Below are 57006 nucleotides of genomic sequence, written 5' to 3' on the forward strand. Positions count from 1 at the left end.
TGATTAATACAACAAAGCCGCTAAGGGGGTAAATGCGATTGCCCTGTGGGGGCCTTTAAGCGGCGCAGGATTCAGGCGCGTATCGCCTACAGGGGAGTGGAGAGCCACGAACGGTTGGGGCGCTACCGCTGGTGGAGCGCATGCACGCCTGGTTTGCGAGCTACGGCAAATGTGCAACTGCTTCAAGCACAGCCTAGAGGCACCTAGTACTGCTGAACTTGGCTGTCGCCATCATGTGCTCGCGCTTCGACGAAGACTTATGGTCGGGGGCTGCTACTGGGAGAATGCGCGACGGACTGGGTTCGAACCAGTGGCCTGCGGCTTAGAAGGCCGCTGCTCTATCCAACTGAGCTACCGTCGCATAAAAGAGACACGAGGTTACCGTAAATGTGCAACTACAGCAACCTGTTATAAGAACCCCCGACCTGCTGCTTAGAAGGCAGCTGCTCTATCCAGTTGAGCTACGGGCAGTGCGCCTGACGAAACAAAGGCCCAACATGTGGGCCTTTTGTAGGGTGGTCGGAGCGGCGGGATTCGAACTCGCGACCCTCTGCTCCCAAAGCAGATGCGCTACCAGGCTGCGCTACGCTCCGACTAAGCCGCCATTGTATCCCCTGTTTCAGGGGTATTTGGGATGGGGTCGGTATTTTTCACTGTCGTGACGGCCTGCCGTTTCGGCGGGTGTTTGATTGGCCCGGGATTGGCTGGATAGGTACTTGCTTGCGCTTGCTTCTCGGTATATACTAGCGAAGTCGGTTTTCAGTCATGCATTCATGCTGAACACTGGCTTCACGACCAGATGGGCGGGTAACACCGGCCCTTTTTTTTTGGCTGTCCCTTTTTGGGACTGTTTTGAAGCGGCAAGATATCGATGAGTTGGCAACAGACCGTAGAGCAAACCGTCACGGGTTTGGGGTATGACTTGGTGGATCTGGAGCGGTCCGCAGGCGGTTTGTTGCGCGTGACCATCGACCTGCCATGGGACCCGACGCAGGCCGGGATCGAGCAGTTCGTCACCGTCGAGGACTGCGAGAAGGTCACGCGCCAGCTCCAGTATCTGCTCGAGGTCGAGAACGTCGACTACAAGCGGCTCGAGGTCGGCTCGCCCGGCATCGATCGCCCGCTGCGCAACGAGAACGACTTCATCCGCTTTGCCGGCCAGGAAGTCGACATCACGCTCAAGGAAGCGATCGGCGTGACCGGCACCACGATCGCGGCCAACCGCAAGAAGTTCCGCGGCACGCTCGAGCGTCCCGAAAGTGGCGAAGGCTGGCAGATTGTCTGGAGCGATGCCCCCGAGCGCAAGCCGGGTGCGCGCATCAGCAAGAAGGCCAAGCCGCTGCCGGTCCAGGTGCTGGGCTTCACGCTCGAGGAGATCCGCGAGGCGCGCCTGGCACCGATCGTGAGCTTCAAGGGCCGCAACGCAACTCCGGCGGCCGATACAGATTTGAACAATACAGCTGCAGAGTACGGAAAGGCAGGCGAGTGATATGAATCGCGAAATGTTGATGTTGATCGATGCGATCTCGCGCGAGAAGAATGTGGAGCGCGACCTGGTGCTGGGCGCCGTCGAGACCGCGCTGGCTTCGGCCACCAAGAAGCTCTACAAGGGCGAGGTCGATATTCGTGTCGCGATCGATCCCGACAGCGGCGCCTACGAAACCTTCCGCCGCTGGCTGGTCGTGCCCGACGAGGCCGGACTGCAGAACCCGGAAGCCGAGGAGCTGATCTCCGACGTGGCCGACGAGAATCCTGGCATCCAGGTCGGCGACTTCATCGAGAAGTCGATCGAGAGCGTGCCGATCGGCCGCATCGGCGCCATGGCCGCCAAGCAAGTCATCCTGCAGCGCATCCGTGATGCCGAGCGCGAGATGCTGCTCAACGACTTCATGAGCCGTGGCGACAAGATCTTCGTCGGTACCGTCAAGCGCCTGGACAAGGGCGACGTGATCGTCGAGAGCGGCCGCGTCGAAGGCCGCTTGAAGCGCAGCGAGATGATCCCGAAGGAGAACTTCCGCTCCGGCGACCGCGTGCGCGCCATGATCATGGAAGTCGACCTGACCCTGCGCGGCGCCCCGATCCTGCTGTCGCGCGCAGCGCCCGAGTTCATGATCGAGCTGTTCCGCCAGGAAGTGCCCGAGATCGAGCAGGGTCTGCTCGAGATCAAGAAATGCGCCCGTGACCCGGGCTCGCGCGCCAAGATCGCCGTCGTCTCGCACGACAAGCGCATCGACCCGATCGGCACCTGCGTCGGCGTGCGCGGCTCGCGCGTCAACGGCGTGACCAACGAGCTCGCCGGCGAGCGCGTCGACATCGTGCTCTGGAGCGAGGACCCGGCCCAGTTCGTCATCGGCGCGCTGGCGCCGGCCAACGTGCAGTCGATCGTGGTCGACGAGGAGCGCGGCGGCATGGACGTGGTGGTCGACGAGGAAAACCTCGCGATCGCGATCGGCCGCGGCGGCCAGAACGTGCGCCTGGCGTCCGACCTGACCGGCTGGAAGATCAACATCATGACCGCCGACGAGTCGGCGCAGAAGCAGGCCGCCGAATCCCAGTCGATCCGCGCTCTGTTCATGGAAAAGCTCGACGTCGACCAGGACCTGGCCGACATCCTGATCGAGGAAGGCTTCGGCAGCCTCGAGGAAGTGGCCTATGTGCCGCTGCAGGAGATGCTCGAGATCGAATCCTTCGACGAGGACACCGTCAACGAGCTGCGCGCCCGTGCCAAGGCCGCCCTGCTGACGATGGAGATTGCGCGCGAGGAAAGCGTCGACGACGCCTCGCAGGACCTGCGCGAACTCGAAGGCCTGACCGTTGAGCTGATTGCCCAGCTCGCCGGTGCGGGTGTGCACACCCGGGACGAGTTGGCCGACCTGGCCACGGACGAATTGTGCGAAATCACAGGCCAGACGCCCGCCGAGGCCACGGCGCTGATCATGAAAGCCCGCGAACACTGGTTCTCGGGTGACTCGGCTGCAAGCCAGTCCTGATCGCGGAGGCCTTACGGAGTAATTAATTCATATGTCTAGCAATACCGTCGCAGAATTCGCCGCCGAACTCGGTAAACCCACTTCCGTGCTGCTCGAGCAGCTGTCCAGCGCAGGCGTCCACAAGCGTGCCGGCAACGACATGCTGACCGAGACCGACAAGCAAAAGCTGCTGGGCTACCTGCAGGCCGCCCATGGCACCGCCACTGGCGAGCGCAAGAAGATCACCCTGACCAAGAAGTCGACCAGCGAGATCAAGCAGGCCGATGCCACCGGTCGCGCCCGCACCATCCAGGTCGAGGTGCGCAAGAAGCGCACCTTCATCAAGCGCGATGACGAGCCGGCAGAAGGCGATGCCAGCGCGACCCAGACCGAAGAGCTGGTGCGTCGCGAGGAGGAAGCCCGCCGCCAGGCCGAGTCGATCGAGCGCCAGGAGGCCGAGCTGGCCCAGCAACGCCAGCAACGCGCCAAGGACGAAGAACAGGCCGAGGCCAAGCGCGAAGCCGAGGAAACCGCGGCCCGCAAGCGCGAGGCCGAGGAGGCCGCTGCGCGCCGCGAAGCCGAGTACCTGCAGCAAGTCGCTGCCCGCACGGCCGCCGAGCAGGAAGCCCAGGCCAAGCTGGCCGCCGAGCGCGCCGAGCATGCGGCCCAGATCGCTGCGGCCAAGGCCAAGGCAGAGGCCGAAGCCAAGGCCAAGCAGGACGAGGCCAAGAAGGCCGAGGCCGATCGCGCCAAGGACTTGGAAGACCGCCGCCGCAAGGCGCTGGCCGAGGCCGAGGCGATCCGCGCCATGATGTCCGCGCCCAAGAAGGTGCTGGTCGCCAAGAAGCCCGAGGAGCCCAAGCCGGCTGCGGCTCCGGCCGCTGCCAAGGGCACGCTGAGCAAGCCCGCGGCGGGTGCTGCCAAGCCAGGCCAGGCTCCGGCTGCAGCGCCTGGAGCCGGTGGCGGCAAGCGCGAAGTCAAGTCCGAGAACCTGTCCTCCACCTGGAAGGACGACGCGAGCAAGAAGAAGGAAATCAAGACCCGCGGCGATACCGGTGCCGGCCGTCCGGGCGGCAGCAACTGGCGCGCCGGTCCCAAGGGGGGCGGTCGCCGCGGTGGTCGCGGTGACGACCGTCACGCCGGTGCTTCCTACGCGCCGGTGGTCGAAGCCAAGGTGCTCGAGGTCCATGTGCCCGAGACCATCACGGTCGCGGAGCTGGCCCACAAGATGAGCCTGAAGTCGTCCGAGGTCATCAAGCAGCTCATGAAGCTGGGCCAGATGGCGACCATCAACCAGCCGCTGGACCAGGACACCGCGATGATCCTGGTGGAGGAACTGGGTCACAAGGCCGTCGTGGCGGCGCTGGACGATCCGGAAGCCTTCACCGACGAGGACGTGGCCGTCACCGCCGAGCTGCTGCCGCGCGCCCCGGTCGTGACCGTCATGGGTCACGTCGACCACGGCAAGACCTCGCTGCTCGACTACATCCGTCGTACCAAGGTGGCGTCCGGCGAAGCCGGCGGCATCACCCAGCACATCGGTGCCTACCACGTGGAAACCCCGCGCGGCATGGTGTCCTTCCTCGACACCCCGGGTCACGAGGCCTTCACGGCCATGCGTGCCCGCGGTGCCCAGGCGACCGACATCGTGATCCTGGTCTGCGCGGCCGACGACGGCGTCATGCCTCAGACCAAGGAAGCCATCAAGCACGCGAAGGCGGCCAACGTGCCGATGGTCGTGGCGCTGACCAAGATCGACAAGCCCGGCATCAACCTCGAGCGCGTGCGCTCCGAGCTGGTGTCCGAGGAAGTCGTTCCCGAGGAATTCGGCGGCGACGTGCCTTTCGTGGGCGTGTCGGCCAAGACCGGCGAAGGCATCGACGCCCTGCTCGAGCAGGTGCTGCTGCAGGCCGAGATCCTGGAGCTCAAGGCCCCGGTGGCAGCCAATGCCAAGGGCCTGGTGATCGAAGCCCGCCTCGACAAGGGCAAGGGCGCGGTCGCGACCGTGCTGGTGCAGTCCGGCACGCTCAAGGTCGGCGACGTGGTGCTGGCTGGCCAGACCTCGGGCCGCGTGCGCGCCATGCTCGACGAGAACGGCAAGCCGGCAAAGGAAGCCGGTCCGTCGATTCCGGTCGAGATCCAGGGCCTGGCCGAAGTGCCGCAGGCTGGCGACGACTTCATGGTCATGCTCGACGAGCGCCGTGCCCGTGAGATCGCGACCTACCGCGCCGGCAAGTTCCGCAACACCAAGCTGGCCCGCCAGCAGGCCGCCAAGATGGAGAACATCTTCTCCGAGATGTCGGCCGGCGAGGTCCAGACCCTGCCCATCATCATCAAGTCCGATGTCCAGGGCTCGCAGGAAGCGCTGGCCGCCTCGCTGCTCAAGCTCTCGACCGACGAGATCCGCGTCCAGCTGGTCTACGCTGGCGTCGGCGGCATCAGCGAGTCGGACATCAACCTGGCGATCGCCTCCAAGGCAATGGTGATCGGCTTCAACGTGCGCGCCGATGTCGGTGCACGCAAGCTGGCCGAAGGCAACGATGTCCAGATCCACTACTACAACATCATCTACGACGCCGTCGATGAGTTGAAGGCCGCGATGTCGGGCATGCTGGCTCCGGAGAAGCGCGAGGAGATCATTGGTACCGCCGAGATCCGCAACGTGATCGTCGCGACCAAGATCGGCACCATCGCGGGCTGTATGGTCACCCACGGCCATGTCACCCGCAGCGCGCATTTCCGCCTGCTGCGCGACAACGTGGTGGTCTACACCGGCGAGTTCGAGTCCCTCAAGCGCATGAAGGACGACGTCAAGGAAGTCAAGGAAGGCTTCGAGTGCGGCATCAAGCTCAAGAACTACAACGACATCAAGGAAGGCGACATCCTTGAGGTCTTCGAGATCAAGGAAATCGCTCGTACCCTCTGAGCCTGAACGATGCCGGCCAAGAAATCGCCCTCCAACCGCAGCTTCAAGGTGGCCGATCAGATCCAGCGTGATCTGACCGAGCTGATCCGCGAGCTCAAGGACCCACGCCTGGGCATGATCACGTTGCAGGCGGTGGAAGTCACGCCTGACTACGCCCATGCCAAGGTCTGGTTCAGCCTGCTGACAGGCAATCCGCAGGACACCGAGGCGGCCTTGAACCAGGCCGCCGGTTTCCTGCGCAACGGCCTGTTCAAGCGCCTGCACATCCACACCGTGCCGACGCTGCATTTCCACTTCGACCGCACCTCCGAGCGTGCGGCCGACATGAGCGCCTTGATCGCCAAGGCGGTCGCTTCCCGTTCCAAGGACGAGGACTGAGATGACGACCGCACCTCGCGCACGGGTGCAGCGTCGCCCCGTGCACGGGGTGGTGCTGCTCGACAAGCCCATCGGTCTCTCCAGCAACCAGGCCTTGCAGAAGGTCAAGTGGCTGCTGCGGGCCGAGAAGGCGGGTCATACCGGCACCCTCGACCCGCTCGCCACCGGCGTGCTGCCGCTGTGCTTCGGCGCGGCGACCAAGTTCAGCCAGTTGCATCTCGATGCCGACAAGGGCTATCGGGCCGTGCTGCGCCTGGGCGCCACCACCAGCACCGGCGACCTCGAAGGCGAGATCACCTCGACCGCCGAGGTCGACCGGTCGGCGCTGACGCCCGAGCGGCTGCAGGCCGTCGTGGCCCGTTTCACGGGTCCGATCAGCCAGCTGCCGCCGATGTACAGCGCGCTGAAAAAGGACGGCAAGGCGCTCTACGAGTACGCCCGCGCCGGCATCGAGGTCGAGCGCGCGCCGCGCGCGGTCACGATCCGCGAGTTGTCGCTGCGCCTGTTGCCCGAGTCCGACCCTGCAACGGTCGAGCTCGAGCTGCAGGTGCTGTGCAGCAAGGGCACCTATGTCCGCACCCTGGCCGAGGACATCGGCCAGGCGCTGGGCTGCGGTGCCCATCTGTCGGCCCTGCGCCGTACCCGCACTGGCGAATTTGAACTTTCGCAGTGCATTTCCATCGAAGCCATCGAGGCCTTGCCCGACAGCGAACGCCTGGGCGTGCTGCTGCCGGTCGAGACCCTGCTGGCCCGCCATGCGCGTGTCACGCTCGACGAGCACAATGCCGGCCGATTCCTCAGCGGCATGCGCCGCCGCGGCCCCTGGGCCGATGGCGCGCAGGTCGCCGTCCATGCCGACCATCCTGCCGCCTTGCTGGGCACCGCCCATGTCGAGGCCGGCGAACTGATACCGGGGCGTCTGTTGAGCCCTATCGAAATTCAACAAATCCTGGAGAGCCACTCATGAGCACCCCGATTCGCAATATCGCCATCATCGCCCACGTCGACCATGGCAAGACCACCATGGTTGACCAGCTGCTGCGTCAGTCCGGCACCTTCGCCGAGCACGAGAAGGTCGTCGACACCGTGATGGACAACAACGCCATCGAACGCGAGCGCGGCATCACCATCCTGGCCAAGAACTGCGCGGTCAGCTGGGAAGGCACCCACATCAACATCGTCGACACCCCCGGCCACGCGGACTTCGGTGGCGAGGTCGAGCGCGCGCTGTCCATGGTCGACGGCGTCGTGCTGCTGATCGACGCCCAGGAAGGCCCGATGCCGCAGACCCGCTTCGTGACCAAGAAGGCGCTCGCGCTGGGCTTGAAGCCCATCGTCGTCGTCAACAAGGTCGACAAGCCGGGCGCCAACCCCGACAAGGTCATCAACGCCGCCTTCGACCTGTTCGACAAGCTCGGCGCCACCGACGAGCAGCTCGACTTCCCCGTCGTCTATGCCTCGGGCATCAACGGCTGGACCTCGCTGGAAGAGGGCGCTCCGGGCGAGCAGTGGGGCCCCGACATGTCGGCCCTGTTCAACACCATCCTCAAGCATGTGCCGGCCCAGAAGGGTGACCCGGCCGCTCCGCTGCAGCTGCAGATCTCGGCGCTCGACTTCTCGACCTTCGTCGGTCGCATCGGCGTCGGCCGCATCAGCCAGGGCACCATCAAGCCCGGCATGGACGTGCTGGTCTGCGAAGGCGAGGACGGCAAGCGCATCAAGGGCCGCATCAACCAGGTGCTGACCTTCCAGGGCCTGGACCGCATGCAGACGGCAGAGGCCGGCCCGGGCAACATCGTGCTGATCAACGGCATCGAGGACATCAACATCGGCGTCACCGTGACCGACCCGACCGCGCCGGCACCGCTGCCGATGCTCAAGGTCGACGAGCCGACGCTGACGATGAACTTCTGCGTCAATACCAGCCCGCTGGCCGGTCGTGAAGGCAAGTTCGTCACCAGCCGCCAGATCTGGGACCGCCTGCAGAAGGAACTGCAGCACAACGTCGCGCTGCGCGTGAGCGAGACCGCCGAGGACGGCATCTTCGAGGTCTGCGGCCGCGGTGAACTGCACCTGACCATCCTGCTCGAGAACATGCGCCGCGAAGGCTACGAGCTGGCCGTCTCCAAGCCGCGCGTGATGTTCAAGGACATCGACGGCGTCAAGTGCGAGCCGATGGAGCTCGTGACCGCCGACGTCGAGGAAGAGCACCAGGGCGGCGTGATGCAGGCGCTCGGCCTGCGCAAGGGCGAGATGGTCAACATGGAGCCGGACGGCCGTGGCCGCGTGCGCCTCGAGTACCGCATCCCGGCGCGTGGCCTGATCGGCTTCAGCAACGAGTTCCTGAACCTGACCCGCGGTTCGGGCCTGATCGCCTCGATCTTCGACGGCTATGAGCCGCACAAGGGCGACATCGGTGGCCGCAAGAACGGCGTGCTGATCTCGATGGACGACGGCGAGATCTTCACCTATGCGCTGGGCAAGCTCGACGACCGTGGCCGCATGTTCGTCAAGGCCGGCGACCCGGTCTACGAAGGCATGATCATCGGCATCCACAGCCGCGACAACGACCTGATCGTCAACGCGACCCGTACCAAGCAGCTGACCAACTTCCGCGTCTCGGGCAAGGAAGATGCGGTCAAGATCACGCCGCCGATCGACCTGACGCTGGAATACGGCGTCGACTTCATCGACGACGACGAGCTGGTCGAGATCACCCCGAAGTCGATCCGCGTGCGCAAGCGATTCCTGAAGGAACACGACCGCAAGCGCGCTTCGCGCGAAAACGCCTAAGGCGGGGTCATGAAGCTGCGCCACGGCCAGGCTGTCGCGCTGATGGTGCTGGTCACGCTGCTCTGGAGCACGGCCGGCGTCGTGGCGCGCCAGCTCGAATCGGCGCGCAGCTTCGAGCTGACCTTCTGGCGCAGCGCGTTCACCGCGCTGTCGCTGTTCCTGCTGCTGCCGCTCTGGCAGGGGCGGGGCGTCTGGGCCCGCATGTGGCAGTCCGGGGCCTTGCTATGGGTCTCGGGCACCTGCTGGGCTGCCATGTTCACCTGCTTCATGCTGGCGCTCACGCTGACCAGCGTGGCCAATGTGCTGATCACGCTCGCGCTCGGTCCGCTGCTGACGGCGCTGATCGCCTGGCTCGGGCTCGGTCATCGCCTGCCGGCGCGCACCTGGGGCGCAATCCTGCTCGCCGGCCTGGGCATAGGCTGGATCTATGGCGGACAGATCGAATCGGGCGGCTGGACCGGCATCCTGGTGGCTGCCGGAGTCCCGCTGTCGGGCGCGATCAACTGGACCCTGGTGCAGCGCAACCAGCAGCGCGGCAATCCGCCCGACCTGGCGCCGGCGGTGCTGGTCGGCGCTGTCCTGTCGGCCCTGCTGACCCTGCCGCTGGCCTGGCCGCTGCAGGCGAGTGGGCCTGACCTGGCCTGGCTGGCCGGTCTAGGCTTCGGGCAGTTGGCGCTGCCCTGCTTGCTGTCCGTCGTCTGCGCGCGTTCGCTCAGCGCGCCCGAGATCTCCTTGCTGGCCCTGCTCGAGGTGCTGTTCGGCATCGTCCTGGCCTGGCTCGGTGCCAATGAGCTGCCGCCGCCGCGCACGCTGCAGGGCGGGGCGCTGGTGCTCGGGGCCTTGCTGGCCAATGAATGGCTGGCCTATCGCAGCCGAGCTCGCAGCCACTCCCGCATCCGGCCGGCTGATGGTTCGCTGGCCCGCGAGCCGGCCTGAGATCGCCGGCTGGCAGTCGCCAGCGGCCCGGCTTCAGCGGTTGCGGTTCTTCATCGCGCGCTCGACCTCGCGCTTGCCCTCGCGTTCCTTGATCGTGTCGCGCTTGTCGTGCTCGGCCTTGCCCTTGGCCAGCGCGATCTCGCACTTGACGCGGCCGTTTTTCCAGTGCAGGTTGAGCGGCACCAGGGTGTAGCCCTTCTGCTCGACCTTGCCGATCAGGCGCCTGATCTCCTCGCGGTGCAGCAGCAGCTTCTTGATGCGCGCGCTGTCGGCGCGCACGAAGGGCGAGACACCGCGCAGCGGATTGACCTGGCAGCCGATCAGGAACAGCTCGCCCTCGCGGATCAGCACATAGCCGTCGGTCAGCTGGACCTTGCCCTCGCGCAGGGCCTTGACCTCCCAGCCCTCGAGCACCATGCCGCATTCGTAACGCTCCTCGATGTGATAGTTGAAGATCGCCTTCTTGTTGTCGGCGATGCGCGTGTCGCGCGCGGCGGTGGATTTCTTGTTGGTGGCCATGCTGATCAAATGGGGAGGCCCCGGGCCAATACAATCCCGGGGCGATCGGCGATTGTATGAAAAGCATCCACAAAACTGTCTTACTCTGGCACAGCGCGCCCGAAATGTTCGCGCTGGTAGCCGATGTCCCCCGTTATCCCGATTTCCTGCCCTGGTGCAACGAAGGTGCCCTGCTCGAGCAGCAGGGCTCGGTCGTGGTCGCCCGGGTCGGCATGTCGATCAGCGGCCTGAAGAAGAGCTTCACGACCCGCAACACCCAGGTCGAGGGCCGCAGCATCAAGCTCGAGCTGGTCGACGGGCCGTTCTCCCACCTCGAAGGCACCTGGGAGTTCATTCCCCTCGGTGGCCCGGAGCAGAAGGCCTGCAAGATCCTGTTCACCCTCAACTATGCCTTCTCGAACCGCACGCTCGAGTCGCTGGTCGGTCCGGTGTTTGACAAGATCGCCGGCAGCCTGGTCGATGCCTTCGTCAAGCGGGCCGACCAGGTCTATGGCGAGACCTGAGGCATGAAGGTCACCCTGGTCTATGCGCCGGCAGCACGCGAGGTGCTCGAGTGCGAGCTCGAACTGCCGCCCGGCAGCACCCTGGATCATGCCTTGCAGCGCAGCGGCTGGCTGCGGCAGCACCCCGAACTCGCGTCCGACGAGGCCATCGCCTGCGGCATCTGGGGCCGCAAGGCCGCGCGCGCGACCCCGCTGCGCGAGGCCGACCGGGTCGAGTTCTGGCGCGACCTGCGCGTCGATCCCAAGGTGGCCCGGCGCGAGCGCTTCCGCTCCCAGGGCGCCAAGACCGCCGGCCTGTTCGCGCAGCGCCGCCCGGGCGCCAAGTCGGGCTATTGAGCGCTATCGAGCGCTCGCTTCGGGCTTGTTCGCCGGCGGCTCGCAGTTGTCGCGCTCGGCCTGCCTGGCCTGCCGGGTTTCCTGCTCCCGCATCGCGTCGTCCATCAGCACCTGCTCGCCCTTGTCGTCCAGGCGGTAGAGCCGCAGGCCCGAGGCCAGCGTCGCGAGCGTGGACCTGGCGCGGCGGCAATTCTCGCGCAGCGCGGCGGCGTTGCGCTGGTAGAGCGGCGGCTCGGCGGCGCTGTTGGCCGCCTGGCCCTGTTCCGGGTTCGCGGCACTGGCGCGCGGGCTGCCGCCAGCGGCGGTCGAGCCCGGCGCGGGCGCGGGGGCTGGCAGATCCGGTCCGGGCCGCTGCAGGATGCGCGGCTCTGGCACCGAGACCGGTGGCGGCAGGTCGCTGAAGACCTGGCGTCCCTGGCTGTCGAGCCAGCGCCAGTTGCCGCCATCGGCTTGCGCCAGCCCTGCCGCGAGCCAGCAGCAGCTGCCCAGCAGCCAGCCGCTGATGCGCGGCCGCGTCGCTGCCGCCCTGTGATTTGCCCCTGTCGGCGAAGAAAATTTTCCCATCTTGTCCCCCCTCGGCTTGGCCATGTCCGGATGGTACAGTCAAGCGCCAGTACAATAGCGCTTTTGGAGCCTTACACATGCGCCTACTCGGTAAAGCCCTCACCTTCGACGACGTGTTGCTGGTGCCGGCCTACTCCCAGGTCCTGCCCAAGGACACTTCGCTCGCGACCCAGTTCACGCGGGACATCACCCTCAACCTGCCTCTCGTGTCCGCTGCCATGGACACCGTCACCGAAGCGCGCCTGGCCATTGCCATCGCCCAGGAAGGCGGCATCGGCATCGTGCACAAGAACCTGACCGCCCAGGAACAGGCGGCCCAGGTGGCCAAGGTCAAGCGCTACGAGTCGGGCCTGCTGCGCGACCCGGTCGTCATCACCCCGGACACCACGATCTACCAGGTCATGCAGCTGTCGGAAGAGCTCGGCGTGTCCGGCTTCCCGGTGGTCGATGGCGGCAAGGTGGTCGGCATCGTCACCGGGCGCGACCTGCGCTTCGAGACCCGCTACGACCTGCCGGTGCGCGAGATCATGACGCCCCAGCATCGCCTGATCACCGTGCCCGATGGCACCACGCCCGAGGCCGCCAAGGCGCTGCTCAACAAGCACAAGCTCGAGCGCCTGCTGGTGGTCAACGACAGCTTCGAGCTCAAGGGCCTGATCACGGTCAAGGACATCACCAAGCAGCTCAACTTCCCGAACGCCGCACGCGATGCCGCCGGTCGCCTGCGCGTTGGCGCTGCGGTCGGCGTCGGTGCCGGTACCGAGGAGCGCGTCGAGCTGCTGGTCAAGGCCGGTGTTGACGCCATCGTCGTCGACACCGCGCACGGTCACAGCAAGGGCGTGATCGACCGCGTGCGCTGGGTCAAGCAGAACTACCCGCAGGTCCAGGTCATCGGCGGCAACATCGCCACCGGTGCCGCGGCCCTGGCGCTGGTCGAGGCCGGCGCCGACGGCGTCAAGGTCGGCATCGGCCCGGGCTCGATCTGCACCACCCGCATCGTCGCTGGCGTCGGCGTGCCGCAGATCATGGCGATCGACAGCGTCGCGACCGCGCTCAAGGGCACCGGCGTGCCGCTGATCGGCGACGGCGGCATTCGCTACTCGGGCGACATCGCCAAGGCCCTGGCGGCCGGCGCCAACTGCGTCATGATGGGCGGCATGTTCGCTGGCACCGAAGAGGCGCCGGGCGAGATCGTGCTGTTCCAGGGCCGCAGCTACAAGAGCTACCGCGGCATGGGCTCGATCGGTGCCATGCAGCAGGGCAGCGCCGACCGCTACTTCCAGGAGTCGAGCACCGGCAACCCGAACGCCGACAAGCTGGTGCCCGAAGGCATCGAAGGCCGCGTGCCCTACAAGGGCTCGGTGGTGTCGATCATCTTCCAGATGGCCGGCGGCATCCGTGCCTCGATGGGCTACTGCGGTTGCGCCACCATCGCCGAGATGCACGACAAGGCCGAGTTCGTCGAGATCACCTCGGCCGGCATCCGCGAGAGCCATGTGCACGATGTGCAGATCACCAAGGAAGCGCCGAACTACCGCGCCGACTGATACGGGCTACTGAACTGGCCCCAGGGGGCCGTCCAGTCTGGACGGCCTTTTCGTTTTCCTGCATCGACTTCAGATAGAGCCATGCAACACCAGAAAATCCTCATCCTCGACTTCGGCTCCCAGGTCACCCAGCTGATCGCGCGCCGCGTGCGCGAGGCCCATGTCTACTGCGAAGTCCATCCCTGCGACGTGAGCGACGAGTGGGTGCGCGAATACGCCGCCGACGGCCAGCTCAAGGGCGTGATCCTGTCGGGCAGCCATGCCAGCGTCTACGAGGAGTCGACCGATGCGGCACCGCAGGCCGTGTTCGAGCTCGGCGTGCCGGTGCTCGGCATCTGCTACGGCATGCAGACCATGGCCCAGCAGCTCGGCGGCAAGGTCGAAAGCGGCCACCAGCGCGAGTTTGGCTACGCCGAGGTGCGCGCCCATGGCCACACCGCGCTGCTCAAGGACATCGCCGACTTCACCACGCCCGAAGGCCACGGCATGCTCAAGGTCTGGATGAGCCACGGCGACAAGGTCACCGAGCTGCCGCCCGGCTTCAAGCTCATGGCCAGCACCCCGAGTTGCCCGATCGCCGGCATGGCCGACGAGGCACGCGGCTTCTACGCGGTGCAGTTCCACCCCGAGGTCACGCACACCGTCAAGGGCCGCGAGATGCTCGAGCGCTTCGTGCTCGAGATCTGCGCCACCCGTCCTGACTGGGTCATGCGCGACCATATCGAGGAAGCGGTGCAGAAGATCCGCGAGCAGGTCGGCGACGAGGAAGTCATCCTGGGCCTGTCGGGCGGCGTCGATTCGTCGGTGGCGGCTGCGCTGATCCACCGCGCCATCGGCGACCAGCTGACCTGCGTCTTCGTCGACCACGGCCTGCTGCGCCTGAACGAAGGCGACATGGTGATGGACATGTTCGAGGGCAAGCTGCACGCCAAGGTGATCCGCGTCGATGCCAGCGAACTCTTCCTCGGCCAGCTCGCCGGCGTCACCGATCCGGAGGCCAAGCGCAAGATCATCGGCGGCCTGTTCGTCGACGTCTTCAAGGCCGAGGCCGCCAAGCTGAAGGCCGCCGGCAACGGCGCCAAGGGAGCGACCTTCCTGGCCCAGGGCACGATCTACCCCGACGTGATCGAATCGGGCGGCGCCAAGAGCAAGAAGGCCGTCACGATCAAGAGCCACCACAACGTCGGCGGCCTGCCGGAGCAGCTGGGCTTGAAGCTGCTCGAGCCGCTGCGCGACCTGTTCAAGGACGAGGTGCGCGAGCTCGGCGTGGCGCTCGGCCTGCCGCACGACATGGTGTACCGCCACCCCTTCCCGGGTCCGGGCCTGGGCGTGCGCATCCTGGGCGAGGTCAAGCCCGAGTACGCCAAGCTGCTGCAGCGCGCCGACGCGATCTTCATCGAGGAGCTGCGCAGCCATATCGATCCGGTCAGCGGCAAGAGCTGGTACGACCTGACCAGCCAGGCCTTCACCGTCTTCCTGCCGGTCAAGAGCGTCGGCGTGATGGGCGACGGCCGCACCTACGACTATGTCGTGGCGCTGCGCGCGGTCTGCACCAGCGACTTCATGACCGCCGACTGGGCCGAGCTGCCCTACAGCCTGCTCAAGCGGGTCTCGGGCCGCATCATCAACGAAGTGCGCGGCATCAACCGCGTCACCTACGACGTCAGCTCCAAGCCGCCGGCGACCATCGAGTGGGAATGATCAACTGTCAGGCAATGCCTGGCAGGATCTAGCAAAAAACTCTTCCAAGCCCCTAATTTCAGGGGCTTTTTTTCGTCTGTACCTGCGTTTGGACGTGCGGGTTGTGCGTCAGCCGTGGCTGATCAGCGGGAAGGCCTCTGGATGGCGGATCGATTCGACGGCCAGGTCGATGTCGAGATCGGGCCAGTAGAGGTGATCCGGGCCTGGGGCCTCGACTTGGGTGATCTGCTCGATGGTTGCCTGACGAAACCAGGGGAATTGCTCGAATGGAAGGAACAGTTCTTCGTCGCCGCGCAGCAGCCAGAGACCGTGCTTCGAGACGTGTGTGACCTCAGGTGCCGAAATGGCGGTTCCAGGCATGGGTGATCTCCGTCAGGTGGGTTTCGGTAAGCTCGAGCGCCTCGCGCAACTGGCCTTCGCGGAATACGGTGGGTGCCATGCGGTGACTTTACCGAATACCCGGCCAACTGTCGCCATGGCCTCTTGAGCTCGGCAGTCATGGCTGCGTCGTCGCTTGACAGACCGGGCTCTCGCCTTGCCGCCCAGCCCTTGTCGAATCGGTTCGAGCAAGCTCTCTCGAACCCGCGTTATCACCTGTACTACACTGTCCCCAGGACCGTCGCACCAGCGGCGGGGGAGGGCTTGCAAGTGGACAAGGGGTCTGTCATCAAGCACCGGCGCTATCCGTTGCAGGTGCTGCTGTCGGTGCTGTTCTCGACCTTGGTGCTCGCAGCCGGTCTCGGGGTGGCTTGGCGTGGCTACGCCGAGTCGCGAGCCGTCGCGCTCGCCGCCGCCGAGGAAAACTTCATCCATGTCGGGCGCCAGGCCCAGTCCGAGCTGCATGCCACGCTCGATCCGGCCGGCAGCCTGGCCGAGCTGCTCGCGCTGCATCCGCTGGCCCAGGCCCGCAACCTGTCGCAACGCTTGCAGGCCCTGCCATTGTTGCGTCATGCCTTGAGCGGGCGAACGCCCCTGGCGGCCGTCTATGCTGGCTACGAGGACGGCAGCTTCTTCCTGCTGCGCCCGATGCTCGACCCCTTTCAGCGCGAGCGCGTCGCGGCACCGCCGGCCAGCAGCTGGCTGGTGCAAAGCATAGAAACCGATGCGCGGGGCGGACGGCAGGTCAGCTACCTGTTTTTCGACGATGCACTGCTTGAGCTCGAGCGCCGGGTTGGCGTCCCGTACGCGCTCGATCCGCGCAGCCGCCCCTGGTTCGAGCGTGCCATCACGCCCGGCCAGCGCGTACTGAGCGATCCCTATGTTTTCTTCACCACCGAGGCGCCGGGAATGACGGTCTCGGTTCGCTCGCCGGCTGGCAGCGTGATCGGTGTCGATGTGACGCTCGAGTCCTTGTCCGACCTGCTGTCCGGCCTGCGCACCCTGCCGGTCATGCGCGTCGCCTTGTTCGACAGCCAGCGCCACTTGCTGGCGCGCGCCTTCGTCAACCAGACCTTGGTCAGGCGCGAAGGCGATCAGTTGAAGCTGGCGACGATCGACCAGTTCGGCCTGCCGCTGGCCGCGCTGCAGCCGGTGGGTCCGGCGGCGGCGCCGGTCAGCCGCGACATAGACGCCCATGGCGTGATCTGGAAGACGGTGGTCTTGCCGGTCGAGACCCAGGGCAGCACGCTGTCGCTGGCGGTTGGCATCCCGCTCGACATCTTGCTCGAACGCGCGCGCGAGATCAGGAACTGGGGCCTGATCACCACGCTGCTGGTGTTGGCCATCATGGTGCCGCTGACCGCCTGGGTCGCGCACAAGGTTTCGGACTCCTTGCGCCGGATCACGCGCCAGGCGGCCGATATCCAGGCCTTCAGCTTCGATGGGCCGTCCGCAGGCGAGTCGCCGGTGCTCGAGATCGAGCAGCTCGCGCGCACGGTCGACATGATGCGCGCCACGATACGCAACTTTCTCGACATTGCGGCTTCCCTCGCGGCCGAGCCCGACTTGTCGCGGCTGCTCGACCGGGTGGTCAACGAGACCTCGAAGATGATGGGTGCGGCCGGCGGCATCGCCTTCCTGCCCGACGAGCAGGGCGTGCTGCGATCTGCCGCCGTGGCACCGATCGGTGGCGCCCAGAACCGCAGCGTGCTGCCTGTGCCAGCGCTCGAGCCCAGTTCACCGATCGCGCAGGCCTTCGATAGCGGCAGCACCGTGGTCGCGACGATCGCGCCGGGCACTGGCGGCGCGCTCGACTTCCTCGGCGAGCTCTGGCCCGAGGAGTCCTTCGTGCTCACGGCCATTCCCCTGCTCGACCGTGCGCGCGAGAAGGTCGGCGTGCTGGCCCTGTTCCAGCGCGGCACCGAACCGCCCTCGAAGGCCAGGCTGGCCTTCGCCGAGACGCTGTCTGGCACCGCCGCGGTCGCGATCGAGACCCGGCGCTTGCTGGCCGCGCGCAAGGAGCTGCTCGACGCCTTCATCCGCCTGATCGCCGGTGCGATCGACGCCAGGTCGCGCTACACCGGAGGCCATTGCGCGCGCGTGCCCGAGCTCACCCAGATGCTGGCCGAGGCCGCCTGCGAAGTCCGGGAGGGCCCTTACCGCGATTTCACGCTCGATGCCCAGGAGTGGGAGGCGGTGCAGATCGCGAGCTGGCTGCACGATTGCGGCAAGGTGACGACGCCCGAGTATGTCGTCGACAAGGCGACCAAGCTGGAAGCCCTGCACGACCGGCTGCACGAGGTCCGCATGCGCTTCGAGGTACTCAAGCGCGACGCCGAGATCGCGTACTGGAAATCCGTTGCCGAGGGGGCCGACCGCGAGGCAGGAATGGCTGGGCTGCGCCAGGCCTGGGAGCAACTCGACGAGGAGTTCGCCTTCGTCGCGGCCTGCAACGAGGGCGGCGAGTACATGGACCCGGATCGGGTGGAACGCCTGAAGACGATCGCTGCGCGCACCTGGCAGCGCACGCTCGACGACCGCATCGGCCTGTCGCAGGATGAAAAGGCGCGCAAGGCCCGGCAGCCGGCCCAGCCCTTGCCCGTCACCGAGGCCTTGCTGGCCGACAAGCCCGAGCATCGCCTGCCGCATGCCGGCGCCGATCTGTTGCCCGACGACAACCCCTGGGGCTTCAAGCTGCAGGTGCCCGAGTACAAGTTCGACCGCGGCGAGCTGCACAATCTCTCGGTGGGCCGGGGTACGCTGACCGAGGAGGACCGCTACGCGATCAATCACCACATCGTGCAGACCATCGTGATGCTGTCGCAACTGCCTTTCCCCAAGCATCTGCGCCAGGTCCCCGAGCTCGCCGGCGCGCATCACGAGACCATGGACGGCCGTGGCTATCCGCGCCGGCTCAGGCGCGAGGAGATGAGCCCGGTCGCTCGCATGATGGCGATCGCCGACATCTTCGAGGCATTGACCGCCGCCGACCGGCCCTACAAGAAGGCCAAGAAGCTGTCCGAGGCGCTGGCCATCATGGCCGCGATGACGCGCGACCAGCATATCGATGCCGAGCTGTTCGAGCTCTTCCTGCGCTCGGGCGTCTACCGCCGCTATGCCGAGCGTTTCCTGCAGCCAGAGCAGATCGACCTGGTTGAGATCGAACCCTTGCTGGCGACCGCGGCCGGGGCTCGCCGATGAGTCATGCTCCGGTATCGCCACGCCGCTTCGGCTGGCGCGCCGTCGGCATAGTGCTGCTGGTCTTGGGATTCGCGGCCTGGATGACATGGCGCACAGGCTGGATGCTGGAGCAGCTGCAAGGCCGCTCCATTGCCGGCTGGAATGTCGATTCGGTGCGCATGAGGTCGATAGCACCTGGCCGGATGACGCTGGATCAACTGCACTTGAGCCAGCAAGGGCAGGGCGGATCCCGGATCGAGCTCGAGCTGCAAGGCGTGCAGATCGATTTCTCGCTCTTCCAGCGCCAGGTCGACAGCGTGCAAGTCAGCCAGGCCCGGCTGCACTGGCGCGTCGGTGTCGACAGCGAACCACGGCCTTGGCCCAGGCTGCTGGAGTCCCCGCTGCCCCTGTCTAAACTCAGCATCGATCACCTACTGGCCTCGGTCGAGCTCGGCCCTGGCAGGAGCCGGCAGCTCGAGACGTCCTTGCAGCTGCAGCAACAGGGCGATGGCCGACTGATTCTGCAGGCCCAAGTCGATGGCCAGCCCCTGCAGCTGGTCGTGCGGCCCGGACCGGCAGTCATGGCCGAGCTGCAATGGCCTCACAAGCCGGGTCAGGATTCTCTTGTCGAAATATATGTAACTTACGCAATTACAAGAGCACCCAACGAAGCAGTGAAAACAAAAAATGGCGCGATCGATTTGAGAGGGAAGTTCCCGCTCGAGCTTGCAGGGAGACTCTCGCGCTGGCTGTTCCACGCAGCCCAACTGCCGCATGGCACCGGCCAGCTGGGCCTGCAGGCCCAGCTGGAACTCGGAGCTAATCTGGGCCAATGGACATCGCTAGCCGCCCAACTGCAGACCGAAGAGGCCCGGCTGGAATGGGGGGCTGCGAGCGACAAGGTCCGGGTCGAACTGCAGGGTCCGGCTTCGCTGCAGCTGCGGCCAGGCGAGCAGGGGATCGAATGGTCGACCACCCTACAGCCGACATTGCAATGGAAGATCAGCGGTGGAGGACAACCCGCCTGGGTCGCGACTTCCACCTTGAGCCAGGCCTGGCGCATCGAACCCGGTCCGCGGGCCTACAAGTCCAGCCTGCCGTTCGAGCTGCGGCTGCCGGGCAGGGAACCCCTGCCGCTCAGGATCGACCGCCTGCAGCTCGATCTGGCCAGGGATGGCAGGCTGCGTTCGGCTGGCGGACAGTTGCGCCTTGCCGCGATCCAGCTGCACCCTGACTGGCCTGCCACGGCTCTGGCGACCCAGTGGACACTGAAAGATGGCAAGCTGGCGCTCACTGGTCAGGTCGAGCTGCAGGGCAAGCCGCTGCTCAGGCTCTCAGGCGACTATGCGCTGCAGAGCGCCTGCGGCCAGGGCCGGCTCGACTATGCGGGATCCTTGGTCACGCTCGACCGCCTGCTGCAGCCACGTCCGAAAAGCCTGCAGCCCTTGCGCCTGAAGGCTGGCGAGGGCTCGGGCTGGCTGACTGGCCAGCTCTGCCTGCGACCCGGCAAGGCCATTTCGCCCGTGGTGAAGGGACAATGGCAGATGAAGCGGGCCGAAATCGGCTGGGACAAGGCGCTCGCCAGCGGCCTCGACCTGGAGCTGAGCTTCGAGGGAATGACCCCTTCCACGGCCAGCCTGGCGCTCAGGCTCGAGTCGGCCAGCCTGGCTGGCGGCCTGGCGCTGTCGCCAGCCAGCCTCAAGCTCGGCTGGACCGACAATCGCTTGCAGCTGCACCGCCTCGATGCCGGACTGCTGGACGGCAGGCTGTCAACCTCCGATGTGGAGCTGGAAGTGCCGGCCGGTTCGGGAGCGATGGCCTGGCGGATACCGCTCACGGTGAGCCAGATCGACCTGGAGCAGCTGTTGAAGATTCTCGATGTGCCTGGGCTGTCAGGCAATGGCCGCTTGTCGGGCCAGTTGCCGCTGGTGCGGAGCCCGGACGGGGTCGAGATCAGCGGCGGCCGGCTATCGAGCCAGCAGCCCGGCCAGCTGCGCTATGTCAGCCAGGTTCCCGTGGCCGACAACCCGGGCCTGCAGGCGCTGCGCGATTTCCGCTACAGCCAGCTGGGCCTGGAACTGGACTACCGCACCGATGGCAAGTACGCGCTGGACCTGCGGCTCGACGGGCACAATCCCGAGTTCTACAGCGGGCATCCGATCGCCTTCAAGCTCAAGCTCGACGGTGCCCTGCCGGGCTTGTTCCAGGGCGCCTTGTTGTCGGGCGACTTCGATGCTTACATCCTGAAGCAGCTGCAGCAGGGCAATCTGGAGTAAGGTAGCGGAAGGATTATCCGTAGCCCCCGCTGCTGGATCATGGAGGAATCGATGCCACAACGTTTTATCGCCGTCGGGCTGCTGGGCTGGCTCGCCTTGGGGCTGGGCGCCTGTTCGCCCACGGTCAAGCTGCAGGCTCCCGACAAGCCGATCGAGATCAACATGACCGTCAACATCAAGCATGAGATCCTGCTCAAGGTCGAGAAGGACGTGCAGCAGATGTTCCAGTCCGACAAGGGCCTGTTCTGATCCCGCCCGATGGACCCTATGACAACGAGCAAGCACATGAAACAAGCATTCAAGGCCGCCGTCCTGGGTTTCGCGCTGCTGGCCGGCACAGCGCATGCGATCGACCTGGCCGGCGCCAAGTCGCAAGGCTGGCTGGGCGAACAGCGCGACGGCTACCTGGGCCTGGTGCGCAGCGACGCGCCACCCGAGGTGCGCCAACTGCTGGATCAGGTCAACCGCCAGCGCTCGGCCCAGTTCGAGCAGATTGCCGCGCGCAACGGCATCTCGGTCAACGATGCCGCCGCCGTGTTCGCGCGCGAGGCCTTGCAGCGTACCCAGCCCGGCAACTACGTCCAGGGCCCGGGCGGCTGGGTCAAGAAATAGTCAGTGACCCTGCTTGAGGGCCTCCATGACCGGATCGGGGTCACCGCCCTCGGCCAGATGGCTCTTGTACCAGACGGTCAGTATGGTGCTGACCACCGGCCCCGGATTGGCCAGCACCTTGTCGAAGTCCAGACCGTTGAGCTGGCAGACCTTCTTGACCAGGTCCATGTCGAGGTCGATCGCGGCATCGTCGCAGCGGCGCAGCTTGAGATCCTCGAAGATATGGCCGTCGGGCAACTTGAGCGTGAGGGGATTGGGCAGGGCGCTGGCCATGGTGAGTCGTGTGTGAATCATGGAGGTCGGGGTGGGGATTTTCGCTCAAGTCTGGCGCTGCGATCGGCGGCAATCGGCAACAGGCGTCGGCAATTTGCAGGTAAGAGCAGGAATGTGCAGTAGTGAGCAGTAAAGGGCAGGTACGGGCAGCGATGGGATAATCCGCCCACTCCCTTACCTCCTCGTCTTCGTCTGGACGAGGCCCATGCCATGCCTGCGCTGCCTCCCGCTCCTCTGCCGCCACTCCCTGATCCGGCGGCCTCCGTCCTGCCGGTCGACCAGGCCCTTGAGCGCGACCTCGGCTTCATGCGACTGGCGCTAGAGGCGGCACGCCGCGCGGCACAGCAGGGCGAGGTGCCGGTGGGTGCCGTGCTGGTGCGCGCCAACCAGGGAGCCGATGCTGGAGCTGGCGGCGAATTGCTGGCCTGCAGCCACAACCAGCCGATCGGCTTGCACGACCCGACGGCTCATGCCGAGATGCTGGCCTTGCGCGAGGCCGCCGGCAAGCTGGGCAACTACCGGCTCGAGGACTGCGAGCTCTATGTCACGCTCGAGCCCTGCGCCATGTGCGCCCAGGCCATGCTGCATGCGCGCTTGAAGCGGGTGGTCTATGGCGCGCGCGAGCCCAAGACCGGCGCGGCAGGTTCGGTGCTCGACCTGTTCGGTTATCGCGAGCTGAATCACCAGACCGAGGTGCTGGGCGGCTTGCTGGCCGAGGAATGCGGCGCGCTGCTGCAGGATTTCTTTGCCAGGCGGCGCCAACAGGCCAGGCAGGCGGCAAGGCCCTTGCGCGAGGATGCGCTGCGCACGCCCGAACGGCGCTTCGCGCCGGCCTGGCAGGCCTGGCCGCAACTGCAACCGGCCGCGAGCTACGAGCAGGGCCTGCCCGAGCTGCAAGGCCTGCGCCTGCATGCGCTGGACCTCGGCCCCAGGCAGACCGAGCGCCCATGGCTGGCCTTGCATGGACCGGATGCCTGGTGGCCGCAGCTGGCCAGCTGGGTCCAGTCGCGCGCGCAGGCCGGCCAGCGCGTGCTGCTGCCCGACCTGATCGGCTTCGGCCAGAGCGACAAGCCGAAAAAGCCAGCCTGGCACCAGCTCGGGCAGCATCTGGCCTGGCTGCAGGCCTGGCTCGACTCGCGCGGCGTGACGAGCTTCAACATCGCCTACGCGCCGGGGCAGCAGCGGCTGGCGCGGGCGCTGCTCGAGGCCGCGCCGCAGCGGGTCGGCCAGTTGCTGGCAATCGAAAACGCAGACCTGGATGGCTGGACGCCCGAGCTGGCACAGGCGCCGTTTCCCGATGCCGGCCACCAGGCGGGACCGCGGGCCTGGCGCGCCATGGGCTGGGATGCCGGCTTGCCACGCCCGCCGGACAGCAATCAGCGCCAGAAGCAAGCAGGCCAGGCCCGGCCACGGCGCCAGCCTTCAGACCAACCATCCCAGGGAACTGGCCAGCGCCGATAATCGGCCCATGGCCCATATCTACATCTATTCTCCGAGCGGCGCGGTGCGCGACAAGGCCGCCTTCCGTCGCGGCGTCAAGCGCCTGCAGGCCCGCGGGCATGAGGTCGAGATCGATCCCGATGCGCTCAGCAGCCACCAGCGCTTTGCCGGCGACGACGACACCCGGCTGGCGGCGATTGCGCGCGCTGCCGCCAGCGGCGCACAGGTCGCGCTGATCTCGCGCGGCGGCTACGGCCTGACCCGCTTGCTGCCGCGCCTGCCCTACGCCGAATTGCAGCAGGCGATCGAGCGCGGGACCCAGTTCGTCGGCTTGAGCGACTTCACCGCGCTGCAGCTCGCGCTGCTGGCGCAGACCAGCAGCCAGACCTGGGCCGGACCGGCGCTGCTGGCCGACTTCGGCGTGGCGGAAGAGCCCGACGAGATCATGCAGGACTGCTTCGACGACCTGCTGGTCGGCCAGGGCGAGGGCACGGGCTGGCGCCTGCCGCTGTCCGACCTGAGGGCCGAGCCCGCGCTCAACGCCGAGGAGGGCTGGGGCGTCGAGCAGGCCCAGCTCTGGGGCGGCAACCTGTCGGTGCTGGTTTCCATGCTGGGCACGCCGTATTTTCCGCAGATCGAGGGCGGCATCCTGTTCCTGGAGGACGTGGCCGAGCATCCCTACCGGATCGAGCGCATGTTGACCCAGCTGCTGCATGCGGGCGTGCTGGGCCGGCAAAAGGCGGTGTTGCTGGGCCAGTTCAACCGCTACCAGCTGGTGCCGCATGACAAGGGCTTCAAGCTGCAGAGCGTGGTCGACTGGCTGCGCAGTCAGTTGCAGGTCCCGGTGCTGACCGGACTGCCGTTCGGTCATGTGCCGACCAAGGTGCTGCTGCCGGTCGGCGCCAGGCTGGACCTGATGGTGAGCGGGCGCGAGGCCATCCTGTTCTGGGACTGATCAGCCCGGCGGTGGCGCTGCGCCGGGTGACAATCCCCGCAATCCCCGGCGCGTGAAAACAAGAAAGGCTGCGCCTGGGCGCAGCCTTTCTTGCATTGGTGGCCGGATCGCGGCCGGGCGTCAGCCGCCCTTGGCTTCCTCGCAGCGCTTGGCAATATGCGCCAGCGCCTCCTCAACCTGGTCGATCAGGATCAGACACAGGTCGCCGGGCTGCAGCACGGCCAGCGCGCTGTCGATGGCGACGAACTCGCCCTGGATCTCCTGCACGCGCTGGGTTCTGGTCGCACCGACCAGGCCTTCGCGCAGCAGCGCCAGCACCTCGCCGTCGGCACGGCCGCGCTGGCAGGCATCCTGGTACAGGATGACCTCGTCGAACACCTGGCCCAGGATCTTGGTCTGGTCGCGGATGTCCTCGTCGCGCCGGTCGCCCGCGCCGCTGATCACGACCACGCGCTGCTTGGCCGGCATGTTCTTGACCGCATCGGACAAGGCCTGGATCGCGTCCGGGTTGTGGCCGTAGTCGGCGATCAGCGTCGCGCCCTTGTAGTCGAACAGGTTGAAGCGGCCCGGCACGGCCTGGGCGTCGCTGACGAAGGTCGCCAGGCTGGCCTTGATCTGGTCCCAGGGCAGGTTCAGCGCCCAGGCCGCGCCGATGGCGGCCAGCGCGTTCTCGACCTGGAAGCGGATCGCGCCGTTGGCGGTGATCGGCACTCCCGACAGCGGGAGGCGGACCTCGCGGCTGCCTTCGACCGCGACGATGTCGCCCTGGTCGACGAACAGCACCCGCTTGCCCAGCGCGCGATGGGTGGCGATCACCGGGTGGTGCGGGTCGTAGCCGAAGTAGGTGATCTGGCCCGGGCAATGCTTGGCCATCTTGACGACCTCGGGGTCGGTGCCGTTGAGCACGGCCATGCCGCCGGGCGCCACGTTGAGCACGATCACGCGCTTGAGCACGCGCAGGTCCTCCAGCGTGGTGATGAAGTTCAGCCCCAGGTGGTCGCCGGCGCCAATATTGGTCACCACCGCGACCTGGCAGCGGTCATAGGCCAGACCCTCGCGCAGCAGGCCGCCGCGGGCGGTCTCGAAGACGGCGGCATCGCAGTCGGGGTTCATCAGCACGTTGCGCGCGCTGCGCGGGCCGCTGCAGTCGCCGCTGTCGGTCTGGCGGCCGTTGACATAGACGCCGTCGGTGTTGGTCATGCCCACGCGCAGGCCATGGCCCTTGAGCAGATGCGCGGTCAGGCGCACGGTGGTGGTCTTGCCGTTGGTGCCGGTGACCGCGACGATCGGAATCCGGCCATCGTCGCCGTCCGGGTACATGTGGTTGATGACTGCCTCGCCCACGTTGCGGCCCTTGCCGAAGCTCGGGCTCAGGTGCATGCGCAGGCCCGGGGCGGCATTGACCTCGACCACGCCGCCGGACTGCTGCTCGAGCGGCTCGATCACGTTCTGGCACACCACGTCGACGCCACAGATGTCGAGTCCCACCATCTGGGCCGCGGCCACCGCGCGGGCCGCGACCTCGGGATGGACTTCGTCGGTCACGTCGGTCGCGCTGCCGCCGGTCGAGAGGTTGGCGTTGTTGCGCAGCACGACGCGCTGGCCCAGCACCGGCACCGATTCGGGTGTCAGGTCCTGCTCGCGCAGGCGGTCGATCGCGATCTCGTCGAGCCGGATCTTGGTCAGCGGGGTCGCGTGGCCGTCGCCGCGCTTGGGGTCCTGGTTGACGATGTCGACCAGTTCGCGCACGGTGTGCGAGCCGTCGCCGACCACCAGCGGCGGGTCGCGCCGGGCCGCCGCCACCAGCTTGTCGCCCACCACCAGGAAGCGGTAGTCGATGCCGGGCAGGTAGCGCTCGACCAGGATTTCCTCGCGGTAGTGACGCGCATTGCGGTAGCCGGCGATGACCTGCTCGCGCGTCTCGACGTTGACCGTCACGCCCTTGCCCTGGTTGCCGTCGAGCGGCTTGACCACTACCGGACCGCCGAGTTCCTGCGCGGCCGCCCAGGCGTCTTCCTCGCTCTTGACCGGACGGCCCAGCGGTACCGGCACGCCAGCCGAGTGCAGCAGCTTCTTGGTCAGGTCCTTGTCCTGGGCGATGCCTTCGGCGATCGCGCTGGTGCAGTCGATCTCGGCGGCCTGGATGCGGCGCTGCTTGCTGCCCCAGCCGAACTGGACCAGGCTGCCCTTGGTCAGCCGGCGGTAGGGAATGCCGCGCGCGACTGCGGCATCGACGATGGAGCCGGTCGAGGGGCCCAGGCGCACTTCCTCGTCGGTCTCGCGCAGGCGTGCGATCGCCTCGACCAGGTCGAAGGGTTTTCCTTCCAGTGCGGCTTCGACCAGCTCGATCGCGAGGTCGAGTGCCATGCGGCCGACCTCTTCCTCGGTGTATTCGACCACGATCTGGTAGACGCCCGGATCGGGTGCCTTGGCGGTGCGGCCGAAGCTGACCTTGCAGCCAGCCTCGGCCTGCAGCGCCAGCGTCGCGCGCTCGAGCGCATGGGCCAGCGACAGGCTGGCCTGGGCGCTGGGTCGTGGCAGGGCACCGATCTGCGGGAAGCGCTGGCGCAGCTGCTCGACGAAGCCGGGCAGCTGGGACAGGTCGCACTCCGCGGGAGTGAGCGTGACGACGGCCTCGATCGCGGTGTGGCGGGACCAGAGGTTGGGGCCGCGCAGGGCCCGGATGCGGGAAACTTCCATCTTGCTTGATCAGCCAGAAAAGGTTTATTCGGCGGTCTCGACCCCGGCGCGAACCAGGGCCGGGTCCATGTCGAGCGCGAGCGCGGCGCCCACGGCGGCCAGCAGGGCGGGCAAGGGCAGGTGCTGCTGCAACAGGCGCTGGACCACCGGATGGCGCAGGTCCATCACCGGGGTCTGGGTCTGGTGTCCGAGCAGCACGATCTGCTGCTCGCGCACGACCAGGAAGCGGCCCGTTTCCTGCGCGCAATGCTCGGCCAGCAGCTCGTGGTCGGCATTGACGGTGTAGAACAGCACCGAGCCGTCGCAGAGTTCGGCCAGGCCGGCGCAGGCCTCGTCGTCGGCATTGAGCACGGCGCAGCCGGTCGGCAGCACGACGTCGATCTGGGTACGCAGCACGGTGCGCATCTGCTCGTGGGTGTGGACATGGTGGTCCTCCAGCCCCACGGGCACCGGCAGGCCGGTCACGACGCCGACCTGGCAGCGGTCGTAGGCCAGGCCGTTCTCGAGGATGCTGCGCGGCGAACTCTCGATCACCGCCGCCGTCGTGGTGCGGTTCATCAGGATGCGCTGGCCGGACTCCCATTCGCCCGGCGAGGCGGTCTCGATCCGGTCCATCTGCAGGTACATGCCGGCATTGCAGGCCAGGCCGGTCACATAGCCGGCGCGATACAGCAACCAGCCAGTCAGCATCGCGACCGCCGTGGTGTGCTCGACCCCGCTGATGCCGACCACCGGGATGCGGCCGTTGTTGTCCTGCCCCATCAGGTGCTCGACGATGGTCTGGCCGACCGGGCGCGGCTGGCCCACGGCGGGCTCGAGGTGCATCAGCAGGCCGGGGCCGGCATTGACCTCGATGATGGCGCCGCCCTGGGACTCGAGCGGGCGCGAGATGTCGGTCGCGACCACGTCGACGCCAGCGATGTCGAGCCCGACGATGCGCGCGGCCAGCGCGGCCAGTTCGGCCACCGAGGGGTGGACCAGGTCGGTGATGTCCTGGTTGAGCACGCCGTTGCGCTCGAGCAGGATCTTGCGGCCGGCCTCGGGCACCGAGTCGGGCGCCAGGCCCTGGCGCTGCAGCTCGAGCATGACCTTGCCGTTCTGCGGCAGCAGGATCGGGTTGAGCGGGAAATGCTCCTCGACGCCGCGGCGCGGGTCGGAGTTGATCTGGGTCTCGACCAGCTGCGCCACCGTCGACTGGCCGTCGGCCGTGATGTAGGACAGCTCGCCGCGCACCGCCGCCACCATCTTGTTGCCGACGATCAGCAGGCGGTGCTCCTCGCCCTCGACCATGCGCTCGACCATGACATAGGAGCTGACCTTGGCCGCGATCTCGTAGGCGGCCATGACTTCCTCGCGGGTGCGCAGGTTGATCACCACGCCGCGGCCGCGGTTGGCGTTGGAGGGCTTGACGACCACCGGCAGGCCGATGTCCTGCGCCGCTTCCCAGGCCTCTTCGGCGCTGTCGACTTCCTGGCCCTCGGGGGTGGGGACGCCGCAGGACTCGAGCAGTTGCTTGGTCAGGTCCTTGTCCTTGGAGATGCCCTCGGCGATCGCGCTGGTGCGGTCGGTCTCGGCGGTCCAGATCCGGCGCTGCTTGGCGCCGTAGCCGAGCTGGACCAGGTTGCCGTCGTCGATCAGGCGGATATGCGGGATCTTGCGCTGGGTCGCGGCCTCGACGATGGCGCGGGTGCTCGGGCCCATGGCATGCAGCTCGATCAGGGTCTTGAGTCGCTGCACGCAGGCGGCGACATCGAAGGCTTCGTCGTTGATCGCGGCCATCACCAGGTCGCGCGCATCGGTCAGCGCCTGGATGCCGACCTGCTTCTGGCCGGTGCGGATGACCACCTTGTAGACGCCGCGCTGGTCGGTCGAGCGCGCCTTGCCGAAGGCCGACGGCAGGCCGGCCAGGTTCTGCAGCTCGATCGAGACATGCTCCATGATGTGGCCGGGCCAGGTGCCGTCGCGCAGGCGCTCGACGAAGCCGCCGCGGTAGCCGAGGCCGCAATGGTGCTCATGCAGCCCGGGCAGCCAGGCCAGCAGGCGGTCGGTGAAGCCGGGCAGGGTATGGGAGGGGCAGTCCTCGAGCGCGCCGATGTCGATCAGGACCTCGACCGCCTGGTGGTAGGTCCAGATGCTGGGGCCGCGCAGGTGGTTGATGCGCAGCAGCTGTATAGGTTGGTGCTTCATGTCGGGCATGCTGGGCGCGAGATCGGATCTGGGGCGGGTAGCGACACCGGGATGATCTCGACGACCGGTTCTTGTGGGGCAGGAATGCGGCAGGGCTCAGCTTTACAATCTGAACAAACTGAATCAGGATGGCTACCGGGACAGTACTGGAGCACCGACCTCCTGGCCAGCCTGCTGCTGGCGATTTTCTACTCACTTGACGCCTTTGGCGTACAGCCATCCAAAATAAATTGCAACATGTCGTCACTCAAAGAACTGGCTGAATTGCCGTCGGGATTCCCGCAGGCCTGGCGCTCTGCCGTCACCGGCAAGCTCGGCAGCTCGCCGGTCCAGGCCTGGCTGGAGCTCGACCTGGACGAGCAGCTGCATTTCGGTGCCGGCCTGCTGGTGGTCACGGCCGACCAGCTCTGGGCCTTCGAGGGCGGGACCGAGCAGCCCGGGCTGCGTCACTGGGCGCTGGACCAGGAAATCAAGCTGCTGTGCAGCGACCACAACGGGGTCGGCCTGCTCGAGCTGGTCCAGGGGCAGCGGCGCATCGCGGCCTGGCGCTACACCCTGGGCGGCCATGTGCAGGCCAACCGCCTGCTCGAGCAGTTCGAGGCCAGGCGCGAATTCCTGCTGCACGGCAAGCCGCTGCAGATCTCGCCACTGAGCCTGTGCCCGCAATGCCAGTCGCCGCTCGACCCCGAGCTCGACGAATGCGAGGTCTGCGCCCAGGTGATCCATACCCCGCCCTCGACCTGGACCCTGCTGCGCCTGTGGCGCTTCGCCCATCCCTACCGCTGGCAGCTGCTGGCTGGCTTCCTGCTGACGCTGGCCTCGACCGCAGCGACCCTGGTGCCGCCCTATCTGACCATGCCGCTGATGGACAAGGTGCTGATTCCCTACCAGAACGGACAGCCGATCGACAGCGGCCTGGTGGCCCTGCTGCTCGGCGGCCTGTTCGGCTCGGCGCTGCTGGCCTGGGCACTGGGCTGGATCAAGACCTATATCCTGGCGCTGGTCTCCGAGCGCATCGGCGCCGACCTGCGCACCACCACCTACGAGCACCTGCTCAAGCTCTCGCTCGAGTATTTCGGCGGGCGGCGCACCGGCGACCTGATGGCGCGCATCGGCAACGAGACCGACCGCATCAACGTCTTCCTGTCGCTGCACCTGCTCGACTTCGCGACCGACGTGCTGATGATCCTGATGACGGCGGGCATCCTGTTCTCGATCAACCCGACGCTGGCGCTGGCGACCCTGCTGCCGCTGCCCTTCATCGGCTGGCTGATCCATGCCGTGCGCGATCGCCTGCGCACCGGCTTCGAGAAGATCGACCGGGTCTGGTCCGAGGTCACCAGCGTGCTGGCCGACACGATTCCGGGCATCCGGGTCGTCAAGGCCTTTGCCCAGGAAGACCGCGAGGCGCAGCGCTTCCGTGACGCCAACCGCTACAACCTGGAGGTCAACGACCGGCTCAACAAGCTGTGGTCGCTGTTTTCCCCGACCGTCTCGCTGCTGACCGAGATCGGCCTGCTGATGGTCTGGGCCTTCGGCATCTGGCTGGTGTCCAAGGACAGCATCTCGGTCGGCGTGCTGACGGCCTTCATCGCCTACATCGGCCGCTTCTACACCCGACTCGACTCGATGAGCCGCATCGTCTCGGTGACGCAGAAGGCGGCTTCGGGTGCCAAGCGCATCTTCGACATCCTGGACCATGTCTCGAGCGTGCCCGAGCCGGCCCAGCCGGTGGTGTTGCCCAAGGTGCGCGGCAAGATCGAGATCCGCGGCGCGGGCTTTCGCTACGGCAACCGCGCGGTGATCCGCGACCTCGACCTGACCCTCAACGAGGGCGAGATGGTCGGCCTGGTAGGCCACAGCGGCTCGGGGAAAAGCACGCTGGTCAACCTGATCTGCCGCTTCTACGACCTGGCCGAGGGCGCGATCCTGGTCGACGGCACCGACATCCGCCAGATGGCGATTGCCGACTACCGGCGCCATATCGGCCTGGTGCTGCAGGAGCCCTTCCTGTTCTTCGGCACCATCGCCGAGAACATCGCCTATGGCAAGCCCAACGCGACGCGCGAGGAGATCGTCGCGGCAGCCCGGGCGGCGCATGCGCACGACTTCATCCTGCGCCTGCCGCTGGGCTACGACTCGCTGGTCGGCGAGCGCGGCCAGGGCCTCTCTGGCGGCGAGCGCCAGCGCATCTCGATCGCGCGCGCGTTGCTGATCGACCCGCGCATCCTGATCCTGGACGAGGCGACTTCCGCCGTCGACACCGAGACCGAGAAGGAGATCCAGAAGGCGCTCGACAACCTGGTCAAGGGCCGCACCACGATCGCGATCGCGCACCGCCTGTCCACCCTGCGCAAGGCCGATCGCCTGGTCGTGATGGACAAGGGGCGCAAGGTCGAGGAGGGCTCGCACGACGAACTGATGGCGCGCGAAGGCGCTTATTTCCGCCTCTACCAGGCGCAACAGCGCCAGGCCGAAGCCAACCGCGACCTGCTGCCGGAGGAATGAACCCGATGTCTACCCTGCCTACCCTGCGGATCGAACGCAACTTGCTGGGCCGACTCAAGGTCCAGGATCCTGACGGCACCGTCCACGAGCCGGTCACGGCCGTGCGCGCCTTCCCGATCCAGACCCCGGCGGCGAACATCTCGCTGGTCGGACCCAGCGGCCACGAGGTGGCCTGGATCGCCGACCTGGCCGAACTGCCGCCCGAGCAGCGCGCGCTGCTCGAGCAGGAGCTGCACCAGCGCGAATTCATGCCGGTGATCCAGCGCCTGCTCGAGGTCAGCTCGTTCGCGACCCCGAGCCGCTGGACGGTCGAGACCGACCGCGGCCGCTGCGAGTTCGTCCTCAAGGGCGAGGAGGACCTGCGCCGCCTCAACCCGACCACCCTGCTGGTGCTCGACAGCCATGGCGTGCAGTTCATGATCCGCGACCCGCTGTCGCTCGACAAGCACAGCCGCAAGCTGCTCGACCGCTTCCTCTGATCCGCCCCTGTCCATGCATCATCCCAATCCCAGGGCCCTGCTCAAGCCCGTGATGCGCGGCGTGCTCGACCGCATCGCGCGCGCGCAGCGCATGCCGCTGCACCTGCTCACGCCCGAGCAGGCCAAGGCCTTCTACGAGGCCGGCGCCAGCGTGCTCGACCTGCCGCCGCACAAGCTCAAAAGGGTCGAGTCGCTCAGCCTGCCGATGCGCGACGGCGCCCAGGTCGCGGCGCGGCTCTATGCGCCCGCGCTGCCCGAGGCCGAGCCCGGCTTGCCGGTGCTGCTCTATTTTCACGGCGGCGGCTTCACGGTCGGCAGCCTCGACACCCACGACAGCCTGTGCCGGCACCTGTCCCACCTCGCGCATTGCGCGGTGTTGGCGCTGGACTACCGGCTGGCGCCCGAGCACCAGTTTCCGGCCGCGGTCGACGATTGCTGGGACGCGCTGGTCTGGTTGCGCGAGCAGGCCGCCGGGCTCGGGCTGGATCCGGAGCGCATCGCCGTCGGTGGCGACAGCGCGGGCGGCACGCTGAGCCTGGTGAGCGCGATCCAGGCACGCGATGCCGGCATCCGGCTGGCGCTGCAGCTGCTGTTCTACCCGGGCTGCGCGGCGCGTGCCGATACCCCTTCGCACAAGACCTTCGCGCACGGCTTCCTGCTCGAGGCCGAGTCGATCGACTGGTTCTTCGGACACTATTTGGGCCGCGACGAGGAGCACGAGGACTGGCGCTTCGCCCCGCTGCTGGCGCATGACCTCGACGGCGTCGCGCCGGCCTGGTTCGGCCTGGCCGAATGCGACCCGCTGGTCGACGAGGGGGTGCTGATGGCGGACCGGCTGCGCATGAGCGGGGTGCCGGTCGAGCTCGAGATCTACCGCGGCATGGTGCACGACTTCATCAAGATGGGACGTGCCATCCCCGATGCCTTGACCGCGCATCAGGACGCGGCGCGGGCCTTGCGCCAGGCCTTCGGGCTGGCGCCGCTGGCCTGATAAGACAGAAGGGCGGTCGGCGGCAAGACCTGGGACTCGACAGGTTTTCCCGCGAAAACCTACAATATAGGGTTGTCCCGGACCCAGGCCCGCCATGAACGCCCCCATCGATGTCTCCTTCTTTCCGCGCGCCGCCAAGCCGCTGACCAGCTACCGGCCCTACTGGGCCAAGCGTTTCGGCACCGCGCCCTTCCTGCCGATGAGCCGGGCCGAGATGGAGCAGCTCGGCTGGGACAGCTGCGACATCATCCTGGTGACGGGCGACGCCTATGTCGACCACCCGAGCTTCGGCATGGCCGTGATCGGCCGCGTGCTCGAAGCGCAGGGCTTTCGGGTCGGCATCATCGCCCAGCCCGACTGGCAGAGCGCCGAGCCGTTCAAGGTGCTCGGCAAGCCCAACCTGTTCTGGGGCGTGACCGCGGGAAACATGGACTCGATGATCAACCGCTACACGGCCGACCGCAAGATCCGCAGTGACGACGCCTACACCCCGGGCGATGTCGGCGGCAAGCGGCCCGACCGCGCGGCCATCGTCTACAGCCAGCGCTGCCGCGAGGCCTACAAGGACGTGCCGATCGTGCTCGGTGGCATCGAGGGCTCGCTGCGCCGCATCGCGCATTACGACTACTGGACCGAGACGGTGCGCCGCTCGATCGTGGTCGACAGCAAGTGCGACATCCTGCTCTACGGCAATGCCGAGCGCGCGCTGGTCGAGGTCGCGCACCGCATCGCGCGCAAGGAGCCGGTCGAGCAGATCACCGACGTGCGCGGCACCGCCTTCGTGCGCAAGCAGTCGGGCGAGGGCTGGTTCGAGATCGACTCGACCGAGGTCGACCAGCCGGGCCGGGTCGATGCCCACCTGAACCCCTACCTGATGGTGTCGGAGCAGGCCAAGGCCCAGGGCCAGAGCTGCGCGCGCGACGACGAGGCCCAGGAGCAGGCCGCGGCACAGAACGCGGCCTGCGCCAGCGACAATGCCGGCGCGAAAGCTGCCGCCACCGCCACCGGCGCCAGCCAGGGTGCTTCCATCCAGCCGCTGACCTTCATGGCCAACCCGGCGCTGCAAGCCAAGGGCAAGCCGCCGCGCGATCGCACCGTGATCCGCCTGCCGAGCTTCGAGGCGGTCAAGGCCGACCCGGTGCTCTACGCGCATGCCAACCGCGTGCTGCACCTCGAGACCAACCCGGGCAACGCCCGCGCGCTGGTCCAGGCCCATGGCTCCGGCACGGCGGCACGCGATGTCTGGATCAACCCGCCGCCGATCCCGCTGACCACGTCCGAGATGGACTATGTGTTCGACCTGCCGTACGCGCGCAGCCCGCACCCGGCCTATGCCGACGAGAACGGCAGCCATGACGGCGCGACCAAGATCCCGGCCTGGGAGATGATCCGCTTCTCGATCAACATCATGCGCGGCTGCTTCGGCGGCTGCACCTTCTGCTCGATCACCGAGCACGAGGGCCGCATCATCCAGAGCCGCTCCGAGGCATCGATCATCCAGGAGGTCGAGGACATCCGCGACAAGGTCAAAGGCTTCACCGGCGTGATCTCGGACCTGGGCGGGCCGACCGCGAACATGTACCGCCTGGGCTGCCGCAGCCCCGAGATCGAGGCCGCCTGCCGCAAGCCCAGCTGCGTCTATCCGGGCCTCTGCCAGAACCTGACCACCAACCACGACCCGCTGATCCAGATCTACCGCCGCGCGCGCAGCCTGCGCGGCATCAAGAAGATCCTGATCGGCTCGGGCCTGCGCTACGACCTGGCGGTCAAGAGCCCCGCGTATGTCAAGGAGCTGGTCCAGCACCATGTCGGCGGCTACCTGAAGATCGCGCCCGAGCACACCGAGTCCGGCCCGCTCTCGAAGATGATGAAGCCGGGCATCGGGACCTATGACCGCTTCAAGCAACTGTTCGAGCAGTTCAGCGCCGAGGCCGGCAAGAAGCAGTTCCTGATCCCGTACTTCATCGCGGCGCACCCGGGCACCAGCGACGAGGACATGATGAATCTGGCGATCTGGCTCAAGAAGAACGGTTTTCGGGCCGACCAGGTGCAGACCTTCTACCCGAGCCCGATGGCGACCGCGACCGCGATGTACCACAGCGGCCTCAACACGCTCAAGGGCATCCACCGCGACGAGCGCGGCGAGAAGGTCGACGTGGTGCGCGGTGAGCGCCGGCGCCGCCTGCACAAGGCCTTCCTGCGCTACCACGACCCGAAGAACTGGCCGCTGCTGCGCGAGGCCTTGAAGGCGATGGGCCGCGCCGACCTGATCGGCAACGGCAAGCAGCACCTGATCCCCACCTACCAGCCGCTGACCGATGACGGCTACCAGAGCGCGCGGCGCAGCAACAGCACGCCGGCCGGCAAGAGCTCGGGCCCGGCCCGCTCGGTCCAGGGCGCAACGCCGGCCAAGCCGGGCACCGGCCAGGCAGCGGGCAAGGCACAGCCAATGCGCGGCCAGATCCTGACCCAGCACACCGGCCTGCCGCCGCGGGCGGGAACCGCCGCCGGCAAGCCACGCCCCGGCAGCAAGCCGACTGGCCCGGCCTCGGGCAAGAAGCGCTGAGCCATGCCCTGGTTGATTCTGCTGGTCGCCGGCCTGTTCGAGGTCTGCTGGGCCATAGGGCTGAAATACACCGAGGGCTTCAGCCGCTTCTGGCCTTCGGTCGGCACGGTCGCGGCGATGGTCGCCAGCGTCGGCCTGCTCGGCCTGGCGATGCGGACCTTGCCGGTGGGCACCGCCTATGCGGTCTGGACCGGCATCGGAGCGGTCGGCACCGTCTTGTTCGGGATCATCCTGTTCGGCGAGCCCGCCACCGTCGCCCGGCTGGCTTGCGTCGGCCTCATCGTCGCGGGCATCGTCGGATTGAAGCTGACGGCCTGAGCGGCCAGATCCGGCAGATCCAGATCGCGTGCCTGGTCGAGAGGATCGAAAAATCAGCAAGCACGACGCAAGAAGGGCGCCCTGAGGGGCGCCCTTGCTGTTTCAGTCCATGCGGCCGGATGGCCGCAATGCCATCAGGGGCGCGACTTCAGCAGACCGTTGCGGCTGAAGTCCAGCGGCAGGCCGACATAGTTCTCGGCGATGCTGGTCAGGCCGGCTTCGGAGTTCATCAGGTAGTCGAGCTCGGCGTTCTGGAACTTCTGCGTGATCTCGCTGTCCTCGGGGAAGCGGTGCATCAGCTGGGTGAACCACCAGGAAAAGCGCTCGGCGCGCCAGATGCGGGCCAGCGCCAGCTCGGAGTAGCGGTCGATGCCGGCTTCCGAGCCGTCCTTGTAGTACTCGACCAGGCCATCGAACAGGTACTTGACGTCGGTCGCGGCCAGGTTCAGGCCCTTGGCGCCGGTCGGCGGCACGATGTGGCCCGCGTCGCCGGCCAGGAACATGCGGCCAAAGCGCAGCGGCTCGGTCACGAAGCTGCGCAGCGGCGCGATGCTCTTCTCGATGCTCGGGCCGGTCACCAGGTTCGCGGCGGCTTCCGGGTCCAGGCGCAGCTTGAGCTCCTGCCAGAAGGCGTCATCGGTCCACTCGTCGATCTTGTCGGTCAGCGGCACCTGCAGGTAGTAGCGGCTACGGGTCTGGCTGCGCTGCGAGCACAGCGCGAAGCCGCGCGGGCTGTTGACGTAGATCAGTTCGTGGTGCACCGGCGGCGTATCGGACAGCAGGCCGAGCCAGCCGAAGGGGTAGACCTTCTCGAATTCCTTGATCGCGTTGCGCGGTGCGCTGGCGCGGCAGACGCCGTGGAAGCCGTCGCAGCCGGCGATGAAGTCGCACTGGATCTCGTGGCTCTGACCATCCTTCTCGTAGGTCACGCGCGGGTTCTTGCCGTCGAAGTCGTGCACCTGGACATTGGCCGCCTCGTAGATCGTGGTCAGGCCGGCGGCAGCACGTGCCGCCATCAGGTCGCGGGTGACTTCGGTCTGGCCGTAGACCATGACCTTCTTGCCGCCGGTCCACTTGCTCAGGTCGACGCGCTTGCGCTGGCCCTGGTACAGCATGTCGAAGCCTTCGTGCACCAGGCCTTCGGCGTGCATGCGCTGGCTCACGCCTGCCTCTTCCATCAGGTCGATGGTGACCTGCTCGAGCACGCCGGCGCGGATGCGGCCGAGCACATAGTCGGGCGTCTGGCGCTCGAGGATGACGGCGTCGATGCCGGCCTTGGCGAGCAGTTGGCCGAGCAGCAGGCCCGAGGGGCCGGCGCCGACGATGGCGACTTGGGTGCGCATGAAGTAACTCCTTGGGGTGATCTGCGATGCGCAAAGTTTGCGCGCTTCCTCCGCGTTGGCCTAGTTCGCGCAACGGGTTTTGCGCGATCAGTGGAATAATTGCGCGATGATCGCGCAATTAATGATCAACTGTCACTGGAGGACCGCATGACGATTGCCCGCGCCGACTTCATCGAGGGCATGGCCAAGGGGATGGCGGTGCTCGAGAGCTTCGACACTGAGCGCCAGCGCCTGAACGCGACCCAGGCGGCGCAGCGCGCCGGCCTGACCCGCGCGGCGGCCCGGCGCCACCTGCTCACGCTCGCGCACCTGGGCTATCTCGAGAGCGATGGCAGCCATTTCTGGCTCTCGGCCAAGGTGCTGCGCTTTTCCGGCAGCTACCTGGCCAGCGCAAGGCTGCCGCGCACGGTGCAGCCGACGCTGAACCGGCTCGCGGTACAGACCCGCGATGCCTATTCGGCGGCGGTGCTCGAGGGTGATTCGGTGGTGATCGTGGCGCGCAGCGCCGCGGCGCTGGCCTCGCCCGTGGCGCATGACTGGGATGGCAGCTCGCTGGGGGCGGCGCTTCCCGCTGCCGCGGGCCGGCTGACGGCCTACGGCCTGCACCTGGGCGCCAGGCTGCCGGCACATGCCAGCTCGACCGGCCGCGTGCTGCTCGCTGCCTTGCCCGAGTCCGAGCTGTCGGCCTGGCTCGAGGGCAGGGCGCTGGTGCGCCTGACGCCCTATACCGTCACCGATCCCGGGGCGTTGCGCAAGATCCTGGACCAGATCCGGCAGCAGGACTTCTGCATCGCCAGCGAGGAGCACGAGATCGGCGTCCATGCGGTGGCGGTGCCGCTGCGCAATCTGCAGGGAAAAACCGTCGGCGCGCTCAATGCCGTGCTGCCGCCACAACGGCTGGCCCGAGGCGCGATCCAGCGCGAGCTGCTGCCCTTGCTGCAGGATGCCGCGCTCGAATTGCGGGCCCTTCTCTAGGGGCAGTAAAATTCCGGGTCTTTCTCCCACTACAGGCCACCAAGTGACCCAGTACATCACCCCGATCGAAGGCGGCGACGCCCTCGGCAACTTCCGCGCCCAGCAACTCCTGCCCCGACTGCAAGCCGTCAGCGACAAGATCACGGGCATCTCGGCCCGCTTCGTGCACCTGGTCGACACGCTCGAGCCCCTGTCGGCCGAGCAGCTCCAGCAATGGCAGGCCCTGCTGACCTATGGCGAGCCCTACGAGGGCGAGACCGCCGGCGCCCTGGTCGTGGTGACGCCGCGCATCGGTACCGTGTCGCCCTGGGCCTCGAAGGCAACCGACATCGCGCGCAACTGCGGCTTCGTGGTCAAGCGGGTCGAGCGCATCACCGAGTACCGCCTGACCCTCAAGTCCGGCCTGCTGTCCAAGGGCTCGCTGAATGCCGAGCAACTGGGCCAGGTGGCCGCGCTGCTGCACGACCGCATGACCGAGAGCGCCGTGGCCAGCCGCGAGGAAGCCTTCTCGCTGTTCGGCGAGCTCGAGCCGGCGCCGATGGAGCATGTCGACATCCTGGGTGGCGGTCGCGCCGCGCTGGAGCAGGCCAACCGCAACTGGGGCCTGGCGCTGGCTGACGACGAGATCGACTACTTGGTCAATGCCTTCCAGAACCTGGGCCGCAACCCGACCGACGTCGAGCTGATGATGTTCGCCCAGGCCAACAGCGAGCACTGCCGCCACAAGATCTTCAACGCCGAGTTCACCATCGACGGCGCCAAGCAGGACAAGAGCCTGTTCGCGATGATCCGCAACACGCACCAGCTCAATCCGAAGTACACGGTGGTGGCCTACTCGGACAACGCCTCGGTGATGGAGGGCAACCGGATCGAGCGCTTCGTCGCCAAGGCCGGCGGCGAGTCCAGCCCGGCCTACGGCAAGCAGGAAGCGCTGCAGCATGTGCTGATGAAGGTCGAGACGCACAACCACCCGACCGCGATCTCGCCTTTCCCGGGCGCCTCGACCGGCGCCGGCGGCGAGATCCGCGACGAGGGCGCGACCGGTCGCGGCTCCAAGCCCAAGGCCGGCATGACGGGCTTCACCGTCTCCAAGCTCTGGGGCGGCTGGTCCGACCAGGCCGACGGCAAGCCCTCGCATATCGCTTCTCCCCTGCAGATCATGACCGAGGGCCCGCTCGGCGGCGCCGCCTTCAACAACGAGTTCGGCCGCCCGAACCTGGTCGGCTATTTCCGCGAATACGAGCAGACCATCACTTCGGATGTCGATAGCATCGACCGTGGCTACCACAAGCCGATCATGATCGCGGGTGGCCTGGGCGGCATCGACGCCGGGCAGACCCAGAAGATCCTGTTCCCCGCCGGCACGCTGCTGATCCAGCTCGGCGGCCCCGGCATGCGCATCGGCATGGGCGGCGGCGCCGCCAGCTCGATGGCCACCGGCACCAACGCGGCCGAGCTCGACTTCGACTCGGTCCAGCGCGGCAACCCCGAGATCGAGCGCCGCGCCCAGGAGGTGATCAACCACTGCTGGCAGCAGGGCGAGGCCAACCCGATCCTGGCCATCCATGACGTCGGCGCTGGCGGCATCTCGAACGCCTTCCCCGAGCTGACCAACGACGCCGGTCGTGGCGCCCGCTTCGACCTGCGTGCCGTGCCGCTGGAGGAATCCGGCCTGGCCCCGAAGGAGATCTGGTCCAACGAGAGCCAGGAGCGCTACGTGATGGCGATCGCGCCCGAGTCGCTGGCGCAGTTCAAGGCCTTCTGCGAGCGCGAGCGCTGCCCGTTCGCGGTGATCGGCGTCGCGACCGAGGAGCGCCAGCTGGTGCTGGAAGACAAGGGAGCCGAGAGCCCGGTCGACATGCCGATGGACGTGCTGCTGGGCAAGCCGCCCAAGATGCAGCGCGACGTCAAGACCGTCAAGCGCGAGTTCAAGCCGATCGACGTCACCGGCGTCGAGTTGCAGCAGGCCGTCATCGACGTGCTGAGCCACCCGACCGTGGCCTCCAAGCGCTTCCTGGTCACCATCGGCGACCGCGCCGTCGGGGGCCTGAGCCACCGCGACCAGATGGTCGGCCCCTGGCAGGTGCCGGTGGCCGATTGCGCCGTGACCCTGGCCGACTACAAGGGCTTCGCTGGCGAAGCGATGGCCATGGGCGAGCGCACCCCGCTGGCAGCGATCGACGCGCCGGCCTCGGGCCGCATGGCGGTGGCCGAGGCCATCACCAACCTGCTGGCAGCGCCGATCGAGCTGGCCCGCGTCAAGCTGAGTGCCAACTGGATGGCGGCCTGCGGCGAAGCCGGCGAGGACGCCGCGCTCTACGAGACCGTCAAGACCGTCGGCATGGAAATCTGCCCGCAGCTGGGCATCAGCATCCCGGTCGGCAAGGACAGCCTGTCGATGCGCACCCAGTGGCAGGCCGATGGCGAGACCAGGAAGGTCACTTCGCCGGTCAGCCTGATCATCTCGGCCTTCGCGACCCTGCCCGATGTGCGCGGCACGCTGACGCCGCAGCTCGATGCCGAGCAGGACAGCACCCTGGTGCTGATCGACCTCGGCAAGGGCCAGGCCCGCATGGGCGGCTCCATCCTGGCCCAGGTGCTGGACCAGGCCGGCGGCGCGGTGCCGGACCTCGACGATGCGCGGGACCTGATCCAGCTGGTCAAGGCGGTCAACGCGCTGCGCGCCGACGGCAAGATCCTGGCCTACCACGACCGCAGCGACGGCGGCCTGCTGGCGGCGGCGGCCGAGATGGCCTTTGCCGGCCATGTCGGCGTGGCGCTCAACGTCGACATGCTGGTCACCGAAGGCGACGGCATCAGCGACAGCCGCATGGACAGCGGCGACGCCAAGAACTGGGCCACCCAGGTCGCCGAGCGCCGCAACGAGCTCACGCTCAAGGCCCTGTTCAACGAGGAACTCGGCGTCGTGCTGCAGGTCCGCACCAGCGAACGCGATGCCGTGATGGCGGTGCTGCGCGAGCATGGCCTGTCCAAGTTCAGCCACTATGTCGGCAAGACCCGTCCGCTGTCGTCCGAGATCGACACCGGCAAGGGCCAGCTGCAAATCTGGCGCGATGCCAAGGCGGTCTTCAGCGCCGAGTTGGTCGACCTGCACCAGGTCTGGGACAGCGTGAGCTGGAAGATCAACCAGCAGCGCGACAACCCGGCCTGCGCCGACTCCGAGCATGCCGCCGCCGGCGCGCCGAACGACCCCGGCATGCATGTCGCGCTGACCTTCGATCCGTCGGACAACGTCGCGGCACCGTTCCTGAACCTGAGCCGCCCGAAGGTCGCGATCCTGCGCGAGCAGGGCGTCAACTCGCATGTCGAGATGGCCTACGCCTTCACCGAGGCCGGCTTCGAGGCCTACGACGTGCACATGACCGACCTGCAGACCGGCCGCGCCAAGCTGTCCGACTTCAAGGGCGTGGTCGCCTGCGGCGGCTTCAGCTATGGCGACACCCTGGGTGCCGGCATCGGCTGGGCGCGCTCGATCACCTTCAACCAGGTGCTGTCCGAGCAGTTCCAGGGCTTCTTCGGCCGCTCTGACACCTTCGGCCTGGGCGTGTGCAACGGCTGCCAGATGTTCGCCGAGCTGGCCGACATCATCCCGGGCGCCGAGGCCTGGCCGCGCTTCACGACCAACCAGAGCGAGCGCTTCGAGGCCCGCCTGTCCATGGTCGAGGTGCTCGAGTCGCCCAGCCTGTTCCTGCAGGGCATGGCCGGCAGCCGGCTGCCGATCGCGGTCGCGCATGGCGAAGGCTTCGCCAACTTCAAGCACCGCGGCGATGCGACCAAGGCGATTGCCGCCATGCGCTATGTCGACAACTTCGGCACTGCTACCGAGCAGTACCCGTTCAACCCGAACGGCAGCGCCGGCGGCCTGACCAGCGTGACCACCGCCGACGGCCGCTTCACCGCGATGATGCCGCACCCCGAGCGTGTCTTCCGCAACATCCAGATGAGCTGGACCGACTATGCCAGGAGCGGTGGCCAGGACGCGCTGAGCCCCTGGATGCGGATCTGGCGCAACGCGCGCAAGTGGGTGGGCTGATCGCCCTGGCGGGGCGCTAGCCCCAGCCGCCCCGACTGAAAAAGCCGGCCTGAATCCCGTCAGGCCGGCTTTTTTCTGCCCGCTTGACTTGCATCAAGCCTGATTGCGCCAAAATGCCTAGACTGGTATTCAGTACACCCATACAGAAGGAGAGTCCATGAGCCAGCAAGACCAACCGATCGACGATTTCTCGCAGTGCCACGCCGGCATCTTCAAGAAGCTTGACCTGCTGGGCGAACTGCCGGCCCTGCTCGAGCCGGCCCAGCGCGCGCGCGAAGTGGCGGAAAAGTCGCTCGAATTCTTCCGGGAAGCGATCTTCGAGCACCATCTGGACGAGGAGCGCGAGCTGTTCCCGGCCGTGCTCGAGAGCGCCAGCGATGAGGCCGAGCGCTTCAAGGTCCAGTCCATGAACAAGCGCCTGACCGAAGAGCACCGCGAGCTCGAGCGGCTCTGGAAGAGCCTGGAGTCGGGCTTGAAGAAGGTCGCCAAGGGCCAGTTCGGCGATGTCAATGTCGCCGACCTGTCTCGCCTGGTCAACCAGTACCGGGCCCACGCCCAGTTCGAGGAGCAGGAATACCTGCCGCTGGCGCAGCAGATCCTGGGCCGCAACGGCAACCACATGGCCGCGCTGGGCCTGTCGCTGCACATGCGGCACCAGAACCCGACCGCCTTCCAGTTCTACGTCTGAAGCGCTGATCGGCAAGAAAAAACCCGTCGCGGGCCAACACCTGCGGCGGGTTTTTTTATTGAAGGCGTGGACTGCGCCAGCCGCCTGGCCGCTCAGGCCGGCTGCTGGGGCTTGGGGCGGGTGCGGTAGAACTGCAGCGGCATGGCGGCGGCCTGGTTCAGCACGCTGCGCTTGATCTTGCCGACCACATGCATCTCGCAGGGCTTGCAGTCGAAGCGCAGCGTGAGCTTTTCCTTGCCGTTGATCAGCTGCAGCGGCTCGGCCCTGACCTGGCCCTGCACGCCGGTCACGCCCTTGGCCTGCTTGGGGCACAGGCTCAAGCTGAAGCGCACGCAATGCTTGGTGATCATCAGGCTGACCTCGCCTTCCTCCTCCTGGCTCTCGTAGGCGGCGGCGATCACCTTGACGCCATGGCGGGCGTAGAAGTCGCGCGCCTTGTGGTTGTAGACGTTGGCCAGGTAGGTCAGCGTGTCTTCCGGGTAGGGCGCGGGCGGCTCGACGGGAACGGCGCGCGGCAAGCGTTGCAGCGTGCTGGCGCGTGCCGACTCGAGCTGGCCCACCGCGTCGCGGCGCAGGGCGTTGAGCTGCGAGGCCGGCACGAAGCTCGGGCCAGAGAGCGCCAGCGTGACGTCGAGCGGGCTGAAGATCGTGTCGCCCAGCCGACCGAGCTGCTCGCGCAGCTTGGCATCGGCCTGCGACGGGTCCCTGGCCGGCTGCAACTCGAGGCTGGCGCTGGCCTCGCCGCAATGGCCGTCCTCGTCGGTCAGGCTCAGCTTGAGGCCGCCGGGCTGCTGCTCGAGCCTGATCCAGGTCCCGATCTTGCGCTCGGCCGATTTCTTCTCGAGCGCGCGCACCCAGTCCATGCTGCGGTTGCGGTTGACCTCGACCCCCTTGCGCAGGTCCTTGAAGCCGTCCATCGGGTCCTTCGGGAAGATGCGCCAGATGCGGCCGCCTTCCGCGCCCTTGCCGAGCTTCTCGACCCGGTTCGTCTGCAGGCCGACGAGTTCCTTCTGCAGATCGTAGTAGCACAGGCCGTCGCCGTTGGCGAGTTCGGTCGCCGGGTCGGACAGCTCGATCTCGACGCTGTCGGGGTTCACCTTGCTGACCCAGCCAATCGCCTGGCCCGGGTTCTTCGGGCTGTCGAAGGCGCCGATGTCCTCCTTGCGGCCCTGCACGAAGTAGTCGGTGAACTCGCGGTTGAAGTTCTGGTCCGGGTCGGGCTGGAAGAAGAAGGTGCATTCGCCGCTCGACGCGCGCGCGAGCTCCGGGCGCTGCTCCAGGATCTCGTCGAGCAGCAGCCGGTAGTGCGCCGTGATGTTCTTCACATAGCCCATGTCCTTGTAGCGGCCCTCGATCTTGAAGCTGCGCACGCCGGCGTCGATCAGCGCGGCCAGGTTCTCGCTCTGGTTGTTGTCCTTCATCGACAGCACATGCTTGTCGTGCGCGATGATGCGGCCCTGGGCGTCCTTGACCTCGTAGGGCAGGCGGCAGGCCTGGCTGCAGTCGCCGCGGTTGGCGCTGCGCCCGGTGTGCGCATGGCTGATGAAGCATTGCCCGCTGTAGGCGACGCACAGCGCGCCATGGACGAAGAACTCGATGTTGCAGCGATCCGGGTCGGTGGCAGCGCGGATGGCGGTGATCTGCTTGAGCGTGAGCTCGCGCGCCAGCACGATCTGGCTCAGTCCGGCATCCTGCAGGAAGCGCGCCTTTTCCGGCGTCCGAATATCCGTCTGGGTGCTCGCGTGCAGCTGGATCGGTGGCAGGTCGAGTTCGAGCAGCCCCATGTCCTGGATGATCAGCGCGTCGGCGCCAGCGTCATACAGTTGATGGATCAGCTTGCGTGCGGGCTCGAGCTCGTCGTCGCGCAGGATGGTGTTGAGCGTGACGAAGACCCGGCTGTGGTAGCGGTGCGCATGCCTGACCAGGCGCGCGATGTCCTGCACCGAGTTTTCCGCGCTGGCACGCGCGCCGAACGAGGGACCGCCGATGTAGATGGCGTCGGCGCCATGGTTGACGGCCTCGATGCCGATGTCGGCATCGCGCGCGGGGGACAGGAGTTCGAGCTGGTGAGGGAGCATGGGACGGCTAGGGGGCTGATAGGCAAGCCCGCTATTGTCCCAGTTTCGGCATGGTCCAGTCGAGTTCAAGGCGGCACGGCACGCTGTGGTGCAGCGGCCAGTGGGCGGGACGCTCGCCGTCGGCGAAGACCTGGGGCTGGTGCGTCCACTCCTGCAGCACCAGACTGCCGACGCCGGCATGCACGATCAGGCTGCTGCGCGTGCCGTAGCCGCGCTCGGGCGCATGGACGAAGGCGCTGGACAGGCGCCGCTCCAGGTCGATCGGCACGCCGGTGCGCGGCAGTCTGTCGTCGTCCGCCTCGCCCATCGCGCGCAGCGCCTGCAGCAGGTCTTGCGTCTCGTCGGCATGCGCACGCTGCGACAGATGGCGAGCCAGCGCCTCCTTCAGCGCCAGCGTCTTCGGCCAGGGCGTGTCCAGCCCCGCATTGGACAGGCCGTAGCAGCCCGGCCCCAGCGATCGGCCCTGCCAGCCCGGCGGCAGGCCGGCTTCATTCGGTCCGCTGGTATCGACGGCACGGTTGCTGAGCCAGGCCCAGCGCGAACGCTTAAGGTCGCCCAGCACCAGGTTGAAGCCGGCGTAGCGCGCCGGGTCGATGGCCGTGATCCAGTCCTGCCAGTCGGCCGCCGAATCGAGCCAGCCGGTCACGAGATCGCCCCGGCTGCGTGGCGCGGCCTCGACTGGCCAGTGGCGCACATTGGTCAGCATCGCGACGCGGCCATCCTCGGACAGGCCGATCCAGCTGCCGCCGGCCTGCAAGTCGCGTCCGGCAGCGACCTGCTTGCCCGAAGGCAGTTGCCACAGCTGCAAGGGCTGGGTCGGCCGGTCGAAGAATTCGTCCCGGTTCGATGCCAGCAGCAGCGGCAGTCCGGGTCGACCATGGATGGCGAAGGCGATCAGGCACATGAGGGAATTGTCCGGTAACTGGCTTCATCAGGCCCATAGCCAGTTTCCCAGCAACCGGCCAGGCAGCAAGGCGAAGGCTCCGGCAACCAGGCAGGCACCGACATAGAGGCCTTGCATGGTCTTGCGATGGGCCGCCAGGTTGCCGCGCCGCAAGGCACGCCAGGAGAGCAGGAGCTGGCTCAGGGTGAAGGGAATCAGCAGGTGAATCCAGCTGTAGCCCGCGAGGTTGGGCCGCGCGAAGTCCCTGATGAACAGGGCCGAGATGGCGCTGACCAGCATCAGCGTGACCCAGGCATAGCCCGCTGCCCGGTGCGGCCGGGGTCTGGGCTGGCTTCCCAGGCGCGTCCACAGCGCGATCGGGCCGATGGCCGTCGCAGCCAGGGCGGCGGCCAGATGAATGGCGATGGCAGGGGTGATTGACATGGGTAAGGCTTGTGTACCCCCGTGCTGGCAGCGGGTTCGGGCTCAGATGTCCTGCAGCAACTCGTAGGGCAGGGCCAGCGGCTGCAGCGCCGCGCCACCAGGCTCGCCGACCGTCAAGGCCTGGCCGTCGAGCGTCGACGTCTGCAGCGAGACGATCGCCTCCCAGCCCTGACGCGGATGCGGGGCGGCTGCGGCGACCAGACCACAGGGCTGCTCGGCATCCGCCGCGTGGAAGACCTCCTGGCCGACGCTCAGCTCGGCATCGGCATGGAAGAGCTGCGCCCGGCGCTTGAGCGCGCCACGGTACTGGCTGCGCGCGACCACTTCCTGGCCCGGATAGCAGCCCTTCTTGAAGTTGACGCCACCGACCGACTCGTAGTTGAGCATCTGTGGCACGAAGGCGTCGACCACTGGCGCGCTGACCAGCGCGACGCCGCTGCGCACCTCCAGCCAGCTCAAGAGCGCCGGCGCCAGCTCGGCCGCCGGCTGCTCGCCGCTGGCGGGCAGGCAGAGCAGGGCGCGCGCAGCTCCCGCGGCAGCCGGCAGCCGGATCCAGTCGCCGCCATCGGCTGTCAGCCTGGCCCAGGGCTGGGCCGGCAGCTCGGCGGGCAGGCTGGCGCCGACCGCGCCATAGAGGGCGAAATCGGCCGACACGTCGCTGAGCCTGGCCTTGGCACGCAGCACGAACATCGACAGCCGCTTGAGCGTGGGTGCCAGCAGGTCGCGGCGGCAGGCCAGCAGGATCTCCTCGGGGCCGGTTTTCCAGCCGATGAAGCTCGCCAGCATGCGGCCCTTGGCCGAGCAGAAGCCGGCCAGCCTCGCCTCGCCCTGGCCCAGCAGCAGGAAATCCTGCGTCAGCTGGCCGTGCAGGAAGGTGGCGGCATCGGCGCCCTGGGCCCGGATCACGCCCCAGTCGTCCAGCCTGGCCAGGCCTTGCAGGGTGGAGGCATCGAAGTCGAAGTCGGAAGTGGTGGAGGCGCTCATGGTGGCTTTCGTTTTCCTTGGGCCGCCTTCATGGCGGTCGAATATCATTGCGGGCTCTGATTTTCCCAAAGGCCGGATGGTTGTGCAGCGTCGAGCGAAAAATAGGTGGATTACAGCCTTGATAGGGGGGGGGGCAGCCTGCGCGCTTGTCGCGGTGGCTGTCTTCTACTGGCTGCAGCGGCCGCTCTACCTGAACGACAGCCCATCGGCCCGGCCGCTGGACCTGTCGATTCCGGCCGGCGCCTCGGCGCGCCAGGTGGCGCAGCAGCTGCAGCAGGCCGGCGTGCCAGGGCCTGACTGGCTGCTCTACGGCTGGCTGCGCCTGTCGGGCCAGTCGCGCAAGATCCAGGCCGGCAACTACGAGATCGAGTCCGGCACCACGCCGCTGCAACTGCTCGACAAGCTGGTGCGCGGCGAGCAGGCGCTGCGCCGCGTGACCCTGGTCGAAGGCTGGAACTACCGCCAGGTGCTGCAGGCACTCAAGAGCGCCGACCAGCTGAGCTGGGATCTGCCCGACGCGGCGCTGGCGCAGCCCGCGCAGCTCATGCACGCACTCGGCCTGCCGGGATCGCACCCCGAGGGCCGCTTCTTTCCCGACACCTACCTCTATCCCAAGCGGCAGAAGGCCTCGGTGCTGCTGCGCCAGGCCGCGGCCGAGATGCAGCGCCAGCTCGACCAGGCCTGGGCCCAGCGGGCGCCAGGCCTGCCGCTCAAGACGCCCGAGGAAGCGCTGATCCTGGCCAGCGTGGTCGAGAAGGAGACCGGCGCCAGCGCGGATCGTCCCTTGGTCGCGGCCGTCTTCATCAACCGGCTGCGCTTGGGGATGAGGCTGCAGACCGACCCGACCGTGATCTACGGCCTGGGCCCGGCCTTCGACGGCAATCTGCGCAAGCGTGACCTGCTGGCTGACACAGCCTACAACAGCTACACCCGCGCCGGCCTGCCGCCGACGCCGATCGCGATGCCGGGCCTGGCCTCGCTGCGCGCCACCCTGCAGCCGGCGGCCAGCCAGGCGCTCTACTTTGTCGCGCGCGGCGACGGCAGCAGCCAGTTCAGCGCTACGCTCGACGAGCACAATCAGGCGGTGCGCCGCTACATCCTGGCCCGTTGACTTCCAAGCCTATCTTTCAAGGCCACCTAATGACCCAGAGGACCCCGAGCGGTTTGTTCATCAGTTTCGAAGGCATAGATGGTGCCGGCAAGTCCACCCATATCGCCGCCGTCGCCGACTGGTTCCGCGCCCGCGGCCGTCGCGTCACGCTGACGCGCGAGCCAGGCGGCACCCCCTTGGCGGAAAAGCTGCGCGAGCTGCTGCTGCACGACGCGATGGACCCGCTGAGCGAGGCGCTGCTGATGTTCGCCGCCCGGCGCGACCATGTGCTGCAAGTGATCCAGCCCGCATTGGCGCGCGGCGAGGTGCTGCTGTGCGACCGCTTCACCGATGCCACCTTCGCCTACCAAGGCTACGGCCGTGGCTTCGACTTGCAGGTGCTGGGCCAGCTCGAGCAGTGGGTGCAGCAGCAGCCCGGACAGGACAGGCTGCTCGAGCCCGAGCGCTGCTTCTGGTTCGACCTGCCGCCGGCGATTGCTGCAGCTCGACTCGTCGGCGCGCGCCAGCCCGACAAGTTCGAGGCCGAGGCCGAGCCCTTCTTCCAGCGTGTCGCCAGCGGCTATGCCGCGCGTGCGGCGCAGTCGCCGCAACGCTTCGCCCGCATCGATGCCAGCCAGAGCCTGGAGCAGGTGCGCGAGCAGGTGCTGCGGCATTGCGAGCAGTTCTGGGGCCCAGCATGAACGAGCAAGCCGACGCCAGCCGCCTGCCGCCCTGGCTGCAACGCCAGCTGGTGGCGCTGCAGCAGCAGCGCGGCCACGCAGTCCTGCTCAGCGGTCCGGCCGGACTGGGCCAGTACCCGCTGGCGCTGGCGCTGGCGCGGGCCTGGCTCTGCGAGGCGCCAAGCCCGGAGCAGGGCGCCTGCGGCCGCTGCGCCAGCTGCCACGCCGTCGATGTGCGCACCCACCCGGACCTGTTCGTGCTGATGCCCGAGACGCTGGCGCTTGAGCTCGGCTGGCCGCTGGACGAGCGCACCCAGGACAAGATCGACAAGAAGGAGCTCAAGCCCGGCAAGTTCATCCGCGTCGACGCCACGCGCGAGGCGGTGGCCTTCACCCAGTTCACCCGCTCGCGCGGCGCAACCAAGGTGGTGCTGGTCTATCCGGCCGACCGGCTCAACATGGAGTCGGCCAACACCCTGCTCAAGACGCTCGAGGAACCGCCGGGGGCGCTGCGCTTCGTGCTCGCGACCGAGGCCGCCCATGCGCTGCTGCCCACGATCCGCAGCCGCTGCCAGCAGCACGCGCTCGAATGGCCGGCTCAGCCCGAGGCGCTGGACTGGCTCGAGCAGGCGGTGCAGGGCGACCCGGCACTGGCCGGCAAGCCCCAGTCCCGCGAGTCGCTCGCCACCTGGCTGCTGGCCGCTGGCGGCCGTCCCGACGAGGCGCTCGCACTGGCCCGGCTTGGGCTGACGACCGCGGCCTGGAGCGGCCTGCCGCGCTCGGTCGCGCGCGGCGACTGGTCCGCGCTGGCCGACTGGGCACCAGCACGCCAGCTCGACCTGCTGCACAAGATCTGCCATGACCTGATGGTGCTCGCCAGCGGCGGACTGCCGCGCTTCTTTTCATCCGCCGACCTGCCGCCGCCGCCGCGGCTGTCCGCGCTGCTGCAATGGCAAAAGGCCTTGCAGCAGGCGGCCCGCACGGTCGAGCATCCCTTCAACGCCGGTCTGCAGCAGGAGGCCTGGGCCGGCCTGGCCCGCTCGGTGCTGGCGCCTCATTGATTCTTCCCCATGTTCATCGATTCGCATTGCCACCTGAACTTCCCCGAACTGCGCAGCCAGCTGCCCGCGATCCTGCAAGCCATGCAGCAGGCGCAGGTCGAGCGCGCGCTGTGCATCAGCACCACGCTGGAGGAGTTCGACAACGTCCATGAGCTCGCGCTCGCGCATGAGCAGATCTGGGCCACGGTCGGCGTCCATCCCGACAACGAAGGGGTGCGCGAGCCCTCGGTCGAGGAGCTGGTCCGGCTGTCGCAGCTGCCGCGCGTGATCGGCATCGGCGAGACCGGGCTCGACTACTACCGCCTGGGCGAACGCAGCCTGGCCGACATGGAATGGCAGCGCGAGCGTTTCCGCCGCCATATCCGCGCCGCGCGCCAGACCGACCTGCCGCTGGTGATCCACACCCGCAACGCCTCGGACGACACCCTGGCCATCCTGCGGGAAGCGGGTGGCTTCGGCGCACAAGGGGCAGGGGATCTGCCGCTGGCGCGCGGGGTGTTCCATTGCTTCACCGAAAGCGTTGCGGTCGCGCGGGCCGCGCTCGAGCTGGGCTTCTACATCTCGTTCTCGGGCATCCTGACCTTCAAGAACGCGACCGACCTGCACGAGGTCGCGCGCTTCGTGCCGCTGGACCGCTGCCTGATCGAGACCGACAGCCCCTATCTGGCACCAGTGCCGCATCGCGGCAAGACCAACACGCCGGCCTGGGTGCCGCATGTGGCGCAGAAGCTGGCCGAACTCAAGGGGCTGCCGCTCGAACAGGTCGCCGCCGCGACCAGCGCCAACACGCTGGCACTGTTCCGAGGCATGGCGGCTTCCTGATCATGCCGCTACCGCTTGATTGCTTGGGTCGGCGCCGAACCGTCTTGCAACTGGGTGCCATGCTGCTGGGGGTCGGCATCGGCCTGCCTGCCGCGGCGGGGTCCTACGCGGATTTCCTGCACGCCTTGCGCAACGACGAGGTCGATACCCTGCGCCGGCTGCAGCGCCAGGGCTTCGACCTCAACACCCGGGACGAAGCGGGCCAGCCCGGGCTGATGCTGGCGCTGCGCTCGGATTCGCTGCGGGCGGCCGGATTCCTGATCGCCCAGCCCGGCATCGACCTCGACGCGCTCGGCCCGACTGGAGAAAACGCGCTGATGCTGGCGGCCCTGCGTGGCCATGCCGGACTGCTGCGGCAGCTGATCGAGCGGGGCGCCGAAGTCAACAAGCCGGGCTGGACACCCTTGCACTACGCCGCCACCCATCCGGGCCCGGCCAGCGTCGAGATGGTCGAGCTGCTGCTCGAGCATTCCGCCTATATCGATGCCGCCTCGCCCAACGACAGCACGCCGCTGATGATGGCGGCGCGCTACGGCAATCCCGCCAGCGTGCGGCTGCTGATCGACGCAGGCGCCGATGTCACGCTGCGCAACCAGCAGGGACTCAATGCGCGCGACTTCGCCGCCGCCGTCGAGCGCAAGGACCTGGCCGACCTGATCAACCGGGCCTTGCGCGCCAAGCTGGGGCCGGCGACCTGGTGATCTTCTTGGAATGGTCGTTCTGGCAAGTATTTATCGCCTGACGGCGGCAACCGAGGCGGTCTTTGTTCTTGCCGTTTTCTGCTGCCTGAGTCCGGGCTGACTCTGGCGCTCAGCGCAGGGTCTTGCGCCGCACCGGAGCCGCCGCAGGAACCGAGCGCCGCACCGGCTTGAGCCGGCTCGGGCCCGGCTTGGCGCCATCGGCAGCCACCGCTGCCGGCTGGCGCCGGGCCTCGGCCAAGGCCGACTGCAGGGCCGCGGTGCGGGCCTTTTCCTCGTCGAGGTATTTCTCCAGCGTACGGGCCAGCGCATCGGCTGCCTTGCGCTTTTCCTTTTCGCCCGCTAGCTCCCGTTCGGTCACGCGCGCGGCATCGATGGCCAGCAGGCGCTGCCGGCGCTCCTCGTCGCCGGCAGCCTGCGCCTGGCGCCGCGACTGCTCGAGCTGGCCCAGGCGCTCGGCCGACTGGTCCAGCCGCGACTGCAGCACGGCGGCGCGCTCGGTCGCGGCGCGGTTTTCCTCCCCAGATCGAACCAGGGTGGATTGCAACTCGTCCAGGCGCTGTGTCTGGGTGGCGTTCTGTTGCTCGAGCGCCTGGGCCTGCTGCAGCGCTTGCTCCAGCCTGGATTCGAGTGCCTGCAGCGTCTCGCACGCCGACTGGCGTTCAGCCTCGAGCGCCTGCTGCCGGGCCGCCAGCTCGGCGGCTTGCTGTGCGCGCAGCTGCTGCGCTTCGGCCTCGTAGGGGCGGCGGATCTCGTCCTTCATCAACTCGAGCAGGCGCTCGAGCCAGCGATTCAGCCCCTCGACCATGTCGGCTGGCAGCGACGGGTGCGCCACGCCCAGGGTGCTGGCCCGCACCAGGCTGCGCCGGTAGGCCGCCACGCAATCCTGCGCCACGCCGGCGGTGCCGACTGGTATCGCTGGCAGGTTGGAGGGCCGCTGGGCATTGAAGAGCTGCAGCAGCCCGACCAGCCGGGCGCCGGTCGGCACGTCGCCCTCGAGCCTGGCCACCAGCCGCGTCATCGACGAATAGGCCTCGCGCGCCGTGACCTGCTGCGCCGCCAGCGGCGTCAACAGGGCCAGCAAGGCCTGGCGCAGCTGGGCCTCACGATCGCTGGCAACGGGATGTGGTTCGAGATTGGCGGCTTCAGTCATGGGGGTTTTCCGGGATCGTGGCGGGTTATGGGACTTGCTTCAGTTGCCGGGCATTTTACGTATTTCTTAGACGTAATACGTAAGATAAATACATATCCATCTTTCCAGATTCTGTTAATGTGAATTATCGGAACTAGGATATTATCCGGCAGGGGAGATGGACTGGATAAACGCGGCACAATCGATCCCGCTCGACCCAAGCCTTGCTGGGCCGAAAAAAAATCGCAGAACAATGCCTGATCACAATTCCACCCAAGACCTGGTGCTCGACGGCTTCGTCATTCCAGCCGGGGCCGGCGAGCAGTCGCCCGGGCTGCTGTTCGACCTGACGGCGGTCGGCAACTGGCTTGAGCCGTTTCGGCGCAAGAGCCCGCACACCCACCGGGCCTACCAGCGCATCGCCGCCTACTGGCTCTATTTCCTCGAGCAGACCCATGGTTACCATCCCGACTTGCTGCTGCGCGCCGGTCCGATCGACGCGCATGATTTCCTGCGCGCGCTGACGCACGAAGCGCTGGATGCCGAACCGGCGCGCCAGTCGGCCACCCGGGCTTCCGGCTCGGGCCAGTTCGAGCTCGCGCGCCTGGCTCCGGCGCCGTTCTGGCAGGACCGTTCGCCCCGCGCGCTGCCGAACCATTTCGGTGTCGCCAGCAACCCGTTTGCACGCGCCAAGTCGCCGCGCTCGGTGGCCCAGGCCATCGCGTCGCTGTCCTCGCTCTACAAGTTCAACAACACCAAGCGCTCGGCCCGCGACCAGGCCCTGCTCGATTTCAACCCCTTCTCCGACCTGGGCCGCTTCATCGTCAAGCAAGATGCCAAGACCGACCGCGTCTTCGAGCCCAAGGCCTATCTGCACATGCTGTCGGCTACCGACAGAATGCTGGCCCAGGCCGAGACCCAGGCCCAGCAGCACCGCGCAATCCGCCTGCGCTGGATCACGGTGGCGCTGTTCAACCTCTGGATGCGGATCTCCGAGCTGTCTGGCCTGCGCATGAGCGACATCCGCCAGCGCGGTGGCATCTGGTTCGCCTCGGTCCATGGCAAGGGCCGCAAGGTGCGCGCGATCGAGATCACGCCTGCCGTCATGAAGGAATTGATGGCCTACCGCGAGTCGTTGGGCCTGCCCGCCTTGCCGCAGCGGCAAGAGACCGATGTCCCGGCCGTGGTGTCGCTGCGGCGCAGCGGCAGCCACTATCCGGCCATGACGCCGCGCGCCCTGTTCGGCGAGATCAAGGACCTGGGCCAGGCCGCCGCCGACTGGCTGCTCGAATCAAATCCGAACCCAGCCGACCTCGAGCTGCAATCGCTGGCGGAGCGGCTGCGCCAGGTCTCGCCACACTGGTTCCGCCATTCGGGCGCCTCGGAAGCGATCAACGGCCATTTCCCGATCGCCGACGCGGCCGAGCGCCTGGGCCACAAGGACCCGGCGATCACGGTGCGCATGTACTACCACGGCGATGCCAAGCGGCGTGTCGGTGCGCTGCAGGCGCTCGAGCAGGCCCGGGGCGAGGACTGACCCCAGTACGGCTTCAGGCCAGGCCCCCTGCCCGTCCCGGCGCAAAAAAATCCGCGCCCTGCCCTGAGGCCAGGTTTTTTCGGCATATAATATCGGCTTCGGGTGATTAGCTCAGCGGTAGAGCACTGCATTCACACTGCAGGGGTCACATGTTCGATCCATGTATTACCCACCAGAAAAACCTGACTGTTTCCTTCGGGATGCAGCCAAGGGCGATTAGCTCAGCGGTAGAGCACTGCATTCACACTGCAGGGGTCACATGTTCGATCCATGTATCGCCCACCATACCCAGCAAGCCGCAAGGCCTGCGCGGATCGTTAGCTCAGGGGTAGAGCACCACATTCACACTGTGGGGGTCAGTGGTTCGATCCCACTACGATCCACCAGACAGAAGCACTCAATGCGCATCGCTTGAGTGCTTTTTTCATGGCCAGGTGAAAAACGGATGGCAAATCTCGTGTCCTATAATGATTCGAGATGATGCGCTGTTTGACGATGATCCTTTCAGTCGTTTTTGCCTTGAATGCGGTGTTTTCCGCGTTGTGGCTGACTGTGGACCAACGCGGCGCAAACCTCATCACTTTCAGCGTGGCTGCTCCTGCCGATGCGCCAAGCGCCGCCCACCTATCAGCCGTTTCCAGGCTGGAGCTGCCGGATGAACTGGCGCACGCCACTGCCAACCCCGACTCGCCGACCGAGCATCTGATCGGCGTCCTGTCCTTCGATGCCCTCGAGGGCGAATCCCAGCCCTTGCCGACAGCGGCCTGGATCCAGATGCGGGTCTTGTCGCAACAGTGGCTGGACCGAACCTTGCCTTGGACCTACCTCAAGGGTCCGATGCGGCCGCCTCGCCTGCTGGCTTGAGGCCTGACTGAATCGCCGGGCTCCATGCGCTGCATGCGAGCTCGCACCGGATCTGCCATGCTGCGGCATGGTCCCCCTCTGCGCGTCCCCATTCCAGCTTGCCGATCCAAGCTGCCTCCAGCCATGAGCAGAACACCCAAGTCATTCCTGTTCGAAGCGCTGCCCAGCTGGCATGCGCTGGCCGTTGCCGATGTGCTGACCGCGCTCGACGCGGACGAGCACCTGGGCCTGAGCGCCCATGCCGTCAGCCAGCGCCTGCAGCAGCATGGCGAAAACCGCCTGCCCGAGAAGCAAGGCCGGCCAGGCTGGCTGCGCTTCCTGGCGCAATTCCACAATGCGCTGATCTACGTGCTGCTCGCGGCCGGCCTGACCACGCTGGCGCTGGGCAGCTTCATCGACGCGGGGGTGATCCTGAGCGTGGTGCTGATCAATGCCATCATCGGCCATGTCCAGGAAGGCAAGGCGGAGCAGGCGCTCGCGGCGGTGCACGGGATGCTGGCAGGCAAGGCCACGGTGCTGCGCGATGGCGAACGCCACCTGATCGATGCCGCCGAGCTGGTGCCTGGCGACATCGTGCTGCTCGAGCCGGGTGACAAGATCCCGGCCGACCTGCGCCTGACCCGAGTCAAGAACCTGCGCATCGTGGAGTCGGCGCTGACCGGCGAATCGGTGCCGGTGGAAAAGTCCAGCGCCGCGGTGGCGCCGGAGGCGGGACTGGGCGACCGCAGCTGCCTGTGCTTCTCCGGCACCCTGGTGTCGGCCGGCCAGGGGCAAGGCGTGGTGATCGCGACCGGCGCCTCGACCGAAATCGGCCGCATCGGCACCCTGGTGGGCGACATCCAGGGCCTGCTGACGCCCTTGATGCGCCGGCTGGACCAGTTTGCGCGCCAGATCACCGGCTTCATCCTGGGCGTGGCGCTGCTGACCATGGGCTATGGCCATTTCGTGGCCCGGATGGACGCGCTGGAACTGTTCCTGGCCGTGGTCGGACTGGCCGTGGCCGCGATTCCGGAAGGCATGCCGGCGGTGGTCACCATCGTGCTGGCGATCGGCACCCGGGCCATGGCGCGCCAGAAGGCCATCGTGCGGCGCTTGCCTGCGGTCGAGACCCTGGGCTCGGTCACCGTCATCTGCACCGACAAGACCGGCACCCTGACCAGGAACGAGATGACCGCGGTCCGGCTGGTGCTGCCGCAGGCGGAGCTGTCCGTGACCGGCACCGGCTACGAGCCCGAGGGCGGCATCCACCTGGCCAGGCAGGCCGACCAGACTGGCCGGAGCGATCGCCCGCTCGATCCGCTGCAGCTGCCGGCCTTGCAGGAACTGGCCCGGGCCGCGCTGCTGTGCAACGATGCCCAGCTCAGGCATGAGGCCGAGCTAGGCTGGTCCATCCTGGGCGATCCGACCGAAGGCGCCTTGCTGGTGCTGGCGCGCAAGGCCGGACTCGAGCAGCAGGCGACCCAGGCCGAGTTCCCCCGGGTCGATGCCCTGCCCTTCGAATCCGAGCGCCAGTTCATGGTCACGCTGCACCACGACCACCAGGGTCGCCATTTCGCCCTGCTCAAGGGGGCGCCGGAGAAGGTGCTGGCGCTCTGCTGCAGCCAGGACGGCGGCGCGCCGCTCGAGGCCGACCGATGG

At 67.4% G+C, this 57006-nt stretch carries 45 protein-coding genes and 5 tRNA genes (1 of these 50 only partly in view); 36 read left to right on the top strand and 14 right to left on the bottom strand.

What is annotated here, in order from left to right:
* Positions 1 to 287: 287 nt before the first annotated feature.
* Both C6P64_RS10610 and C6P64_RS10615 read right to left on the bottom strand, forming a co-directional pair.
* A tRNA-Arg gene (locus C6P64_RS10610) sits at positions 288 to 361 on the bottom strand.
* A 155-nt stretch (positions 362 to 516) separates the two neighbouring features.
* Positions 517 to 593, bottom strand: a tRNA-Pro gene (locus C6P64_RS10615).
* A gap of 278 nt (positions 594 to 871) precedes the next feature.
* Here C6P64_RS10615 and rimP point away from each other — a divergent pair.
* From rimP to C6P64_RS10650, 7 genes are read left to right on the top strand one after another with little or no spacing between them, the layout of a single operon-like run.
* The gene (gene rimP, locus C6P64_RS10620; RefSeq protein ID WP_105748542.1) at positions 872 to 1489 is read left to right on the top strand and encodes a ribosome maturation factor RimP; all 618 of its coding nucleotides are present in this window, start codon (positions 872 to 874) and stop codon (positions 1487 to 1489) included.
* A 1-nt stretch (position 1490) separates the two neighbouring features.
* Complete coding sequence (nusA, locus tag C6P64_RS10625; RefSeq protein ID WP_105748543.1) at positions 1491 to 2990, top strand: transcription termination factor NusA; 1500 nt, start codon at positions 1491 to 1493, stop codon at positions 2988 to 2990.
* A 31-nt stretch (positions 2991 to 3021) separates the two neighbouring features.
* Complete coding sequence (gene infB, locus C6P64_RS10630; RefSeq protein ID WP_105748544.1) at positions 3022 to 5895, top strand: translation initiation factor IF-2; 2874 nt, start codon at positions 3022 to 3024, stop codon at positions 5893 to 5895.
* 9 nt (positions 5896 to 5904) lie between these two features.
* Positions 5905 to 6273 (top strand): 30S ribosome-binding factor RbfA, encoded by a 369-nt coding sequence (rbfA, locus tag C6P64_RS10635; RefSeq protein WP_105748545.1) that lies wholly within the window; start codon positions 5905 to 5907, stop codon positions 6271 to 6273.
* Between the two features lies 1 nt (position 6274).
* Positions 6275 to 7240, top strand: a complete 966-nt coding sequence (gene truB / locus C6P64_RS10640) for a tRNA pseudouridine(55) synthase TruB (RefSeq protein ID WP_105748546.1) — start codon at positions 6275 to 6277, stop codon at positions 7238 to 7240.
* On the top strand, positions 7237 to 9066 hold the full coding sequence (gene typA / locus C6P64_RS10645; protein ID WP_105748547.1) for a translational GTPase TypA: 1830 nt from the start codon (positions 7237 to 7239) through the stop codon (positions 9064 to 9066). Before truB ends, typA begins: the two co-directional genes overlap by 4 nt.
* A 9-nt stretch (positions 9067 to 9075) precedes the next feature.
* Entirely contained in the window at positions 9076 to 10002 is a 927-nt protein-coding gene (locus tag C6P64_RS10650) for a DMT family transporter (protein ID WP_105748548.1), read from the top strand.
* A 33-nt stretch (positions 10003 to 10035) separates the two neighbouring features.
* Here the strand turns inward: C6P64_RS10650 and smpB are convergent, their stop codons facing one another.
* On the bottom strand, positions 10036 to 10521 hold the full coding sequence (smpB, locus tag C6P64_RS10655) for an SsrA-binding protein SmpB (RefSeq protein ID WP_105748615.1): 486 nt from the start codon (positions 10519 to 10521) through the stop codon (positions 10036 to 10038).
* A gap of 56 nt (positions 10522 to 10577) precedes the next feature.
* On the opposite strand from smpB, the gene C6P64_RS10660 reads away from it, so the two are divergent.
* Entirely contained in the window at positions 10578 to 11024 is a 447-nt protein-coding gene (locus C6P64_RS10660; protein WP_105748549.1) for a type II toxin-antitoxin system RatA family toxin, read from the top strand.
* 3 nt (positions 11025 to 11027) lie between these two features.
* A complete protein-coding gene (locus tag C6P64_RS10665; RefSeq protein WP_105748550.1) occupies positions 11028 to 11360 on the top strand; it encodes an RnfH family protein in 333 nt (110 codons plus the stop codon).
* 3 nt (positions 11361 to 11363) lie between these two features.
* Here C6P64_RS10665 and C6P64_RS10670 read toward each other — a convergent pair whose 3' ends face one another.
* The gene (locus C6P64_RS10670; protein WP_170073081.1) at positions 11364 to 11924 is read right to left on the bottom strand and encodes a DUF4124 domain-containing protein; all 561 of its coding nucleotides are present in this window, start codon (positions 11922 to 11924) and stop codon (positions 11364 to 11366) included.
* A gap of 77 nt (positions 11925 to 12001) precedes the next feature.
* Between C6P64_RS10670 and guaB the strand changes: the two genes are divergently transcribed.
* Positions 12002 to 13471, top strand: coding sequence for an IMP dehydrogenase (guaB, locus tag C6P64_RS10675; protein WP_105748552.1), 1470 nt, complete (start codon positions 12002 to 12004; stop codon positions 13469 to 13471).
* An 81-nt stretch (positions 13472 to 13552) separates the two neighbouring features.
* Entirely contained in the window at positions 13553 to 15172 is a 1620-nt protein-coding gene (gene guaA / locus C6P64_RS10680) for a glutamine-hydrolyzing GMP synthase (protein ID WP_105748553.1), read from the top strand.
* Positions 15173 to 15280: 108 nt separating this feature from the next.
* On the opposite strand, the gene C6P64_RS10685 is transcribed toward guaA, so the two are convergent.
* Complete coding sequence (locus C6P64_RS10685) at positions 15281 to 15532, bottom strand: DUF2442 domain-containing protein (protein ID WP_105748554.1); 252 nt, start codon at positions 15530 to 15532, stop codon at positions 15281 to 15283.
* A gap of 288 nt (positions 15533 to 15820) precedes the next feature.
* Here C6P64_RS10685 and C6P64_RS10690 point away from each other — a divergent pair, with 288 nt between their 5' ends.
* The 4 genes from C6P64_RS10690 to C6P64_RS10705 are packed head-to-tail and all read left to right on the top strand — an operon-like array spanning position 15821 to position 21618.
* Positions 15821 to 18751: an HD domain-containing phosphohydrolase gene (locus C6P64_RS10690; protein ID WP_170073082.1), complete on the top strand. Its 2931-nt coding sequence runs from the start codon at positions 15821 to 15823 to the stop codon at positions 18749 to 18751.
* Positions 18748 to 21006 (top strand): intermembrane phospholipid transport protein YdbH family protein, encoded by a 2259-nt coding sequence (locus C6P64_RS10695; RefSeq protein WP_105748556.1) that lies wholly within the window; start codon positions 18748 to 18750, stop codon positions 21004 to 21006. Before C6P64_RS10690 ends, C6P64_RS10695 begins: the two co-directional genes overlap by 4 nt.
* Before the next feature lie 51 nt (positions 21007 to 21057).
* Positions 21058 to 21255 carry a YnbE family lipoprotein gene (locus tag C6P64_RS10700; protein WP_105748616.1) on the top strand — a complete coding sequence of 66 codons (198 nt, stop codon included), beginning with the start codon at positions 21058 to 21060 and terminating at the stop codon, positions 21253 to 21255.
* Positions 21256 to 21291: 36 nt separating this feature from the next.
* Complete coding sequence (locus tag C6P64_RS10705; protein ID WP_170073083.1) at positions 21292 to 21618, top strand: YdbL family probable chaperone protein; 327 nt, start codon at positions 21292 to 21294, stop codon at positions 21616 to 21618.
* Here the strand turns inward: C6P64_RS10705 and C6P64_RS10710 are convergent, their stop codons facing one another.
* Positions 21619 to 21891, bottom strand: a complete 273-nt coding sequence (locus C6P64_RS10710) for a hypothetical protein (RefSeq protein WP_105748558.1) — start codon at positions 21889 to 21891, stop codon at positions 21619 to 21621.
* A gap of 210 nt (positions 21892 to 22101) precedes the next feature.
* On the opposite strand from C6P64_RS10710, the gene tadA reads away from it, so the two are divergent.
* Positions 22102 to 23352, top strand: coding sequence for a tRNA adenosine(34) deaminase TadA (gene tadA / locus C6P64_RS18760; RefSeq protein WP_342747531.1), 1251 nt, complete (start codon positions 22102 to 22104; stop codon positions 23350 to 23352).
* A gap of 7 nt (positions 23353 to 23359) precedes the next feature.
* Positions 23360 to 24286 (top strand): LD-carboxypeptidase, encoded by a 927-nt coding sequence (locus C6P64_RS10720; RefSeq protein WP_105748559.1) that lies wholly within the window; start codon positions 23360 to 23362, stop codon positions 24284 to 24286.
* Positions 24287 to 24406: 120 nt separating this feature from the next.
* Here the strand turns inward: C6P64_RS10720 and cphA are convergent, their stop codons facing one another.
* Entirely contained in the window at positions 24407 to 26986 is a 2580-nt protein-coding gene (gene cphA / locus C6P64_RS10725; RefSeq protein WP_105748560.1) for a cyanophycin synthetase, read from the bottom strand.
* Positions 26987 to 27010: 24 nt separating this feature from the next.
* Positions 27011 to 29173 (bottom strand): cyanophycin synthetase, encoded by a 2163-nt coding sequence (locus tag C6P64_RS10730; RefSeq protein WP_105748561.1) that lies wholly within the window; start codon positions 29171 to 29173, stop codon positions 27011 to 27013.
* A gap of 237 nt (positions 29174 to 29410) precedes the next feature.
* Here C6P64_RS10730 and C6P64_RS10735 point away from each other — a divergent pair, with 237 nt between their 5' ends.
* The 5 genes from C6P64_RS10735 to sugE all read left to right on the top strand — a co-directional run bounded on the left by C6P64_RS10735 (position 29411) and on the right by sugE (position 36035).
* The gene (locus tag C6P64_RS10735) at positions 29411 to 31681 is read left to right on the top strand and encodes a cyanophycin metabolism-associated ABC transporter (RefSeq protein WP_105748562.1); all 2271 of its coding nucleotides are present in this window, start codon (positions 29411 to 29413) and stop codon (positions 31679 to 31681) included.
* Positions 31682 to 31686: 5 nt separating this feature from the next.
* Complete coding sequence (locus tag C6P64_RS10740) at positions 31687 to 32160, top strand: cyanophycin metabolism-associated DUF1854 family protein (protein WP_105748619.1); 474 nt, start codon at positions 31687 to 31689, stop codon at positions 32158 to 32160.
* A 13-nt stretch (positions 32161 to 32173) separates the two neighbouring features.
* Positions 32174 to 33151 carry an alpha/beta hydrolase gene (locus tag C6P64_RS10745; protein ID WP_245911699.1) on the top strand — a complete coding sequence of 326 codons (978 nt, stop codon included), beginning with the start codon at positions 32174 to 32176 and terminating at the stop codon, positions 33149 to 33151.
* Between the two features lie 94 nt (positions 33152 to 33245).
* The gene (locus tag C6P64_RS10750) at positions 33246 to 35717 is read left to right on the top strand and encodes a YgiQ family radical SAM protein (RefSeq protein ID WP_105748563.1); all 2472 of its coding nucleotides are present in this window, start codon (positions 33246 to 33248) and stop codon (positions 35715 to 35717) included.
* A gap of 3 nt (positions 35718 to 35720) precedes the next feature.
* Entirely contained in the window at positions 35721 to 36035 is a 315-nt protein-coding gene (sugE, locus tag C6P64_RS10755; RefSeq protein ID WP_105748564.1) for a quaternary ammonium compound efflux SMR transporter SugE, read from the top strand.
* Positions 36036 to 36169: 134 nt separating this feature from the next.
* Here the strand turns inward: sugE and pobA are convergent, their stop codons facing one another.
* Positions 36170 to 37378, bottom strand: a complete 1209-nt coding sequence (pobA, locus tag C6P64_RS10760) for a 4-hydroxybenzoate 3-monooxygenase (RefSeq protein WP_105748565.1) — start codon at positions 37376 to 37378, stop codon at positions 36170 to 36172.
* 147 nt (positions 37379 to 37525) lie between these two features.
* On the opposite strand from pobA, the gene C6P64_RS10765 reads away from it, so the two are divergent.
* The 3 genes from C6P64_RS10765 (at position 37526) to C6P64_RS10775 (ending at position 43095) form a co-directional block, all read left to right on the top strand.
* The gene (locus C6P64_RS10765) at positions 37526 to 38353 is read left to right on the top strand and encodes an IclR family transcriptional regulator domain-containing protein (RefSeq protein ID WP_105748566.1); all 828 of its coding nucleotides are present in this window, start codon (positions 37526 to 37528) and stop codon (positions 38351 to 38353) included.
* Between the two features lie 43 nt (positions 38354 to 38396).
* On the top strand, positions 38397 to 42407 hold the full coding sequence (purL, locus tag C6P64_RS10770) for a phosphoribosylformylglycinamidine synthase (protein WP_105748567.1): 4011 nt from the start codon (positions 38397 to 38399) through the stop codon (positions 42405 to 42407).
* Between the two features lie 157 nt (positions 42408 to 42564).
* Positions 42565 to 43095 carry a hemerythrin domain-containing protein gene (locus C6P64_RS10775; protein WP_105748568.1) on the top strand — a complete coding sequence of 177 codons (531 nt, stop codon included), beginning with the start codon at positions 42565 to 42567 and terminating at the stop codon, positions 43093 to 43095.
* A 92-nt stretch (positions 43096 to 43187) separates the two neighbouring features.
* On the opposite strand, the gene C6P64_RS10780 is transcribed toward C6P64_RS10775, so the two are convergent.
* From C6P64_RS10780 to ygfZ, 4 genes are read right to left on the bottom strand one after another with little or no spacing between them, the layout of a single operon-like run.
* Positions 43188 to 45173: a peptidase U32 family protein gene (locus C6P64_RS10780; RefSeq protein WP_105748569.1), complete on the bottom strand. Its 1986-nt coding sequence runs from the start codon at positions 45171 to 45173 to the stop codon at positions 43188 to 43190.
* Between the two features lie 31 nt (positions 45174 to 45204).
* Positions 45205 to 46077, bottom strand: coding sequence for an NRDE family protein (locus C6P64_RS10785; RefSeq protein WP_105748570.1), 873 nt, complete (start codon positions 46075 to 46077; stop codon positions 45205 to 45207).
* Between the two features lie 27 nt (positions 46078 to 46104).
* A complete protein-coding gene (locus tag C6P64_RS10790; protein WP_105748571.1) occupies positions 46105 to 46500 on the bottom strand; it encodes a DUF2306 domain-containing protein in 396 nt (131 codons plus the stop codon).
* Between the two features lie 42 nt (positions 46501 to 46542).
* Entirely contained in the window at positions 46543 to 47484 is a 942-nt protein-coding gene (ygfZ, locus tag C6P64_RS10795; protein ID WP_105748572.1) for a CAF17-like 4Fe-4S cluster assembly/insertion protein YgfZ, read from the bottom strand.
* Positions 47485 to 47638: 154 nt separating this feature from the next.
* On the opposite strand from ygfZ, the gene mltG reads away from it, so the two are divergent.
* From mltG to C6P64_RS10820, 5 genes are read left to right on the top strand one after another with little or no spacing between them, the layout of a single operon-like run.
* A complete protein-coding gene (mltG, locus tag C6P64_RS10800) occupies positions 47639 to 48595 on the top strand; it encodes an endolytic transglycosylase MltG (RefSeq protein WP_245911700.1) in 957 nt (318 codons plus the stop codon).
* 29 nt (positions 48596 to 48624) lie between these two features.
* Positions 48625 to 49275: a dTMP kinase gene (gene tmk, locus C6P64_RS10805; RefSeq protein ID WP_105748574.1), complete on the top strand. Its 651-nt coding sequence runs from the start codon at positions 48625 to 48627 to the stop codon at positions 49273 to 49275.
* Positions 49272 to 50315, top strand: coding sequence for a DNA polymerase III subunit delta' (locus C6P64_RS10810; RefSeq protein WP_105748575.1), 1044 nt, complete (start codon positions 49272 to 49274; stop codon positions 50313 to 50315). Before tmk ends, C6P64_RS10810 begins: the two co-directional genes overlap by 4 nt.
* 9 nt (positions 50316 to 50324) lie before the next feature.
* Positions 50325 to 51137, top strand: a complete 813-nt coding sequence (locus C6P64_RS10815) for a TatD family hydrolase (RefSeq protein WP_105748576.1) — start codon at positions 50325 to 50327, stop codon at positions 51135 to 51137.
* 44 nt (positions 51138 to 51181) lie between these two features.
* The gene (locus tag C6P64_RS10820; protein ID WP_245911701.1) at positions 51182 to 51838 is read left to right on the top strand and encodes an ankyrin repeat domain-containing protein; all 657 of its coding nucleotides are present in this window, start codon (positions 51182 to 51184) and stop codon (positions 51836 to 51838) included.
* 109 nt (positions 51839 to 51947) lie between these two features.
* On the opposite strand, the gene C6P64_RS10825 is transcribed toward C6P64_RS10820, so the two are convergent.
* Entirely contained in the window at positions 51948 to 52988 is a 1041-nt protein-coding gene (locus tag C6P64_RS10825; protein ID WP_105748578.1) for a hypothetical protein, read from the bottom strand.
* 232 nt (positions 52989 to 53220) lie between these two features.
* On the opposite strand from C6P64_RS10825, the gene C6P64_RS10830 reads away from it, so the two are divergent.
* The 6 genes from C6P64_RS10830 to C6P64_RS10855 all read left to right on the top strand — a co-directional run.
* On the top strand, positions 53221 to 54504 hold the full coding sequence (locus C6P64_RS10830) for a tyrosine-type recombinase/integrase (RefSeq protein ID WP_170073085.1): 1284 nt from the start codon (positions 53221 to 53223) through the stop codon (positions 54502 to 54504).
* A 100-nt stretch (positions 54505 to 54604) separates the two neighbouring features.
* Positions 54605 to 54679 (top strand) — tRNA-Val (locus tag C6P64_RS10835).
* A gap of 35 nt (positions 54680 to 54714) precedes the next feature.
* Positions 54715 to 54789 (top strand) — tRNA-Val (locus C6P64_RS10840).
* A gap of 26 nt (positions 54790 to 54815) precedes the next feature.
* Positions 54816 to 54890: transfer RNA gene (locus tag C6P64_RS10845), tRNA-Val, on the top strand.
* Between the two features lie 91 nt (positions 54891 to 54981).
* Positions 54982 to 55368: a hypothetical protein gene (locus tag C6P64_RS10850; protein WP_105748580.1), complete on the top strand. Its 387-nt coding sequence runs from the start codon at positions 54982 to 54984 to the stop codon at positions 55366 to 55368.
* A 123-nt stretch (positions 55369 to 55491) separates the two neighbouring features.
* Positions 55492 to 57006: the 5' portion of a cation-translocating P-type ATPase gene (locus C6P64_RS10855; RefSeq protein WP_105748581.1), read on the top strand. Its footprint extends 1227 nt past the window's final position; the window shows 1515 of its 2742 coding nt (coding positions 1-1515); the start codon lies at positions 55492 to 55494; the stop codon falls past the right edge of the window.

The organism is Malikia granosa (genome assembly GCF_002980595.1).
GTDB classification, from domain to species: domain Bacteria; phylum Pseudomonadota; class Gammaproteobacteria; order Burkholderiales; family Burkholderiaceae_C; genus Malikia; species Malikia granosa.

Excerpts from the sequence above, each read along its gene's own strand:
- rimP (WP_105748542.1), top strand. The coding sequence starts at position 872 with ATGAGTTGGCAACAGACCGTAGAGCAAACCGTCACGGGTTTGGGGTAT.
- nusA (WP_105748543.1), top strand. The coding sequence starts at position 1,491 with ATGAATCGCGAAATGTTGATGTTGATCGATGCGATCTCGCGCGAGAAG.
- infB (WP_105748544.1), top strand. The coding sequence starts at position 3,022 with ATGTCTAGCAATACCGTCGCAGAATTCGCCGCCGAACTCGGTAAACCC.
- rbfA (WP_105748545.1), top strand. The coding sequence starts at position 5,905 with ATGCCGGCCAAGAAATCGCCCTCCAACCGCAGCTTCAAGGTGGCCGAT.
- truB (WP_105748546.1), top strand. The coding sequence starts at position 6,275 with ATGACGACCGCACCTCGCGCACGGGTGCAGCGTCGCCCCGTGCACGGG.
- typA (WP_105748547.1), top strand. The coding sequence starts at position 7,237 with ATGAGCACCCCGATTCGCAATATCGCCATCATCGCCCACGTCGACCAT.
- C6P64_RS10650 (WP_105748548.1), top strand. The coding sequence starts at position 9,076 with ATGAAGCTGCGCCACGGCCAGGCTGTCGCGCTGATGGTGCTGGTCACG.
- smpB (WP_105748615.1), bottom strand. The coding sequence starts at position 10,521 with ATGGCCACCAACAAGAAATCCACCGCCGCGCGCGACACGCGCATCGCC.
- C6P64_RS10660 (WP_105748549.1), top strand. The coding sequence starts at position 10,578 with ATGAAAAGCATCCACAAAACTGTCTTACTCTGGCACAGCGCGCCCGAA.
- C6P64_RS10665 (WP_105748550.1), top strand. The coding sequence starts at position 11,028 with ATGAAGGTCACCCTGGTCTATGCGCCGGCAGCACGCGAGGTGCTCGAG.
- C6P64_RS10670 (WP_170073081.1), bottom strand. The coding sequence starts at position 11,924 with ATGGGAAAATTTTCTTCGCCGACAGGGGCAAATCACAGGGCGGCAGCG.
- guaB (WP_105748552.1), top strand. The coding sequence starts at position 12,002 with ATGCGCCTACTCGGTAAAGCCCTCACCTTCGACGACGTGTTGCTGGTG.
- guaA (WP_105748553.1), top strand. The coding sequence starts at position 13,553 with ATGCAACACCAGAAAATCCTCATCCTCGACTTCGGCTCCCAGGTCACC.
- C6P64_RS10685 (WP_105748554.1), bottom strand. The coding sequence starts at position 15,532 with ATGCCTGGAACCGCCATTTCGGCACCTGAGGTCACACACGTCTCGAAG.
- C6P64_RS10695 (WP_105748556.1), top strand. The coding sequence starts at position 18,748 with ATGAGTCATGCTCCGGTATCGCCACGCCGCTTCGGCTGGCGCGCCGTC.
- C6P64_RS10700 (WP_105748616.1), top strand. The coding sequence starts at position 21,058 with ATGCCACAACGTTTTATCGCCGTCGGGCTGCTGGGCTGGCTCGCCTTG.
- C6P64_RS10705 (WP_170073083.1), top strand. The coding sequence starts at position 21,292 with ATGAAACAAGCATTCAAGGCCGCCGTCCTGGGTTTCGCGCTGCTGGCC.
- C6P64_RS10710 (WP_105748558.1), bottom strand. The coding sequence starts at position 21,891 with ATGGCCAGCGCCCTGCCCAATCCCCTCACGCTCAAGTTGCCCGACGGC.
- tadA (WP_342747531.1), top strand. The coding sequence starts at position 22,102 with ATGCCTGCGCTGCCTCCCGCTCCTCTGCCGCCACTCCCTGATCCGGCG.
- C6P64_RS10720 (WP_105748559.1), top strand. The coding sequence starts at position 23,360 with ATGGCCCATATCTACATCTATTCTCCGAGCGGCGCGGTGCGCGACAAG.
- cphA (WP_105748560.1), bottom strand. The coding sequence starts at position 26,986 with ATGGAAGTTTCCCGCATCCGGGCCCTGCGCGGCCCCAACCTCTGGTCC.
- C6P64_RS10730 (WP_105748561.1), bottom strand. The coding sequence starts at position 29,173 with ATGAAGCACCAACCTATACAGCTGCTGCGCATCAACCACCTGCGCGGC.
- C6P64_RS10735 (WP_105748562.1), top strand. The coding sequence starts at position 29,411 with ATGTCGTCACTCAAAGAACTGGCTGAATTGCCGTCGGGATTCCCGCAG.
- C6P64_RS10740 (WP_105748619.1), top strand. The coding sequence starts at position 31,687 with ATGTCTACCCTGCCTACCCTGCGGATCGAACGCAACTTGCTGGGCCGA.
- C6P64_RS10745 (WP_245911699.1), top strand. The coding sequence starts at position 32,174 with ATGCATCATCCCAATCCCAGGGCCCTGCTCAAGCCCGTGATGCGCGGC.
- C6P64_RS10750 (WP_105748563.1), top strand. The coding sequence starts at position 33,246 with ATGAACGCCCCCATCGATGTCTCCTTCTTTCCGCGCGCCGCCAAGCCG.
- sugE (WP_105748564.1), top strand. The coding sequence starts at position 35,721 with ATGCCCTGGTTGATTCTGCTGGTCGCCGGCCTGTTCGAGGTCTGCTGG.
- pobA (WP_105748565.1), bottom strand. The coding sequence starts at position 37,378 with ATGCGCACCCAAGTCGCCATCGTCGGCGCCGGCCCCTCGGGCCTGCTG.
- C6P64_RS10765 (WP_105748566.1), top strand. The coding sequence starts at position 37,526 with ATGACGATTGCCCGCGCCGACTTCATCGAGGGCATGGCCAAGGGGATG.
- C6P64_RS10775 (WP_105748568.1), top strand. The coding sequence starts at position 42,565 with ATGAGCCAGCAAGACCAACCGATCGACGATTTCTCGCAGTGCCACGCC.
- C6P64_RS10780 (WP_105748569.1), bottom strand. The coding sequence starts at position 45,173 with ATGCTCCCTCACCAGCTCGAACTCCTGTCCCCCGCGCGCGATGCCGAC.
- C6P64_RS10785 (WP_105748570.1), bottom strand. The coding sequence starts at position 46,077 with ATGTGCCTGATCGCCTTCGCCATCCATGGTCGACCCGGACTGCCGCTG.
- C6P64_RS10790 (WP_105748571.1), bottom strand. The coding sequence starts at position 46,500 with ATGTCAATCACCCCTGCCATCGCCATTCATCTGGCCGCCGCCCTGGCT.
- ygfZ (WP_105748572.1), bottom strand. The coding sequence starts at position 47,484 with ATGAGCGCCTCCACCACTTCCGACTTCGACTTCGATGCCTCCACCCTG.
- tmk (WP_105748574.1), top strand. The coding sequence starts at position 48,625 with ATGACCCAGAGGACCCCGAGCGGTTTGTTCATCAGTTTCGAAGGCATA.
- C6P64_RS10810 (WP_105748575.1), top strand. The coding sequence starts at position 49,272 with ATGAACGAGCAAGCCGACGCCAGCCGCCTGCCGCCCTGGCTGCAACGC.
- C6P64_RS10815 (WP_105748576.1), top strand. The coding sequence starts at position 50,325 with ATGTTCATCGATTCGCATTGCCACCTGAACTTCCCCGAACTGCGCAGC.
- C6P64_RS10825 (WP_105748578.1), bottom strand. The coding sequence starts at position 52,988 with ATGACTGAAGCCGCCAATCTCGAACCACATCCCGTTGCCAGCGATCGT.
- C6P64_RS10830 (WP_170073085.1), top strand. The coding sequence starts at position 53,221 with ATGCCTGATCACAATTCCACCCAAGACCTGGTGCTCGACGGCTTCGTC.
- C6P64_RS10850 (WP_105748580.1), top strand. The coding sequence starts at position 54,982 with ATGATGCGCTGTTTGACGATGATCCTTTCAGTCGTTTTTGCCTTGAAT.